66 protein-coding genes and 1 tRNA gene (1 of these 67 cut by a window edge) are annotated in these 55,103 nt (G+C 56.2%); 61 read left to right on the top strand and 6 right to left on the bottom strand.

Going from position 1 to position 55,103, the window contains the following annotated elements:
• Positions 1 to 69 precede the first annotated feature (69 nt).
• A tRNA-Ser gene (locus M2118_RS03375) sits at positions 70 to 159 on the top strand.
• 54 nt (positions 160 to 213) lie between these two features.
• Here M2118_RS03375 and M2118_RS03370 read toward each other — a convergent pair.
• Positions 214 to 1,377 carry an IS481 family transposase gene (locus M2118_RS03370; protein WP_280794546.1) on the bottom strand — a complete coding sequence of 388 codons (1,164 nt, stop codon included), beginning with the start codon at positions 1,375 to 1,377 and terminating at the stop codon, positions 214 to 216.
• Between the two features lie 232 nt (positions 1,378 to 1,609).
• On the opposite strand from M2118_RS03370, the gene M2118_RS03365 reads away from it, so the two are divergent.
• The 5 genes from M2118_RS03365 to M2118_RS03345 all read left to right on the top strand — a co-directional run bounded on the left by M2118_RS03365 (position 1,610) and on the right by M2118_RS03345 (position 5,781).
• Complete coding sequence (locus M2118_RS03365; RefSeq protein WP_280794545.1) at positions 1,610 to 2,215, top strand: TetR/AcrR family transcriptional regulator; 606 nt, start codon at positions 1,610 to 1,612, stop codon at positions 2,213 to 2,215.
• Positions 2,216 to 2,272: 57 nt separating this feature from the next.
• Positions 2,273 to 3,118, top strand: coding sequence for an InlB B-repeat-containing protein (locus M2118_RS03360; protein ID WP_280794544.1), 846 nt, complete (start codon positions 2,273 to 2,275; stop codon positions 3,116 to 3,118).
• A gap of 156 nt (positions 3,119 to 3,274) precedes the next feature.
• Entirely contained in the window at positions 3,275 to 5,176 is a 1,902-nt protein-coding gene (locus tag M2118_RS03355) for a DEAD/DEAH box helicase (protein WP_280794543.1), read from the top strand.
• A gap of 17 nt (positions 5,177 to 5,193) precedes the next feature.
• Entirely contained in the window at positions 5,194 to 5,529 is a 336-nt protein-coding gene (locus M2118_RS03350) for a DUF2834 domain-containing protein (RefSeq protein WP_280794542.1), read from the top strand.
• 9 nt (positions 5,530 to 5,538) lie between these two features.
• Positions 5,539 to 5,781, top strand: a complete 243-nt coding sequence (locus tag M2118_RS03345; RefSeq protein WP_280794541.1) for a hypothetical protein — start codon at positions 5,539 to 5,541, stop codon at positions 5,779 to 5,781.
• Here M2118_RS03345 and M2118_RS03340 read toward each other — a convergent pair.
• A complete protein-coding gene (locus M2118_RS03340) occupies positions 5,747 to 6,022 on the bottom strand; it encodes a hypothetical protein (RefSeq protein ID WP_280794540.1) in 276 nt (91 codons plus the stop codon). The genes M2118_RS03345 and M2118_RS03340 overlap by 35 nt on opposite strands.
• A gap of 147 nt (positions 6,023 to 6,169) precedes the next feature.
• On the opposite strand from M2118_RS03340, the gene M2118_RS03335 reads away from it, so the two are divergent.
• The 3 genes from M2118_RS03335 to M2118_RS03325 all read left to right on the top strand — a co-directional run bounded on the left by M2118_RS03335 (position 6,170) and on the right by M2118_RS03325 (position 9,042).
• Positions 6,170 to 6,709: an NUDIX hydrolase family protein gene (locus M2118_RS03335; protein WP_280794539.1), complete on the top strand. Its 540-nt coding sequence runs from the start codon at positions 6,170 to 6,172 to the stop codon at positions 6,707 to 6,709.
• Positions 6,710 to 6,828: 119 nt separating this feature from the next.
• Entirely contained in the window at positions 6,829 to 7,974 is a 1,146-nt protein-coding gene (locus tag M2118_RS03330; protein ID WP_280794538.1) for a hypothetical protein, read from the top strand.
• Between the two features lie 9 nt (positions 7,975 to 7,983).
• Complete coding sequence (locus M2118_RS03325; protein WP_280794537.1) at positions 7,984 to 9,042, top strand: hypothetical protein; 1,059 nt, start codon at positions 7,984 to 7,986, stop codon at positions 9,040 to 9,042.
• Positions 9,043 to 9,048: 6 nt separating this feature from the next.
• On the opposite strand, the gene M2118_RS03320 is transcribed toward M2118_RS03325, so the two are convergent.
• The 3 genes from M2118_RS03320 to M2118_RS03310 are packed head-to-tail and all read right to left on the bottom strand — an operon-like array spanning position 9,049 to position 10,885.
• The gene (locus M2118_RS03320; protein WP_280794536.1) at positions 9,049 to 9,519 is read right to left on the bottom strand and encodes a hypothetical protein; all 471 of its coding nucleotides are present in this window, start codon (positions 9,517 to 9,519) and stop codon (positions 9,049 to 9,051) included.
• Positions 9,520 to 9,563: 44 nt separating this feature from the next.
• The gene (locus M2118_RS03315) at positions 9,564 to 10,022 is read right to left on the bottom strand and encodes a SprT-like domain-containing protein (protein WP_280794535.1); all 459 of its coding nucleotides are present in this window, start codon (positions 10,020 to 10,022) and stop codon (positions 9,564 to 9,566) included.
• A gap of 2 nt (positions 10,023 to 10,024) precedes the next feature.
• Complete coding sequence (locus M2118_RS03310) at positions 10,025 to 10,885, bottom strand: spermidine synthase (protein ID WP_280794534.1); 861 nt, start codon at positions 10,883 to 10,885, stop codon at positions 10,025 to 10,027.
• Between the two features lie 231 nt (positions 10,886 to 11,116).
• Here M2118_RS03310 and rpoB point away from each other — a divergent pair, with 231 nt between their 5' ends.
• The 42 genes from rpoB to glmM all read left to right on the top strand — a co-directional run bounded on the left by rpoB (position 11,117) and on the right by glmM (position 46,088).
• Entirely contained in the window at positions 11,117 to 14,611 is a 3,495-nt protein-coding gene (rpoB, locus tag M2118_RS03305) for a DNA-directed RNA polymerase subunit beta (RefSeq protein WP_280794533.1), read from the top strand.
• 40 nt (positions 14,612 to 14,651) lie between these two features.
• Positions 14,652 to 18,527 carry a DNA-directed RNA polymerase subunit beta' gene (gene rpoC, locus M2118_RS03300; RefSeq protein WP_280794532.1) on the top strand — a complete coding sequence of 1,292 codons (3,876 nt, stop codon included), beginning with the start codon at positions 14,652 to 14,654 and terminating at the stop codon, positions 18,525 to 18,527.
• An 85-nt stretch (positions 18,528 to 18,612) separates the two neighbouring features.
• Positions 18,613 to 19,248 (top strand): hypothetical protein, encoded by a 636-nt coding sequence (locus M2118_RS03295; RefSeq protein WP_280794531.1) that lies wholly within the window; start codon positions 18,613 to 18,615, stop codon positions 19,246 to 19,248.
• A 216-nt stretch (positions 19,249 to 19,464) separates the two neighbouring features.
• The gene (gene rpsL / locus M2118_RS03290; protein ID WP_182485235.1) at positions 19,465 to 19,839 is read left to right on the top strand and encodes a 30S ribosomal protein S12; all 375 of its coding nucleotides are present in this window, start codon (positions 19,465 to 19,467) and stop codon (positions 19,837 to 19,839) included.
• The gene (rpsG, locus tag M2118_RS03285) at positions 19,839 to 20,309 is read left to right on the top strand and encodes a 30S ribosomal protein S7 (RefSeq protein WP_096382567.1); all 471 of its coding nucleotides are present in this window, start codon (positions 19,839 to 19,841) and stop codon (positions 20,307 to 20,309) included. Before rpsL ends, rpsG begins: the two co-directional genes overlap by 1 nt.
• Before the next feature lie 42 nt (positions 20,310 to 20,351).
• On the top strand, positions 20,352 to 22,469 hold the full coding sequence (gene fusA, locus M2118_RS03280) for an elongation factor G (RefSeq protein ID WP_280794530.1): 2,118 nt from the start codon (positions 20,352 to 20,354) through the stop codon (positions 22,467 to 22,469).
• 83 nt (positions 22,470 to 22,552) lie between these two features.
• Entirely contained in the window at positions 22,553 to 23,746 is a 1,194-nt protein-coding gene (tuf, locus tag M2118_RS03275) for an elongation factor Tu (RefSeq protein WP_280794529.1), read from the top strand.
• Between the two features lie 66 nt (positions 23,747 to 23,812).
• A complete protein-coding gene (locus tag M2118_RS03270; RefSeq protein ID WP_280794528.1) occupies positions 23,813 to 24,718 on the top strand; it encodes a cytochrome b/b6 domain-containing protein in 906 nt (301 codons plus the stop codon).
• 65 nt (positions 24,719 to 24,783) lie between these two features.
• The gene (locus tag M2118_RS03265) at positions 24,784 to 26,451 is read left to right on the top strand and encodes a SulP family inorganic anion transporter (protein WP_280794527.1); all 1,668 of its coding nucleotides are present in this window, start codon (positions 24,784 to 24,786) and stop codon (positions 26,449 to 26,451) included.
• Between the two features lie 362 nt (positions 26,452 to 26,813).
• On the top strand, positions 26,814 to 27,122 hold the full coding sequence (gene rpsJ, locus M2118_RS03260; RefSeq protein WP_030147986.1) for a 30S ribosomal protein S10: 309 nt from the start codon (positions 26,814 to 26,816) through the stop codon (positions 27,120 to 27,122).
• Positions 27,123 to 27,130: 8 nt separating this feature from the next.
• A complete protein-coding gene (rplC, locus tag M2118_RS03255) occupies positions 27,131 to 27,787 on the top strand; it encodes a 50S ribosomal protein L3 (RefSeq protein WP_280794526.1) in 657 nt (218 codons plus the stop codon).
• A 3-nt stretch (positions 27,788 to 27,790) separates the two neighbouring features.
• Positions 27,791 to 28,438, top strand: coding sequence for a 50S ribosomal protein L4 (rplD, locus tag M2118_RS03250; RefSeq protein WP_280794525.1), 648 nt, complete (start codon positions 27,791 to 27,793; stop codon positions 28,436 to 28,438).
• Entirely contained in the window at positions 28,438 to 28,743 is a 306-nt protein-coding gene (gene rplW, locus M2118_RS03245) for a 50S ribosomal protein L23 (protein WP_280794524.1), read from the top strand. The genes rplD and rplW overlap by 1 nt, the downstream gene beginning before the upstream one ends.
• A gap of 25 nt (positions 28,744 to 28,768) precedes the next feature.
• Positions 28,769 to 29,605: a 50S ribosomal protein L2 gene (gene rplB / locus M2118_RS03240; RefSeq protein ID WP_280794523.1), complete on the top strand. Its 837-nt coding sequence runs from the start codon at positions 28,769 to 28,771 to the stop codon at positions 29,603 to 29,605.
• A gap of 15 nt (positions 29,606 to 29,620) precedes the next feature.
• A complete protein-coding gene (gene rpsS, locus M2118_RS03235) occupies positions 29,621 to 29,902 on the top strand; it encodes a 30S ribosomal protein S19 (protein WP_096382546.1) in 282 nt (93 codons plus the stop codon).
• Between the two features lie 26 nt (positions 29,903 to 29,928).
• Positions 29,929 to 30,324 carry a 50S ribosomal protein L22 gene (rplV, locus tag M2118_RS03230; RefSeq protein WP_110232726.1) on the top strand — a complete coding sequence of 132 codons (396 nt, stop codon included), beginning with the start codon at positions 29,929 to 29,931 and terminating at the stop codon, positions 30,322 to 30,324.
• On the top strand, positions 30,324 to 31,079 hold the full coding sequence (gene rpsC, locus M2118_RS03225) for a 30S ribosomal protein S3 (protein ID WP_280794522.1): 756 nt from the start codon (positions 30,324 to 30,326) through the stop codon (positions 31,077 to 31,079). The genes rplV and rpsC overlap by 1 nt, the downstream gene beginning before the upstream one ends.
• A gap of 2 nt (positions 31,080 to 31,081) precedes the next feature.
• Complete coding sequence (rplP, locus tag M2118_RS03220) at positions 31,082 to 31,501, top strand: 50S ribosomal protein L16 (RefSeq protein ID WP_096382539.1); 420 nt, start codon at positions 31,082 to 31,084, stop codon at positions 31,499 to 31,501.
• Positions 31,501 to 31,803, top strand: coding sequence for a 50S ribosomal protein L29 (gene rpmC / locus M2118_RS03215; RefSeq protein WP_110232728.1), 303 nt, complete (start codon positions 31,501 to 31,503; stop codon positions 31,801 to 31,803). Before rplP ends, rpmC begins: the two co-directional genes overlap by 1 nt.
• The gene (gene rpsQ, locus M2118_RS03210) at positions 31,803 to 32,099 is read left to right on the top strand and encodes a 30S ribosomal protein S17 (protein WP_096382535.1); all 297 of its coding nucleotides are present in this window, start codon (positions 31,803 to 31,805) and stop codon (positions 32,097 to 32,099) included. Before rpmC ends, rpsQ begins: the two co-directional genes overlap by 1 nt.
• 30 nt (positions 32,100 to 32,129) lie before the next feature.
• The gene (rplN, locus tag M2118_RS03205; protein ID WP_280794521.1) at positions 32,130 to 32,498 is read left to right on the top strand and encodes a 50S ribosomal protein L14; all 369 of its coding nucleotides are present in this window, start codon (positions 32,130 to 32,132) and stop codon (positions 32,496 to 32,498) included.
• 2 nt (positions 32,499 to 32,500) lie between these two features.
• Positions 32,501 to 32,860: a 50S ribosomal protein L24 gene (gene rplX / locus M2118_RS03200; RefSeq protein ID WP_280794520.1), complete on the top strand. Its 360-nt coding sequence runs from the start codon at positions 32,501 to 32,503 to the stop codon at positions 32,858 to 32,860.
• Entirely contained in the window at positions 32,860 to 33,447 is a 588-nt protein-coding gene (gene rplE, locus M2118_RS03195) for a 50S ribosomal protein L5 (protein WP_280794519.1), read from the top strand. Before rplX ends, rplE begins: the two co-directional genes overlap by 1 nt.
• Before the next feature lie 60 nt (positions 33,448 to 33,507).
• Positions 33,508 to 33,906 (top strand): 30S ribosomal protein S8, encoded by a 399-nt coding sequence (gene rpsH / locus M2118_RS03190; protein WP_110232732.1) that lies wholly within the window; start codon positions 33,508 to 33,510, stop codon positions 33,904 to 33,906.
• Positions 33,907 to 33,912: 6 nt separating this feature from the next.
• Positions 33,913 to 34,449 (top strand): 50S ribosomal protein L6, encoded by a 537-nt coding sequence (gene rplF / locus M2118_RS03185; RefSeq protein WP_280794518.1) that lies wholly within the window; start codon positions 33,913 to 33,915, stop codon positions 34,447 to 34,449.
• A gap of 2 nt (positions 34,450 to 34,451) precedes the next feature.
• Positions 34,452 to 34,823 (top strand): 50S ribosomal protein L18, encoded by a 372-nt coding sequence (gene rplR, locus M2118_RS03180; RefSeq protein WP_110232734.1) that lies wholly within the window; start codon positions 34,452 to 34,454, stop codon positions 34,821 to 34,823.
• A gap of 62 nt (positions 34,824 to 34,885) precedes the next feature.
• Positions 34,886 to 35,500 (top strand): 30S ribosomal protein S5, encoded by a 615-nt coding sequence (rpsE, locus tag M2118_RS03175; RefSeq protein ID WP_280794751.1) that lies wholly within the window; start codon positions 34,886 to 34,888, stop codon positions 35,498 to 35,500.
• Entirely contained in the window at positions 35,500 to 35,685 is a 186-nt protein-coding gene (rpmD, locus tag M2118_RS03170; protein ID WP_038295602.1) for a 50S ribosomal protein L30, read from the top strand. Before rpsE ends, rpmD begins: the two co-directional genes overlap by 1 nt.
• Positions 35,685 to 36,401 (top strand): 50S ribosomal protein L15, encoded by a 717-nt coding sequence (rplO, locus tag M2118_RS03165; RefSeq protein WP_280794517.1) that lies wholly within the window; start codon positions 35,685 to 35,687, stop codon positions 36,399 to 36,401. The genes rpmD and rplO overlap by 1 nt, the downstream gene beginning before the upstream one ends.
• An 87-nt stretch (positions 36,402 to 36,488) precedes the next feature.
• Positions 36,489 to 37,811: a preprotein translocase subunit SecY gene (gene secY / locus M2118_RS03160; RefSeq protein WP_280794516.1), complete on the top strand. Its 1,323-nt coding sequence runs from the start codon at positions 36,489 to 36,491 to the stop codon at positions 37,809 to 37,811.
• Complete coding sequence (locus tag M2118_RS03155) at positions 37,811 to 38,398, top strand: adenylate kinase (protein ID WP_280794515.1); 588 nt, start codon at positions 37,811 to 37,813, stop codon at positions 38,396 to 38,398. Before secY ends, M2118_RS03155 begins: the two co-directional genes overlap by 1 nt.
• Positions 38,399 to 38,409: 11 nt before the next feature.
• Positions 38,410 to 39,255 carry a type I methionyl aminopeptidase gene (gene map / locus M2118_RS03150; RefSeq protein WP_280794514.1) on the top strand — a complete coding sequence of 282 codons (846 nt, stop codon included), beginning with the start codon at positions 38,410 to 38,412 and terminating at the stop codon, positions 39,253 to 39,255.
• A 133-nt stretch (positions 39,256 to 39,388) separates the two neighbouring features.
• A complete protein-coding gene (gene infA, locus M2118_RS03145) occupies positions 39,389 to 39,610 on the top strand; it encodes a translation initiation factor IF-1 (protein WP_110232739.1) in 222 nt (73 codons plus the stop codon).
• Positions 39,611 to 39,672: 62 nt separating this feature from the next.
• On the top strand, positions 39,673 to 39,786 hold the full coding sequence (rpmJ, locus tag M2118_RS03140) for a 50S ribosomal protein L36 (protein ID WP_007540807.1): 114 nt from the start codon (positions 39,673 to 39,675) through the stop codon (positions 39,784 to 39,786).
• 165 nt (positions 39,787 to 39,951) lie between these two features.
• On the top strand, positions 39,952 to 40,326 hold the full coding sequence (gene rpsM / locus M2118_RS03135) for a 30S ribosomal protein S13 (RefSeq protein ID WP_280794513.1): 375 nt from the start codon (positions 39,952 to 39,954) through the stop codon (positions 40,324 to 40,326).
• A 46-nt stretch (positions 40,327 to 40,372) separates the two neighbouring features.
• On the top strand, positions 40,373 to 40,771 hold the full coding sequence (gene rpsK, locus M2118_RS03130) for a 30S ribosomal protein S11 (protein ID WP_280794512.1): 399 nt from the start codon (positions 40,373 to 40,375) through the stop codon (positions 40,769 to 40,771).
• Between the two features lie 80 nt (positions 40,772 to 40,851).
• Positions 40,852 to 41,844, top strand: coding sequence for a DNA-directed RNA polymerase subunit alpha (locus M2118_RS03125; RefSeq protein ID WP_280794511.1), 993 nt, complete (start codon positions 40,852 to 40,854; stop codon positions 41,842 to 41,844).
• Positions 41,845 to 41,895: 51 nt separating this feature from the next.
• Positions 41,896 to 42,480, top strand: a complete 585-nt coding sequence (gene rplQ, locus M2118_RS03120) for a 50S ribosomal protein L17 (RefSeq protein ID WP_110232743.1) — start codon at positions 41,896 to 41,898, stop codon at positions 42,478 to 42,480.
• Positions 42,481 to 42,570: 90 nt separating this feature from the next.
• Positions 42,571 to 43,578, top strand: a complete 1,008-nt coding sequence (truA, locus tag M2118_RS03115; RefSeq protein ID WP_348519952.1) for a tRNA pseudouridine(38-40) synthase TruA — start codon at positions 42,571 to 42,573, stop codon at positions 43,576 to 43,578.
• A gap of 144 nt (positions 43,579 to 43,722) precedes the next feature.
• Complete coding sequence (rplM, locus tag M2118_RS03110; protein WP_280794510.1) at positions 43,723 to 44,169, top strand: 50S ribosomal protein L13; 447 nt, start codon at positions 43,723 to 43,725, stop codon at positions 44,167 to 44,169.
• 34 nt (positions 44,170 to 44,203) lie between these two features.
• Entirely contained in the window at positions 44,204 to 44,695 is a 492-nt protein-coding gene (gene rpsI / locus M2118_RS03105; RefSeq protein ID WP_280794509.1) for a 30S ribosomal protein S9, read from the top strand.
• Between the two features lie 31 nt (positions 44,696 to 44,726).
• Positions 44,727 to 46,088 carry a phosphoglucosamine mutase gene (gene glmM, locus M2118_RS03100; protein ID WP_280794508.1) on the top strand — a complete coding sequence of 454 codons (1,362 nt, stop codon included), beginning with the start codon at positions 44,727 to 44,729 and terminating at the stop codon, positions 46,086 to 46,088.
• A gap of 12 nt (positions 46,089 to 46,100) precedes the next feature.
• Here the strand turns inward: glmM and coaA are convergent, their stop codons facing one another.
• Positions 46,101 to 47,054: a type I pantothenate kinase gene (coaA, locus tag M2118_RS03095; RefSeq protein WP_280794507.1), complete on the bottom strand. Its 954-nt coding sequence runs from the start codon at positions 47,052 to 47,054 to the stop codon at positions 46,101 to 46,103.
• Positions 47,055 to 47,111: 57 nt separating this feature from the next.
• On the opposite strand from coaA, the gene glmS reads away from it, so the two are divergent.
• From glmS to M2118_RS03045, 10 genes are all read left to right on the top strand, one after another.
• Positions 47,112 to 48,962, top strand: a complete 1,851-nt coding sequence (glmS, locus tag M2118_RS03090) for a glutamine--fructose-6-phosphate transaminase (isomerizing) (RefSeq protein WP_280794506.1) — start codon at positions 47,112 to 47,114, stop codon at positions 48,960 to 48,962.
• 6 nt (positions 48,963 to 48,968) lie between these two features.
• On the top strand, positions 48,969 to 49,328 hold the full coding sequence (locus M2118_RS03085; RefSeq protein ID WP_280794505.1) for a holo-ACP synthase: 360 nt from the start codon (positions 48,969 to 48,971) through the stop codon (positions 49,326 to 49,328).
• On the top strand, positions 49,325 to 50,452 hold the full coding sequence (gene alr, locus M2118_RS03080) for an alanine racemase (RefSeq protein ID WP_280794504.1): 1,128 nt from the start codon (positions 49,325 to 49,327) through the stop codon (positions 50,450 to 50,452). The genes M2118_RS03085 and alr overlap by 4 nt, the downstream gene beginning before the upstream one ends.
• The gene (gene tsaE, locus M2118_RS03075) at positions 50,452 to 50,925 is read left to right on the top strand and encodes a tRNA (adenosine(37)-N6)-threonylcarbamoyltransferase complex ATPase subunit type 1 TsaE (RefSeq protein ID WP_280794503.1); all 474 of its coding nucleotides are present in this window, start codon (positions 50,452 to 50,454) and stop codon (positions 50,923 to 50,925) included. Before alr ends, tsaE begins: the two co-directional genes overlap by 1 nt.
• Positions 50,922 to 51,569, top strand: a complete 648-nt coding sequence (tsaB, locus tag M2118_RS03070; RefSeq protein WP_280794502.1) for a tRNA (adenosine(37)-N6)-threonylcarbamoyltransferase complex dimerization subunit type 1 TsaB — start codon at positions 50,922 to 50,924, stop codon at positions 51,567 to 51,569. Before tsaE ends, tsaB begins: the two co-directional genes overlap by 4 nt.
• Positions 51,566 to 52,048 (top strand): ribosomal protein S18-alanine N-acetyltransferase, encoded by a 483-nt coding sequence (rimI, locus tag M2118_RS03065; protein ID WP_280794501.1) that lies wholly within the window; start codon positions 51,566 to 51,568, stop codon positions 52,046 to 52,048. Before tsaB ends, rimI begins: the two co-directional genes overlap by 4 nt.
• Entirely contained in the window at positions 52,048 to 53,103 is a 1,056-nt protein-coding gene (gene tsaD, locus M2118_RS03060; RefSeq protein WP_280794749.1) for a tRNA (adenosine(37)-N6)-threonylcarbamoyltransferase complex transferase subunit TsaD, read from the top strand. Before rimI ends, tsaD begins: the two co-directional genes overlap by 1 nt.
• 9 nt (positions 53,104 to 53,112) lie before the next feature.
• Complete coding sequence (locus tag M2118_RS03055) at positions 53,113 to 53,460, top strand: DUF4190 domain-containing protein (RefSeq protein ID WP_280794500.1); 348 nt, start codon at positions 53,113 to 53,115, stop codon at positions 53,458 to 53,460.
• 9 nt (positions 53,461 to 53,469) lie between these two features.
• On the top strand, positions 53,470 to 53,715 hold the full coding sequence (locus M2118_RS03050; protein ID WP_280794499.1) for a DUF4190 domain-containing protein: 246 nt from the start codon (positions 53,470 to 53,472) through the stop codon (positions 53,713 to 53,715).
• A 103-nt stretch (positions 53,716 to 53,818) separates the two neighbouring features.
• A protein-coding gene (locus M2118_RS03045) for an aminotransferase (protein ID WP_280794498.1) crosses the window boundary here: on the top strand, positions 53,819 to 55,103 show its start. 1,577 nt of this gene lie beyond the right edge of the window; only the first 1,285 of its 2,862 coding nucleotides appear in the window; the start codon lies at positions 53,819 to 53,821; its stop codon lies beyond the right edge, outside the window.

Here is a 55,103-nt window from a genome sequence, read left to right as displayed (position 1 = left end):
ACAGCCTAGCTTTCACCGCCGACAGTGGATTGGTGGCTGGCGCGAGCTGTGCGTAAACTCTTAGCTATTGGTTCCGTGTCCGAGCGGCCGAAGGTGCAACTCTCGAAAAGTTGTGTGCGTGAAAGCGCACCGTGGGTTCAAATCCCACCGGGACCGCCATGTGATGTCGCAAGACATCGGAATCCTCTGAACCCACGGGTTCAGGGGATTCTTTCATTTCTGGGGTTGATAATCCCTGCTCGTATCGAGTGTGAGTTCACGGATCAGTTCGCCTGTTTTCTTGTCAACGACGCGGATTTCTAAACCATCGACGAGCAGGATCACTCGCGTGTTTTTGTAGGGTCTGCCGATTCCGATGTGGTGCATTTTGCCTGCCTGTCGAAATGAGATCGAACCGTTTTCATCAACTTTGTCGTAGCGGACTCTGGGTTCGGTGTTCAGTTGTGTTGGGTCCGGTTTTGCTTTGCTGAGTGCTTCATAGGCCCCAGCTGGTGTGCGGCGTCCGAGGGATCTGTGGGGCCTGTGGTGGTTGTAGTCGGTGACGAATGTGTTGATGAGGTGTTGGAGTTCTTCCAGGGTGTGGGCCGGGGTTTGTTGCCTCAGCCATTTCTTCATTGTTTGCTGGAATCTCTCGACCTTTCCGCAGGTTGTGGGGTGTCCGGGTGTTGAGTTCTTTTGTTTGATTCCTTGTGTGGCGAGGTGTGCTTCGAGGGCGTTGAGACTGTTCAGGCCTCGTCTTCCGGCGGCAAGTTTGGTGGTGAACACCATGCCGTTATCAGTCAGAGTTGAGGCGGGTTCACCGTGTTTTTGTGTGGTTTCTTGGAAAGTTGCCAGGACGATTTTGGCTGTGATGCGGTGGTGGGCTGAGACGTGGAGGGCGAAGCGGGAGTGGTCATCGATCCAGGTAATGATTTCTGTGTCGACTCCTGTGGCAAGGCGGAAATGGGTGAAGTCTGACTGCCAGGTCTCGTTGGGTAGGTCTGCTTGAAAGCGGATGTAGGAGGAGCGGGGCCGTTTCTGGGGTTGGGGTGTGATCGCCCCTAAGCGTTTGAGGTGACGCCAGATGGTGGCGGGATTGATCCGGATGTTGTGGTGGGTTTCCAGGTGCCAGGCAATGGTGTGGGCGCCTGCGTCATGTCCGGCTGTTTCGAGAGTGGCTCTGATTTCTCGAATCAGGTCGATAGTGCTTTGTGGGGTGGCTGTTGGGGTGGTGTGTGGGCGTCGGGTTTTGGGTGTGAAGGCAGCTTCGCCTTCGTGTTTGTAGCGTGTGAGGAGTTTGGAAACCCAGCTTTGGGAGACGCCGTAACGGCGGGCAGCTTCATCTTGTGTGAGTTGTTCAACGTTGATGGCGGTGATGATGAGCCGGGCTTTGTTCATTGCTCAATTTGAGCAGTGAATTATTCCGATGTCTTGCGACAGGTTATTCCTATGTCCTGCAACCACACACCACCGGGACCGCCATGTGATGTTGGAAGACATCCGAATACTCCGAACCTACGGGTTCGGAGTATTTCTTTTTCTTGGTTGGCCTATTCCGATGTGGTGCGTTGTTACTGCATAGCTGCATTGGAAAAAAGATCTACAGTTTTAGCGGGAATAAACTAACAATATGGCTGAGCCCCTCCACCCCACCGCTGAGAAGTTGATGCAGGCGGTGTCAGAAATGCTCAACTCTGACAAACCACACGACATTCTTGTAGACGAGGTCCTCAAGCGTTCTGGAGTGCAAAGAGGATCCTTGTACCACTTCTTTGGTGACTTCCCGAGCCTTGTGCGTTCGACTTTGCTTCACCGTTTCAGCGCAAATGTGTCCGCTGATGGCGCGGCAATGCTGGTCATTGCGGAGAACGCCACATCCAAAGAGGACTACTGGAAGAGAATCCGCGCACTGAGTGCCATTACCCAGGTCCCTGAACGCGCAGCTGCACGAGCTGAGCGCGCACGCTTGATTAGCCTCGCTTCCTCGGATACTCACTTCGCTGCCGCATTGGCTGTCGAACAGCAAAATGTCACGGACGCTGTATCGAAAGCAATCGCGACAGCTCAAAAAAAAGGTTGGGTTGATCAGCAGCTCAATCCAGACGCCATCGCCGTCTTTTTACAGGCTTATTCTCTGGGACGCTCCGTCGACGATGTTTCCACGAAGCAGATCGACAACGCGTCTTGGCAGCTCGTTGTAGATGCAGCAATTGGAGCATTTGAAGCCAGCAGTTGATAGGGAGGTTGGCGGATTAATTGTTAGTTGATAATTTATCAACTAACATCAATAACTATGAAAAAGTTCTTTCGCGTTAAGTCGCTCGCAGCAATGGTTCTTGTTGGTTTTTCTTTGATTGGCTTCGCATCCGTTGCTAATGCTGCTCCTCTCGTAAACGCGACAGCAACATCCAGCTCTGAAGTAGGAACAACAGGAACCAACGCAACCCCAATTACTGTCACTGCCACTTCAGTGAGCGGTGCCCCTGCAAATATGTTTAACGTGGATCTCCCACAAGGCTGGTCTTTCGTATCCCCCGCAGCAAACTGCAGCAATATGACTCTGACCGGTTTCTCAGCCTCACCGTTCTGTCAAACAATTAACTTCAGCTCAACAGATGGTTTCGCTACCATCCAAATTGCTTCTGGAACTTTCACTGCAGGACAGACACTTTCCATAACTTTTGCTGCATCATCGATAAACGTTTCAGGAACGCGCAACTTCAACGTGACGCTAGCCGATTCGCAGGCTAGTGGCGCAACTGTCGACACAGGAATAGCGACCCTTGCAGGAGGCGTGACACAGACAACTGTCACCTTCAATGCAAACCAAGGAACCGGTGTCATGGCCGATCAGGTCGCAAGTGCAACGTCACCGCTTACTGCAAATGTCTTCTCTCGAAGTGGGCACACCTTTGCCGGGTGGAACACCGCCGCTAACGGTGCTGGAACCACATACGCAGATGGCGCTTCCTACCCTTTCACTGCAAATACCACCCTCTACGCGCAGTGGACTGCTGTTTTGGCAACTACCGGAGTTGACGCCGCAGGCTTTATTGGCACAGCAGCTTTCATGTTCATATTGGGCGCAACTTTGATTGCATACCGAGCTACGAGCCGCAAGAAGACTCAAAAGAGTTAGTAACTCAATGGTTACTCCCTTCACCACTCAAACGAAGCTCACGGTGGAGGGAGTAGTCCTGCGATCCGCGAAATCTATGTCTGCTCAATGGGCACCTAAGGCTGTGCTTTGAGAGGTACGAATCATCACTTCTCTCCAACGCACTAGCGTTGAAGTATGACGTCACCTGAAACATCCGAAACAACCGAGGCAGAAACTGCTCCCGAAACCATTAAGTTCTCAGAACTGGGGTTGTCCGACGCAGTCCTCAAGTCTCTGAAGGATGTCGGTTACGAAATTCCTTCTGCTATCCAGGCAGCCACCATCCCCATCCTTCTCGAGGGAAAGGATGTTGTTGGTCTTGCCCAGACGGGAACCGGTAAGACTGCAGCTTTTGCGCTGCCCATTCTCTCCCGCTTGGACCTCTCTCAGAAGAGCCCCCAAGCCCTTGTTCTTGCTCCCACCCGTGAACTCGCACTCCAGGTTTGTGAAGCATTCGAGAAGTATGCCTCTCACATGAAGGGCGTTCACGTTCTTCCTGTTTATGGTGGTCAGGGTTACGGTGTTCAGCTATCAGCTCTGCGTCGCGGCGTCCACATCGTGGTGGGTACTCCCGGTCGCATCATGGACCATTTGCAAAAGGGAACCCTTGATCTCACCGAGCTCAAGTACTTGGTCCTCGATGAGGCTGACGAGATGCTCAAGATGGGCTTCGCAGAAGACGTCGAGACGATCCTCGCGGACACTCCTTCTGACAAGCAGGTGGCACTGTTCTCGGCAACCATGCCTGCCCAGATCCGCCGCATCTCTAAGCAGTACCTCAATGATCCTGAAGAAGTCACGATCAAGAGCAAGACCACAACCTCTTCGACCATCACTCAGCGTTACCTCATGGTCTCCTACCCCCAGAAGGTGGATGCGCTGACGCGCATCCTCGAAGTTGAAAACTTCGAAGGCATGATCATCTTCACGCGCACCAAGAACGAAACCGAAACCCTCGCAGAGAAGCTCCGCGCTCGCGGATACTCCGCAATGGCCATTAACGGTGACGTCCCGCAGGCCACTCGTGAGCGCACTGTTGAGCAGCTCAAGTCCGGCAAGCTCGACATCTTGGTTGCCACCGATGTTGCTGCTCGTGGTCTCGACGTGGAGCGCATTAGCCACGTGGTGAACTTCGACATCCCCATCGACACTGAGTCTTATGTTCACCGCATTGGCCGAACCGGTCGTGCAGGTCGCAGCGGTGCTGCTATTAGCTTCGTCACTCCTCGTGAGGGCCGCTTGCTCAATGCGATTGAGCGAGCAACACGTCAACCTTTGACTCAGATGCAGCTGCCCAGCGTGGAGGACGTGAACGTCACACGTCTCGCTCGTTTCGACGACGCCATCACCGAAGCACTGGCTCAGCCGGACCTTATTCTCCAGTTCCGTGAGATCGTGGGCCACTACATCGAACACCACGATGTTCCAGAAGCTGATGTTGCCGCAGCACTCGCTGTTGTTGCTCAGGGAGACTCTCCTCTTCTGCTCTCTGCGGAGGACGAACGTGCTCAGCGCTACGCACGTGAAGAACAGACTCGCAAGGAACGTGCTGAACGTGGTGACCGCGGAGATCGCGGCGGTCGCAATGACCGCAACAGCCGCGGTGATCGAGGCGACAGAGGTGACCGTGGAGATCGCGGAAGTCGCCCTTCTCGTGATGACCGCTACTCGCGCGACGACCGCCCACCCCGTGAGCGTTTCAACCGCGAGGACCGACCTGAGCGTCGCCCACGTGAGAACAACCAGCCCATGTCCTCGTACCGAATTGAAGTGGGAAAGCGACACAAGGTGGAGCCTCGCCAAATTGTGGGTGCACTCGCCAATGAGGGTGGCCTGAGCCGCGATGACTTTGGCGCGATCAAGATTCTTCCCGATCACTCCATTGTTGAGCTTCCCGCCAACCTCGGCAGTGATGTTTTCGGCAGGCTCGAAGGAACTCGCATCAGTGGAAAGCTGATCGAACTTCGTGCTGACAGCTCCTCCTCTGCACGTCGCGACGAGCGCGACGAGCGTCCGGCACGCAAACCCCGTCACTAATCACGAGGAGTACCCTCATGCACAAGTCACTGTTCTGGGTTTACCTGGTTCTGTCGATTATCGGACTCGTCACAGCGTGGATCTTTAATGGGCTTGCTGTCATGAATAACGAGGACTACATGGCTGCCTGGTTTGGCACGGCAGTGGATTGGGTCCTCTCGGCCGACTTCACGATTGTTGCTATCGCCGTCGTGGTGTTCATGATCAGTGAAGCTCGTCGTCTGAAGATGAAGCGCGTTTGGCTCTACATCCTGCTTTCGGGTGTCACGGCAATGGCCTTCACTTTCCCGTTGTTTATGGCTATGCGTGAACGGCAGTTGGCAAAGATTTCTTCCACAGAGATTCCTGCCTAGGCTGAAGTCATGGAAAACGACAACTCGATCAAAAGCATTGGTTCCAAGAACTCGGTCTTGAGTCTGTGGTCAACCAACTCGTTTATGTCGATTGGTTCCAGAGGTTCTGCGTTCTCGATCGGATCCATTGGATCTTTCGGCAGTATTTTTTCTGTCGGTTCATTCCTCAGCGTGCTGAGCATCATGTCGAGCCTGGCCTTCTTAGGGCTGATGGCTTCTAAGAAGCGTCGGGTGAAGAAAACAAACCTTTGAGCTTGCTCAAACGAGAGACAGGTTGTTCGTCAACTGTGTTCTCTTCTTCCGGTTCAATGACGGGAATGGGATTGTTCGCGAGTATCTCATTGTCCTGGCGAATGCGGTCGTAAAACTCATCGCTGGACAGGCCGACTATGTCGGGATACTTCACCACATAGTCAGGACGCTTACGCATTTCGTTGCGGAATTTGAAAGCATCAAGCTCATCCTCAAAGAAGGCGCTTGATTCCTCTGTCATTGTTCCCCCGAACGGCTTAATCTTTCAGATTAAACAATACCGGGGGAATTCCCCTGCCCTCAAGGTGGTTTTCCCCTTAATTGCACTTGTTGTGCACTCTCTGGAGATATCCCACCTTCTCGTGCCAGTTTCCGATAGAAATAGGTCATGAGCGTGCGAACTCCAGATCCCAACGGCGGCTGGCTCAGTGATGACGAACTCTCCTCTATCCGCCGCCGCTTGCCTCTTCTCTATGTCGAGGCCGTCCCTGTGCGTGTTGATGGCCTAGGAGTTGTGACGGAGGTCGGGTTGCTGCTTCGCGCTAACGCCACCGGTGGCATGCGCCGCACAATCGTTTCCGGACGTGTGATGTATGGGGAAACACTGCGTGAAGCGTTGTTCCGCCACCTCGAGAAAGACCTGGGCCCGATGGCCTTCCCGCTGTTGCCAGCGAACCCCAATCCATTCCACGTTGCAGAGTACTTCCCTCTTCCCGGTATCTCCCAATTCACGGATGAGCGTCAGCACGCGGTGTCCCTGGCATATGTCGTTCCCGTCACAGGGACCTGTGATCCACGTCAAGATGCCCTCGAAATTACCTGGCTCACTCCCCAAGAGGCGGCTAGTGAAGCGGTGACTGCAGAGATGGAAGGCGGTCGTGGAACTCTTCTTCGTGCCGCGTTGGCCTCTGTGGGAGCACTGAAATAGAGCTTTCTGCGAATAGGGGGATAAACCCCCTATTTGTACTTGTCCCCTAAAATTTCGCAAAAAACAGCCCGTATACTTGTCAAGACTGTTTATTCTGGCTTGTTTGGCGAAAGGACACCGTGGATAACGATCTTCCCGTTGTGCTTGCCAAAAAAGGCTTAGACCCTGAGCAAGTAAACGTTGCACTGAGTGACGTCCAGGTTGAGGTATCTCGACTGGAGTCTGAGCGCGCTGAAATCGATAAGCGCATCGACACCTTGACCCGAGAAATCGCAGAGGTCCGCAGTGCGATGAAGCGCGCCAGCGCTAAGCCTTCCTTCTCTGACTTGGGTGCCGCTTTTGAGCAGACGCTTCGCGTTGCTGAAGAGCAGGCCGGCAAGCTCATTGCGGATGCCCAGAATTCCAGCTCCAGCACTCGTCGTGCTGCCGAAGCAGATGCTGCATCGATTACCGAAACTGCGGACAAGCAGGCCGTCAAGGTTGTAGCAGATGCTGAAAGCCGCGTTGAACGTCTCCTCACAGAGTCTGAAAAGAAGTTTGAAGACACTCTCAAGGCAGCCCGTGCATCTTTCGCCAATGCTGAGGCTCAGTTTGCTGAAGCGCAACAAGTTGCAGCTTCGATCTCCGCAGAGGGTGAGCAGAAGCGAGCCAATCTTGAGGTTGAGCTTGCCCGCGAGATTGATCAGTCACGTGGAGAGATTGCAACACTTCGTCAGCTCCACGAGCGTGACCACCGTCGCATCAGCGACGAGGTGGATGCCGCTCGTGCGAAGGCAGAGCGCGAAAGTACTCGTCTCGCTTCCGAGAACGAAACCTACATCCGTCACTTGCTAGAAGATTCTCAGCAGCAGCTCGATGAGGCTCGCTTGCGTGCTCGCGAGATGGTCGTTGAAGCACAGAAGAACTTCGGCCAGGCTCGTCAAGACGGTGTTGCTCTGGTTCGTGAAGCTCGCGAGACCGCAGCAGGCATTGTTCGCCGTGCTCGTGCTCGTGCACAGACCCTGACCGAACGTCTCGAAGAACGTAACGCTGTTCTCTTGGCCAACGGAGAGCAGCTTGTGGAAGATCTTTCCTTCGAGCGTGAAGCTGTTGAAGCTTTCAACTCTGAGTTGCGCATTATCTCGATGAGTGAGCGTGTTTCTGATGACGCAGAAATGCCTTACGACTTTGACACGATTGTTGACAAGCACGTTGAGGAAGAAATTTCCGTGGAGTCTTTCGGCATGCTCGATGAGTCTGTTGCCCCCGAGAAGTCGGAAGGCTAGGGCTGAGACATGGACATCACTCGTAACTTCCGCACCGTTCGCAAGAACGGCTATGACCCCGCAGATGTGAAGCGCGCATTCCGCGATGCTGAATCTCGCGTGGAAGAACTTCTCCAGACCACTCGTTCTGGTGTCGCAACCGTAGACAAGCTCGAGCGTGAACTTGCAGATATGCGTGACGCTCTGCGTCGCTCTAACGCCAAGCCCACCTTTGCTGACCTTGGTTCTGCTTTTGAGCAGACCCTTCGTGTTGCAGAAGAGCAGGCAGACAAACTCGTTGGCGATGCTGACGCTGACGCCAAGGTTGTGCGCGAATCTGCTCGTGCTGCAGCAGAGCAAGTCACTCGCACCGCTCGCAACCAGGCCACGAACCTGGTCAACGAAACTGAAGCCAAGATCGAGGACAAGCGCCTCGAGGTTGAGCGCGAAGTTTCTCAGCTGTCAATGGAAGCAGAGACGCTGATTCTTCAGGGTCAGACCCTCAAGGAAACAGCGATGCGCCGTGAGGCAGCCCTTGTTGCTGAAGCTGAGCGTGACGCTGCTGAAGTTCGTTCGCGTCTCCACCAGGAAATTGAAGACGTCAAGACTGAGCTTGAAACTCTCCGTCAGATTGCAGAGCGTGAACAGCTCCGCATTGAGCGTGAGATCAAGCTTGCTTTGGAAGAGGCAGAGCGTGAGCGTCTGACTCGTCACGAAGAAGCAGTTGCTTTTGTTGAGGCTCAGACGCAGGAAGCTTCCGACACTCGTCGTGACGCTGCTGATGAAGCAGACAACCTCAACGAGCAGACCGATACTTTCTCCGAAAGTGCGCGTAACGATGCTGAGGCTCTTCTGTCAGCAGCACGCGAATCTGCAACCAACATGATTAGCCGTGCACGTTCACGCGCTGAAACCCTGGCGATCCTCTTCGACGAGCACGCTGCAGAAATGATGGAGAAGGCAGAGCGTCGTCGTGACGGTCTCGAGCGTCAGCGCGAAGCGATGCGCGAATTCTCTCTCGAACTCAAGGCTCTTGCTTCGGCCGACGCGATGGTGTCGATCGATGAGTCCGAGTCGCTGCGCGACTAAGTAGTTTTACTTCCAGGTCGGGGCAAGCTTTTTCAGCTTGGCTCCACGAATCTGCCAGAACGTCCACATTCCCAGAAACAACAGGGGCGTGAGCAGACCTGCTTTGATCACCAAGCGGTCGCGATACAGCGTCTGCTTGTTTCCTGTTTCTGACACCGCCATTCGGTGATCCCACGACTTCACCACTGCAAGTGGGCCAGACAAGGGCTTGCCAGAATCCACCATCATTCGCACACCACCGGGGCGTTGGGTGAAGGAGATGTCAATGGTTTGACGGCCCATGGGAATGAAACCGAGAAGTCTCATGGACACTTCGTGAGGACCGTCACCAAGCCAGGCTTCTGGAAAACCGCCCTTTTCTTTGCTGGTGATCTTCATCAGTGGTGAAGACACAGCATTGAAAACAGCAGGGTTCGCAATCGCACGCCAAGCAGCGTCAGGCTCGCAGTCGAGCGTGAGGCGAAGAAAGACGTTCACGAGAATCCCTTGGGTGTGCAGGGGGAAATCCCCCTGCACACACGCTAGCCGATTTCTCTGCGTTGCCAGGTGATTAAATTTGCGCGATTAAACCCGCGACCACACTCACCACAGCTGAGTACCTTCTTGGGTTCCCGGAACCGGAAGTGTTCATGGCCTCGCGGGCACGTTCCGAGCCACGGAGCAAGTTCATTGGCAGCGCTGCCGTCGTGGGTGCGCTTGCCGTCATAACCCAGGTCGTAGGCAATCTTTTTCCAGGTCGGTCCATGACCTGCTCGGGGGCCGGCAATGGCATGGGCGACTTCATGCAGCAAAATCTGGTGCACTTCATCATCTTCATACTTGGCAGCGAGGTGCCTCGAGACGGTGATGCGCTTGTCGGTGAAATTACACAGACCAGCTCGCGTGCGGGCATGGTCAAAGCCAAAACTCCAGATGGTCGGATCCAAGTGCAAGCGGATGAGGGCATCCGCCCACGTGGTCACACGATCGAGATCTGCCACAACTACTTCTTGGAAATCTGGAAGAGCGTCTTATTAGGGGTGGGACTTGGGATGGCAGTGGTGTCCAACACAATCGGAGCGTTGGCAATGAACTGCTTCATCTCCGCACCTTCTACGGCCTTGGCAGGATGCGGACCACCGGCCAGAAGCCTGGGCAACCAGTGTCCAATGGACTCATCGCCACTGCCGACCAGAACGACATTTCCAAAGCGACGCCCCTTGAGCACTTGCGTCTCTGCCAGAGCAATGACATTGGGAAGAACAGCCTGCAGCGTGGCAGCCTGGCCTCGGGCAAAAGCCAGCCCTGGCCCATCGGCCACATTCACAATGAGCACTCCGCTGGGGGAGAGCAGCTTTGCTGCTTCCGTGTAGAACTCAACTGAGGTCACATGGGCGGGAGTCCGAGCACCACTAAAGACATCCACGATGACGACGTCGACATTGCCGTGAAGTCCGGTGGGCAGTTTGCCCATGACTTCGCGGGCGTCGCCGTAACGAATACGGATATTGGCATTGCGCTGTAAAGGAAGGTGTTCGCGGACGAAGTCGATCAGGTCTTGCTCGAGTTCAACAACTTGCTGCCGGGAACCAGGACGGGTTGCCTCAATGTAACGGGGGAGAGTGAGTGCTCCGCCGCCTAGGTGAACAGCGGTGATGGGCTGGCCAGGAGCAGAAACTTGGTCCAGCACATGGCCGATACGGCGGATGTATTCGAAGAACAGCTCACCGGGATCATCAACAAAGACGTGAGATTGAGGTGTTCCATCCACTTCGAGGATGAAAGCTCCATCTTGATAGGGGTCTGGCTCGATGGTGGCGCGCAATCCAGAAGATTTGAGCGTGATGGCTGGTTTTTCTGCCATAGCCACTCACCACCTACAAATCTGAACTAGACACAGACCCGCAAGCCGTTATAGAGTTGTTATTTGCGCTCGAAGTTTTGTCATGCCCTCATATTGCGGTGGGGTGACAGTTTCTGAAACTTGCAGATAACTCTGCGGGTTGCCCCACTTTAGCGGGATTTTCGAGTTCGCAAAACATCCCACACCAACCGAAACCATGATGGTCCGACGGGACCCACGGAGGTTATTTCCTTGGCTGCTGCGCGCAACGCAAAAGACACCAAGTCCATTAAGAACGGCCGTACCGCATCGCGCCTGTCGTTCGCGAAGATCACAGACACGCTCACTGTCCCCGATCTGCTGGCACTTCAAACCGAGAGCTTTGACTGGCTCGTCGGTAACGAGCACTGGCAGAAGCGTTTGGCAGAGGCGAAGAAGGAAGGCCGTCAGGACCTCCCTTCGCGTACTGGTCTAGAAGAGATCTTTGAAGAGATCTCTCCCATCGAGAACCTCGATGAGACCATGCAGCTGTCCTTCACTAACCCTTATCTCGAGCCTGAGAAGTACTCGATCTTCGAGTGCAAGGAGCGTGGCAAGACCTACGCTGCTCCTCTCTACGTCGAGGCAGAGTTCATGAACCACGTCACGGGTGAAATCAAGACCCAGACCGTGTTCATGGGTGACTTCCCACTGATGACCCCCAAGGGAACCTTCATCATCAACGGCACCGAGCGTGTTGTTGTTTCTCAGCTGGTTCGTTCACCTGGAGTGTACTTCGACCGCGAGCAGGAAAAGACCTCTGACAAGGACGTCTACTCCGCACGCATCATCCCAAGCCGTGGTGCTTGGCTCGAATTCGAAATCGACAAGCGTGACGCTGTTGGTGTTCGTATTGACCGTAAGCGCAAGCAGTCCGTCACCATCTTCCTCAAGGCGCTGGGTATGACCAGCGAAGAGATCGCAACCGAGTTCGCTGGTTACGACTCCATCCTGCAGACCTTGGAAAAGGACACCATCCTCACCAAGGAAGATGCGCTCCGCGACATCTACCGCAAGCTCCGTCCAGGAGAGCAGGTTGCTGCTGAGGCTGCACGTGCACTTCTCGACAACTTCTTCTTCAGCCACAAGCGTTACGACCTGGCCAAGGTTGGTCGTTACAAGATCAACCGCAAGCTCGGTCTTGAAGCTCCGCTGACTGACTCCGTACTTTCTGTTGCAGACATCATCGCAACCATCAAGTACTTGGTCGCACTGCACAACGACGAGAAGACCTTCACCGGTCTTCGCGAAGGCAAGAAGGCAGAGATTCGTCTCGACGTAGACGACATCGACCACTTCGGTAACCGTCGTATCCGTGCCGTGGGTGAGCTCATCCAGAACCAGGTTCGTACCGGTCTTTCCCGTATGGAGCGCGTCGTTCGCGAGCGTATGACCACTCAGGACATTGAGGCAATTACCCCTCAGACCCTGATCAACGTGCGTCCCGTTGTCGCAGCTATCAAGGAGTTCTTCGGTACTTCTCAGCTGTCACAGTTCATGGACCAGAACAACCCTCTCGCCGGCCTGACCCACAAGCGTCGTCTTTCGGCGCTGGGCCCCGGTGGTCTGTCGCGTGAGCGTGCAGGTGTTGAGGTTCGTGACGTTCACTCGTCCCACTACGGACGTATGTGCCCCATTGAAACTCCTGAAGGTCCCAACATTGGTCTGATTGGTTCGCTCGCATCGTTCGCGCGTATCAACGCCTTTGGTTTCATTGAGACCCCGTACCGCCGCGTCGTCAAGGGCAAGGTAACCGAGAACATCGATTACCTCACCGCTTCGGAAGAAGATGACTTCGTTGTTGCACAGGCCAACGCACCTCTTACCAAGGACAGCCACTTCGCTGAAGAGCGCGTGCTCGTCCGTCGTAAGGGTGGAGAGGTTGAACTCGTTCCTGCCGCTGAGGTGGACTACATGGACGTTTCTCCTCGCCAGATGGTTTCTGTCGGTACTTCGCTGATTCCATTCCTCGAGCACGACGATGCTAACCGCGCACTCATGGGTGCCAACATGCAGCGTCAGGCTGTGCCACTGCTGCGCAGCGAAAGCCCACTGGTTGGTACCGGTATGGAAAACTTCGCCGCTATCGATGCTGGTGACGTTATCCTCACCAACAAGGCCGGTGTCGTTTCTGAGGTTTCGGCTGATGTCGTCACCGTTCAGCTCGACGAAGGTGGAACCGAGGATTACTTCCTCCGTAAGTTCGACCGTTCGAACCAGGGAACCAGCTACAACCACCGTGTCATCGTGACCGCTGGTGAGCGTGTTGAGGTTGGCCAGGTCATCGCTGATGGTCCTGCCACCGAGAACGGTGAACTGGCTCTGGGTAAGAACCTCCTCGTGGCATTCATGCCGTGGGAAGGTCACAACTTCGAGGACGCGATCATCCTGTCGCAGCGTCTCGTGCAGGACGACGTCCTTTCTTCGATTCACATCGAGGAATATGACGTTGATGCACGAGACACCAAGCTGGGTAAGGAAGAGATCACTCGCGACCTCCCCAACGTGTCCCCTGAACTCATCGCTAACCTCGATGAGCGCGGCATCATTCGCATCGGTGCAGAGGTTCGCCCCGGCGACATCCTCGTCGGTAAGGTCACTCCTAAGGGTGAGACCGAGCTTTCTGCCGAAGAGCGTCTGCTCCGCGCCATCTTCAACGAGAAGAGCCGCGAAGTTCGCGACACCTCGCTGAAGGTTCCTCACGGTGAGTCCGGAACCATCATTGGTGTGAAGGTATTCGACGCAGTGAACGACGAAGACGAGCTCGGCTCGGGCGTCAACCAGCGCGTTGTTGTCTACATCGCCCAGAAGCGTAAGATCACCGAAGGTGACAAGCTCGCTGGACGTCACGGAAACAAGGGTGTTATCGCCAAGATTCTCCCTGTTGAAGACATGCCATTCCTCGAAGACGGTACCCCCGTTGACGTGGTTCTCAACCCGCTCGGTATCCCCGGTCGTATGAACTTCGGTCAGGTCCTTGAGACCCACCTTGGTTGGATTGCGAAGCAGGGTTGGAAGGTTGACGGCTCACCTGAGTGGGCAGCACACCTTCCTGCAGAAGCACACGAGGCTGCCCCTGGCACCAAGGTTGCTACTCCTGTATTCGACGGCGCTCTCGAGGACGAAATCGCGGGTCTGCTTGACTCCACGATTCCTACTCGTGACGGTGACCGCCTCATCGGCTCTTCCGGTAAGGCAAACCTCTTCGATGGCCGTTCGGGTGAACCATTCCCTGAGCCCATCTCGGTTGGTTACATGTACATCCTGAAGCTGCACCACCTTGTCGATGACAAGATTCACGCACGTTCAACGGGTCCTTACTCGATGATCACGCAGCAGCCTCTTGGTGGTAAGGCACAGTTCGGTGGACAGCGATTCGGTGAGATGGAGGTGTGGGCACTGGAAGCTTATGGTGCCGCTTACGCACTCCAGGAACTCCTCACCATCAAGTCCGACGACATCGTGGGCCGCGTCAAGGTTTACGAAGCCATCGTCAAGGGCGAGAACATCCAGGAACCCGGTATCCCCGAGTCGTTCCGCGTTCTCATGAAGGAAATGCAGTCCCTCGGTCTCAACGTTGAAGTTCTCAACGAAGCTGGCGATGTCGTCAGCCTCCGCGACAACGACGATGAGGCATACCGCGCAGCTGAAGAGCTCGGTATCAACATCTCAACCCGTTTCGAGTCTTCGTCTATCGACGAGATCTAAACGCCAGTCAGACACTTAAGAATCTAAGAAAAGAGTTAAATTGCTCGACGCAACCGCTTTTGACAAGCTTCGTATCGGTCTGGCCACTGCTGACGACATTCGTCGTTGGTCGTTTGGTGAGGTCAAGAAGCCCGAAACAATCAACTACCGTACCCTCAAGCCTGAGAAGGACGGCCTCTTTGGTGAGCAGATCTTCGGACCTTCTCGCGACTGGGAATGCTCCTGTGGCAAGTACAAGCGTGTCCGCTTTAAGGGCATCGTGTGTGAGCGCTGTGGCGTAGAGGTCACCAAGTCATCCGTGCGCCGTGAGCGCATGGGTCACATTGAGTTGGCCGCTCCCGTTACTCACATCTGGTACTTCAAGGGCGTTCCTAGCCGCTTGGGTTACCTGCTGGACATGGCTCCCAAGGACCTCGAGAAGGTCATCTACTTCGCTGCCTACATGGTTATCGACGTAGACGAAGAGGGTCGTCACTCTGACATGCCAGGTCTGGAGAACGAGCTTCGTCTCGAGCTCAAGACCCTGGGTGACCAGCGCGACTCTCGCATTGCTGACCGCATGCAGCGTCTCGAGAACGACCTTGCTGCTCTCGAAGCAGAAGGCGCTAAGGCAGACCAGAAGCGTCGTGCGAAGGACGTAGCTGAGAAGGAAATGTCTCAGATCCGTAAGTCCATCGACGAAGAAATCGCTCGCCTCGAGCGCGTCTGGGATGACTTCCGCAACCTCAAGGTCGGCGACCTCAAGCCTGAAGACGCTGTCTTCAACGAGCTGGTAGACCGCTACGGCCTGTACTTCGAAGCATTCATGGGTGCAGAAGCAATCAAGAAGCGCCTCGAAACCTTCGACCTCGCAGGAGAAGCTGAATCGCTTCGCCTCGAGATCACCGAGGGCAAGGGTGCAAAGAAGATCCGTGCGATCAAGCGCCTCAAGGTTGTTTCCTCCTTCCTCAACACCGGCACCTCGCCTGCAGCGATGGTTCTCGATGTTGTTCCCGTTATCCCACCAGAGCTGCGCCCCATGGTTCAGCTGGACGGTGGACGCTTTGCGACCTCTGACCTCAACGACCTGTACCGTCGTGTGATCAACCGCAACAACCGTCTCCGTCGCCTCCTTGACCTTGGTGCTCCCGAGATCATCGTGAACAACGAGAAGCGCATGCTTCAGGAAGCTGTTGACGCACTGTTCGACAACGGTCGTCGTGGTCGCCCCGTTACCGGTACCGGTAACCGTGCGCTCAAGTCGCTGTCAGACATGCTCAAGGGTAAGCAGGGTCGTTTCCGTCAGAACCTGCTCGGAAAGCGCGTGGACTACTCGGGCCGTTCGGTCATCATCGTGGGTCCTCAGCTCAAGCTGCACCAGTGTGGTCTGCCTAAGCAGATGGCACTCGAGCTGTTCAAGCCATTCGTAATCAAGCGTCTGATCGACCTGAGCCACGCTCAGAACATCAAGAGCGCAAAGCGCATGGTTGAGCGTAGCCGTCCCCAGGTGTGGGATGTTCTCGAAGAGATCATCCGCGAGCGTCCAGTTCTGCTGAACCGCGCACCAACTCTTCACCGCCTCGGTATTCAGGCATTCGAACCTCAGCTCATTGAAGGTAAGGCTATTCAGCTTCACCCTCTCGTCTGTGCTGCGTTCAACGCTGACTTCGACGGTGACCAGATGGCTGTTCACCTTCCACTCTCGGTTGAGGCTCAGGCCGAAGCTCGCATCTTGATGCTTGCTTCGAACAACATCCTCAAGCCTTCGGATGGTCGCCCCGTGACCCTGCCTACGCAGGACATGATCATTGGTCTGCACCACCTCACCACCGTGAAGGAAGGTGCTACCGGTGAAGGTCGCGCATTCTCTTCCGTTTCTGAGGCAATCCTCGCTCACGACCAGCACTCGCTGGACCTCAACGCCATGGCACGCATTCGTCTGAATGATGTTGTCTTCGGTGAGGGTGAAGCACCTGAGGGTTACGTAGACGGTCCTGTTATCGTCAACACCACTCTGGGTCAGGCACTGTTCAACGAGGCTCTGCCCGCTGACTACCCCTACATCCAGAAGGTTGCTGACAAGGGCACCATCTCCGGCATCGTCAACGACCTTGCTGAGCGCTACCCCAAGACCACGGTTGCTGCCACCCTTGACAACATCAAGGATGCTGGTTTCCACTGGGCTACTCGCTCGGGTGTCACCGTTGCACTCTCCGATGTTCTGACTCCTCCTAACAAGCGCGAAATCGTTGCTGGTTACGAGAAGTTGGCTGCGAAGGTTCAGTCTGAGTTCGAGAAGGGCATGATCACTGACAACGAACGTCGTCAGGAACTGATCAAGATCTGGACCGACGCTACTGCTGAAGTTGCTGAAGCTATGCAGAAGAACTTCCCTGCAAACAACACCATTAACCGCATGGTCACCTCTGGTGCACGTGGTAACTGGCTGCAGGTCCGCAACATTGCGGGTATGCGTGGTCTGGTGAACAACCCTAAGGGTGAAATTATCCCTCGTCCGATCATCTCGTCGTACCGTGAAGGTCTCTCCGTTGTGGAGTACTTCATCGCGACCCACGGTGCTCGTAAGGGTCTGGCTGACACCGCTCTGCGTACTGCAGACTCCGGTTACCTCACTCGTCGTCTCGTCGACGTATCGCAGGATGTCATCATCCGCGAAGAGGACTGTGGCACCACTAAGGGTCTCGACCTGCCTATCGCTGCCGCTAACGCAGCCGGTGAGCTCGTTCGTGACGCCAACGTGGAGAACTCCATCTACGCACGTAGCCTCGCTGCTGACGCAGTCGACGCAAAGGGCACCGTCATCGCCAAGGCTGGCGACGACGCAGGTGACGTTCTGATCGACACTCTCATCGCTGCCGGCATCAACGAGGTCAAGGTCCGTTCGGTCCTGACCTGTGAGTCTGCAACCGGTGTATGTGCTGCCTGCTACGGCCGTTCACTTGCTACCGGCAAGCTCGTCGACATCGGTGAAGCCGTCGGTATCATCGCTGCACAGTCGATTGGTGAACCTGGTACTCAGCTCACCATGCGTACCTTCCACACTGGTGGATCCGCATCGGCTGATGACATCACACAGGGTCTGCCTCGTGTTCAGGAGCTCTTCGAAGCACGTACCCCTAAGGGTGCATCGCCTATCGCTGAGACTGCTGGTCGCATCACCATCGAAGAGACCGACAAGAGCCGTAAGGTAATCCTCACACCAGACAATGGTGACGAGGCTGTTATCTACCCCGTGCTCAAGCGTTCGACTCTCCTCGTATCTGATGGTGACCACGTTGAACTCGGTCAGCAGCTCCAGGTTGGAACCGTTGACCCCAAGGAAGTTCTGCGAGTACAGGGCGTTCGCGCCGTACAGCAGCACCTCGTTGGTGGCGTCCAGGGCGTGTACCGCTCGCAGGGTGTACCTATCCACGACAAGCACATTGAGGTCATCGTTCGTCAGATGCTCCGCAAGGTAACTGTTGTTGAGCACGGTGACACTGACCTGCTTCCTGGAGAGCTCGTAGATCGTTCTCGTTACACCGAGATGAACCGCGCTGCTCTCACAGAAGGCAAGAAGACTGCTTCGGCTCGTCAGGAAGTCCTCGGTATTACCAAGGCTTCGCTGGCTACCGAGTCATGGCTGTCGGCTGCCTCCTTCCAGGAGACCACTCGTGTTCTCACCCAGGCTGCGATGGACGGCAAGTCCGATCCTCTCGTTGGCCTCAAGGAGAACGTCATCATCGGTAAGCTCATCCCCGCCGGAACCGGTCTTGCGAAGTACCGCAACATCTCGGTTGAGGCGACGGAAGAAGCTAAGGCTGAACGCTACCCCAACCGCATCTTCGCGGCTGAGGGTGACTTCACCGACGCTGACCTGAGCTTCGTCGACTTCGAGTCTTTCTCGTCGGATGACTTCTCGGGTAACTACAACTAAGTAGGAACTTACTCGTTACCGAGTTTGTGACTCGCGAAAGCCCCGCCACTTGGCGGGGCTTTCGTCGTTATACGCTGGGCGCATCATGAGTGATCCCACAACCGAGCACCCCGAGTTCTTCAAGCCTGCACCCGAGGAAGAGCCTCAAGGTCTGGGTTTTGCTGGGGTAAACGTTTCGCAGACCACGGAAGATGCCCCTGCGGTTGAGGCTGCGCCCAGCAACCGCACCACCGGTGCCCTAGTTGCCCTCTTGGGCGGCGTGCTCTTTGCCGTTCTCTATGCCCTGGCTGCCTGGGGTTATAGCGCTGCTGCCTGGATGTATGGGGACTCCTCTGAAGGAACGAGTGCTGCGGTCTTTATTCAGGACCGCACCATTGCCTTCTTGACCACTCCTGTTTACTGGCTCACGGCGATTGCCTTCACGCTCTACTTCGTAATTCTCGCGATCCTCATCAACAAGGGCCACTGGCGCACCTTCGTGCTCTGGGGTCTGGTTGTCGCCATCTTGACCTATGCAACCGCTATTGGTGCAGGTCTGCTCACGGTTCGCGCCTGGACGCTGACATTCAGCGAAGCCATTGAGTTTATGTGGCACGGAATTGCCTTCAACCCGGTGGTTTTGGTCGCTGTGGTGCTCTCTCGTGAGATCCCCATCTGGTTTGGTGGCTGGATCGCAGTCAAGGGTCGCAAGCTGCGCGATGCACCTGAAGTGGCTGAGTAGGCAAACTGCCGTTTGACCCCGCCGGGTAGCTGAGATAAGCTTTTGCCTTGGTGCGTTTTGCGTGCCAGAAACACCTTAAGGGTCTACCCACTTTCAACAGTGGTGAACCCCCACGGCATATCTGTCAGAAATGACTTCACGCTCGTGAAGTCGCGGCAGATGTTTAGCTAAATCGTTTAGCGGCTGTCACCGTGCAGTTTTATCAAGGAGTAAATAGTGCCAACTATTAACCAGTTGGTTCGTAAGGGACGTTCGCCCAAGGTCACCAAGACCAAGGCACCCGCCCTCAAGTCGAACCCTCAACAGCGTGGAGTATGCACCCGTGTGTACACCACCACCCCCAAGAAGCCCAACTCGGCTCTTCGTAAGGTTGCTCGTGTCAAGCTCAGCAACGGTACTGAAGTAACCGCCTACATCCCAGGTGAAGGTCACAACCTCCAGGAGCACTCGATGGTGCTCGTTCGCGGTGGTCGTGTAAAGGACCTCCCCGGTGTTCGCTACAAGATCATCCGTGGCGCACTCGACACCCAGGCTGTTAAGAACCGTAAGCAGGCTCGTAGCCGCTACGGAGCGAAGATGGAGAAGAAGTAATGCCTCGTAAAGGTCCCGCTCCTAAGCGTCCCGTTGTCGCCGATCCCGTATACGGCGCCCCCATTGTCACCCAGCTCGTCAACAAGATTCTTCTTGATGGCAAGAAGGGTCTCGCAGAGCGCATCGTTTATGGTGCACTCGAAGGTGTAACCGCAAAGACTGGTGCAGATGCAGTAGTAACTCTCAAGAAGGCACTCGACAACGTGCGCCCCACCCTTGAGGTTCGCTCTCGCCGTGTTGGTGGTTCGACCTACCAGGTCCCCGTTGAGGTTAAGCCTCACCGTGCAAACACCCTCGCACTGCGTTGGTTGACCAGCTACGCAAAGGCTCGTCGCGAAAAGACCATGACCGAGCGTCTCATGAACGAGATTCTCGATGCATCGAACGGTCTTGGCGCAGCAGTCAAGCGTCGTGAAGACACCCACAAGATGGCCGAGTCGAACAAGGCCTTCGCTCACTACCGCTGGTAGTCCGAGCCAAACCCTGTTCACTAACTATTTCGGAGGAATCCTGTGGCTCAAGAAGCCCTCACTGACCTAAACAAGGTCCGCAACATCGGCATCATGGCTCACATTGATGCTGGAAAGACCACTACCACTGAGCGAATCCTGTTCTACACCGGTGTAAACCACAAGATCGGTGAAACTCACGATGGTGCGTCAACCATGGACTGGATGGCACAGGAGCAGGAGCGTGGTATCACGATTACTTCTGCTGCTACCACCTGTTTCTGGAACAAGAACCAGATCAACATCATTGACACCCCCGGTCACGTTGACTTCACCGTGGAGGTGGAGCGTTCGCTCCGCGTTCTCGACGGTGCTGTTGCCGTGTTCGATGGTAAAGAAGGTGTTGAGCCTCAGTCTGAGACCGTATGGCGTCAGGCTGACAAGTACGACGTTCCTCGTATCTGCTTCGTTAACAAGATGGACAAGCTGGGTGCTGACTTCTACTTCACCGTAGACACCATCATCAAGCGTCTGGGCGCTAAGCCACTTGTTATCCAGCTTCCTATCGGTTTCGAGAACACCTTCGAAGGTGTTGTTGACCTGGTAGAGATGCGTGCACTCACCTGGCGTGGAGACGCAAAGGGTGACGTGGAAATGGGTGCCAAGTACGACATCGAAGAGATCCCTGCGGACCTCGTCGACAAGGCAAACGAATACCGCGCTGCACTGATCGAAGCTGTTGCTGAAGGTGACGACGAGCTCCTCGAGCGTTACATGGAAGGCGACACCGACTTCTCGGTGGCAGAAATCAAGAAGGTCATCCGCAAGATGGTTATCGCTTCTGAGATCTACCCCGTGCTTTGTGGTTCTGCTTTCAAGAACCGTGGTGTTCAGCCCATGCTTGACGCTGTTGTTGACTACCTCCCCAGCCCACTCGACGTTGCCGCAACTCAGGGCCACGACGTGCGTGATGAGGAAAAGGTCATCGAGCGTAAGCCTGATGCTTCTGAGCCTTTCGCAGCTCTCGCGTTCAAGGTTGCCGTTCACCCCTTCTTCGGTCGTCTCACCTACACCCGTGTTTACTCGGGTAAGGCAGAGTCCGGTGCTCAGGTGCTCAACGCAACTAAGGACAAGAAGGAACGTATCGGCAAGATCTTCCAGATGCACGCCAACAAGGAAATCCCTGTTGACATCATGTCTGCTGGTCACATCTACGCCGTGATCGGTCTGAAGGACACCACCACTGGTGACACCCTCTGCGATCCTGCAAACCCCATTGTTCTTGAGTCCATGAGCTTCCCCGAGCCTGTTATCTCGGTTGCTATTGAGCCCAAGACCAAGGCTGACCAGGAGAAGCTGGGTACTGCTATCCAGAAGCTTGCTGAAGAAGACCCCACCTTCCGCGTAGAGCAGGACCAGGAAACTGGTCAGACTGTTATCTCCGGAATGGGTGAGCTTCACCTCGACATCCTCGTTGACCGTATGCGTCGCGAGTTCAATGTTGAGGCCAACGTGGGTAAGCCTCAGGTTGCCTACCGTGAGACCATCCGTCGCACTGTAGACAAGCACGACTACACCCACAAGAAGCAGACCGGTGGTTCAGGTCAGTTCGCAAAGGTCCAGATCTCGCTCGAGCCTCTCGCAGTAGAGGGCGACAAGATCTACGAATTCTCAAACCAGGTAACTGGTGGACGTATTCCTCGTGAATACATTCCATCGGTAGACGCCGGGTTCCAGGCCTCCATGGCAGTCGGCGTTCTCGCTGGCTACCCCATGGTCGGCGTCAAGGGCATCCTCCTCGATGGTGCCTACCACGACGTTGACTCATCGGAAATGGCCTTCAAGCTTGCAGGCTCAATGGCCTTCAAGGAGGCGGCCCGAAAGGCTGACCCCGTTCTTCTCGAGCCACTTATGGCTGTTGAAGTTCGTACTCCAGAGGAGTACATGGGCGATGTTATCGGTGACCTCAACTCTCGCCGTGGACAAATTCAGTCCATGGAAGATGCAACGGGTGTCAAGGTCGTTAGCGCCCTTGTCCCCCTGTCGGAGATGTTCGGATACGTCGGTGATCTGCGGTCTAAGACCTCAGGTCGCGCTGTGTACTCGATGACTTTCGACAGCTACGCCGAGGTCCCGAAGGCTGTCGCCGACGAGATCGTCCAGAAAAACAAGGGCGAGTAATCTCGTCTCTTGTGAGTTCAGTAAAATAATCCAAACCCTGTAGTTTCCAACCGGAAGCTACTCGAATGTCCTAGGAGGACCCCGTGGCTAAGGCCAAATTCGAGCGCAACAAGCCTCACGTAAACATCGGTACCATCGGACACGTTGACCACGGTAAGACCACTCTTACCGCAGCGATCTCCAAGGTTCTCGCTGACACCTACCCATCCGCAACCAACGTTCAGCGCGACTTCGCGTCGATCGACTCCGCTCCTGAAGAGCGTCAGCGCGGTATTACCATCAACATCTCGCACGTTGAGTACGAGACCCCCAAGCGTCACTACGCACACGTTGACGCACCTGGCCACGCCGACTACATCAAGAACATGATTACCGGTGCTGCTCAGATGGATGGCGCAATCCTCGTGGTTGCTGCTACTGACGGTCCTATGGCTCAGACTCGCGAGCACGTTCTGCTCGCAAAGCAGGTTGGTGTTCCTTACCTCCTCGTTGCTCTGAACAAGTCCGACATGGTTGACGACGAAGAAATCCTTGAGCTCGTTGAGCTCGAGGTTCGTGAACTCCTCTCCAGCCAGGGCTTCGATGGCGACAACGCTCCTGTTGTTCGCGTATCCGGCCTCAAGGCTCTCGAGGGTGACGCAAAGTGGACCCAGTCGATCTTGGACCTGATGGAAGCTGTTGACGCTTCTGTTCCAGACCCAATCCGCGACAAGGACAAGCCATTCCTCATGCCCGTTGAGGACGTCTTCACGATCACTGGTCGTGGAACCGTTGTTACCGGCCGTGCAGAGCGTGGAACCCTCGCGATCAACTCTGAAATCGAAATCGTTGGTATTCGTCCCACTCAGAAGACCACCGTTACCGGTATCGAGATGTTCCACAAGCAGCTCGACGAAGCTTGGGCTGGCGAGAACTGTGGTCTTCTTCTTCGCGGTACCAAGCGTGAAGATGTTGAGCGCGGTCAGGTTATCGTAAAGCCTGGTTCCGTTACTCCTCACACCAACTTCGAAGGAACTGCCTACATCCTTTCCAAGGATGAGGGTGGACGTCACAACCCATTCTTCGGAAACTACCGTCCTCAGTTCTACTTCCGTACCACTGACGTGACCGGCGTTATCACCTTGCCTGAGGGCAAGGAAATGGTTATGCCTGGTGACACCACTGACATGACCGTTGAGCTGATTCAGCCCATCGCCATGGAAGAGGGCCTCGGCTTCGCTATCCGTGAGGGTGGTCGTACCGTAGGTGCTGGTACCGTAACCAAGATCATCAAGTAATTTCACTATTACTGATCGGAATGCCCCGGCCTATGGCCGGGGCATTCTTCGTTAACGGCTAGATTTATGGGTGTGAGTGTGAAGCGGAAACAGGTGGCCGGCTGGAGTGCCGTGGCCCTCATCTCGCTCACCGTGATTATCTTGATCGCTCAGTGGTCCAGGACTATTCCTGAGGTTGCCGTCTTCATTTCGTACTATCGAGGAACCACCGCGCTCCCAGAGGGAGCTCCTGTGGGCTTACCTGCCTGGCTTGGCTGGCAACACTTCCTCAACATGTTCTTCCTGTTGCTCATCATTCGCACCGGTTGGATCATTCGTTCTAAGAAGCGTCCCCCCGCTTTCTGGACTCGCAACGATGAGGGCATCCTGAAATACACCGGCCCTGCACAGCGCATGGGCATCTATCACTGGTTCCACCTGTGCCTGGATTTCTTGTGGGTGCTCAACGGAATTGCCTTTATGGTGCTGTTGTTTGCCACGGGTCAGTGGATGCGTATCGTTCCTACCTCCTGGGACATCTTCCCCAATGCTGCGTCGGCAGCTCTGCAGTATGCGTCGCTGCGGTGGCCCATGGAGAACGCCTGGGTGAACTACAACAGCCTGCAGGTTCTCGCCTACTTCGTCACGGTGTTCATCGCGGCACCCATTGCTATCAAGACCGGTCTGCGCTTGTCACCCATCTGGCCTAAGCAGGGCTGGTTGCACCGCGTCTTCCCTGAAGACCTTGCGCGCAAGCTGCATGTGTTGGTCTTGTTCTACTTCTTCATCTTCATCGTGGCTCACGTCACCTTGGTCTTCACCACCGGTGCTCTTCGGAACCTCAACATGATGTTTGCGGCCAATGACGGAACGTCATGGCTGGGTGCAGGCATCTTTGGTCTGGCTGTGGTGGTCATGGTGGTGGGCTGGTTACTGGCTAAGCCCAGCATCTTGAAGCCGATTGCTCGCTTGTCTGGAAAAGTCCAGGGTTAAACCCTTCCCCGTGAGCGGAAGCTCATGTGCAGGGAATTGTGACAGGCAGGAATAGCCTTGGTTTCATGTGGGCGACGCTGAAGTCACTGCTCCCAAGCCGAGCAGACTATTCCGCCCTACCTAGAACTTGGAAGTCTGACCTTCTCGCTGGCCTCACCGTCGGTATCGTGGCATTGCCACTGGCTCTTGCCTTTGGTGTCAGCTCAGGGGTGGGTGCCGAGGCTGGTCTCATCACAGCTGTGGTTGCCGGGTTTATTGCAGCCGTCTTTGGTGGATCTAATGTGCAGGTCTCCGGTCCAACCGGTGCCATGGTTGTCGTGCTGGCCCCGATTGTTGCCACCCATGGTGCGGGCTCTGTCATCATTGTGGGCCTGATGGCCGGTGTCATTGTGCTGCTGTTGGGATTGTTCCGGCTGGGACGCTCAGTGTCCTTTATTCCGTGGCCAGTTATTGAAGGCTTCACTCTCGGTATCGCCGTCATCATCTTCGTGCAGCAGATTCCTGCAGCGGTGGGTTCTCCCGAGTTCGTGGAGTCCACCAATGCGGTGGTCTCTGGAATCAGTGCCATCGTGGCCGCGAATGTGGACTTGGCACTGTGGTCATTAGGTGCTGTGCTGATTATTGCTCTGATCATGGTGATCACCCCCAAGTTCATCCCCGTCGTTCCCGGCTCCATCATTGGCATCATCGTGATTACGGTAGCCGCTGAGCTGACCGGGTCACCACTGGTTCGAATCGGGGAGCTTCCTAGCTCCCTCGGCCTTCCCGCGCTACCTGACTTTGCTGGAGTCAACCTGGGGGAGTTAGTTGTTCCAGCCTTCGCTGTTGCTGCACTTGCCGCCATTGAGTCTCTGCTCTCAGCACGCGTGGCAGCCAGCATGGCGAACACGGGAGTGTTCAACCCAGACCGTGAACTCGTGGGACAAGGACTGGCTTCTGTCGGGTCGGCACTCTTTGGTGGCATGCCTGCCACCGGTGCCATTGCCCGCACCGCCGTGAACGTGCGCTCGGGTGGTAAAACCCGAATGGCCTCGATTGTTCACGCAGTGGTGTTACTGGGTGTGGTTTATCTGGCCACCGGCCCTGTCTCACGCATTCCTCTTGCTGCGCTCGCCGGAGTGCTCATGGTGACGGCCGTGCGCATGGTGCCGAGCAAGGCAGCGTGGAAGATTCTGCGCAGCACCAAACATGACGCCACGATATTTATTGCCACCGCGGTGATTACCGTTGCTCTCGATCTGATCGAGGCAGTCGTGGTGGGCATTGTGGTGACGGTGCTCTTCTCTATCCGTGCACTGATCATGCGCGGCAAAGTTCACCAGGTTGAATTACCAGGGCCTTCGGCTTCGGGCGATGAGCGTATTGCGTTATTCCGCATTGATGGTGCGCTCTACTTTGGTGTGGCCGACAAGATTCACGAGGAAGTCACCACCCATCCAGATGTGACCGTGGTGATTATTCAGCTCTCGGGCGTGCAGTTCTTAGATGCCACCGGAGCGCAGATTCTGGCGGAGATCGTGATGCAACTGGAGCGTGACGGCAAAACCGCCATTATCAAGGGGATTCCCGAGCAACACCGGGAGCTCATTACCCGTGTGGGCGTATTGGGAGAGCTGCGCCACCCCAACCACTTGTTTGATAATTTAGGGCTCGCGGTAGCCCACGCACGCTCGCATATAACACGCGAAGATGCTGCAACGGCGGAAGGTCTGCCGAGACCCTTCTTTAGCTGAGGTAACTGTGGCGTGTTTGCTGGGCAAACTCCTCGACACGCCCGGGTTGCACTCCGGTTGTATTGTGTGGCAGACTCTTCAAGTTCGACATTTTCTGCCTTTGTGCAGAAATCACTACCCTGGCAGTGCATAACGACGGAATCATTCCGATCACGTTAGGCCGCAGGTAGAGGACATCGCCAAAGCTCTCCGTTGAGCCTGGGGTAACCCAGACTGTGTCGCGTTCGCGCGGGACGAGAGCCTAAGCACATTGACATGTAAACAGTGGTGCGACACCTAAAAGTAGAGTGCCAGCGTTTTAACGCGAAGCGTCCAATGCAGCTCCGAGGCTGTAAGACGCTCTGAATGAAAGAGAGAGTCACATGGCGGGACAAAAGATCCGCATTCGACTTAAGTCATATGACCACGAGGTCATTGACTCCTCGGCGCGCAAGATTGTTGACACTGTAACCCGTGCGGGTGCAACTGTTGTCGGCCCTGTGCCCCTTCCTACCGAGAAGAACGTGGTTTGTGTAATCCGTTCTCCTCACAAGTACAAGGACAGCCGCGAGCACTTTGAGATGCGCACCCACAAGCGTTTGATCGACATCGTCGACCCCACGCCCAAGGCTGTTGACTCGCTCATGCGTCTTGACCTTCCTGCTGATGTCAACATCGAGATCAAGCTGTAGAGGTCACCATGGCAAATCCAACTAAGACTGTTAAGGGTCTGCTCGGCAAGAAGCTGGGCATGACTCAGGTATGGGACGAGAACAACAAGCTTGTTCCCGTTACCGTTATCGAAATCACCCCCAACGTGGTTACTCAGCTGCGCACCGTTGAGAAGGATGGCTACGAAGCTATCCAGATCGCTGGCGGCGCTATTGACCCTCGCAAGGTAAACAAGCCTGCGACCGGTCACTTTGACAAGGCAGGCGTCACGCCTCGCCGTCACGTCACTGAGGTTCGCACCCCCGACGCTTCTTCTTACAGCGTTGGCCAGGAGCTCACCGTTGACTCCACCTTCGAAGCCGGCCAGAAGGTCGACGTCATGGGTACGAGCAAGGGTAAGGGCTTCGCCGGTGTTATGAAGCGTCACAACTTCAAGGGTGTTTCCGCATCTCACGGTGCACACCGTAACCACCGTAAGCCCGGTTCTATCGGTGCTTCTTCGACCCCCAGCCGTGTCTTCAAGGGCATGCGCATGGCCGGTCGTATGGGTGGAGAGCGCGTCACCGTGCTCAACCTCAAGGTTCACGCAGTAGACGCAGAGAAGGGCCTCTTGCTCGTCAAGGGCGCTGTTCCCGGTGCACGTGGCCGCCTCGTATTCGTTCGCAACGCAGTGAAGGGGGCGTAGTCCATGGCTACCGTTACCACTCTCGACGTCGTTGACCTCAAGGGCAAGAAGGCTGGCTCTGTAGAGCTTCCTGCTGAACTCTTTGACGTCACCGTCAACGTCCCACTGATCCACCAGGTTGTTGTAGCTCAGCTTGCTGCTGCCCGTCAGGGTACGCACAAGGTCAAGAGCCGCGGCGAGGTTTCTGGTGCAGGTCGCAAGCCTTTCAAGCAGAAGGGAACCGGTCGCGCTCGTCAGGGTTCGATCCGTGCTCCTCACATGACTGGTGGTGGAATCGTCCACGGACCAACCCCACGCAGCTATGCACAGCGCACCCCCAAGAAGATGATTGCTGCAGCTCTGCTCGGTGCTCTCTCTGACCGCGCACGTGGTGGACGTCTCCACGCCGTGACCGCATTCGGTGAGAACGCACCTTCGACCAAGGTTGCATCTGACTTCTTGAACACCATCGCTAAGAGCAAGAACGTACTGATCGTTCTTGACCGTAACGATGAGCTTTCGCTCAAGAGCGTTCGCAACCTGCCTAACGTTCACGTTCTGAACTCAGACCAGCTGAACGCATACGACGTGCTCGTCTCTGACGACATCGTGTTCACTCAGGAAGCAATCACTTCCTTCGTGAACAGCAAGAAGAAGGATGAGGTCAACTAATGACTCTCGACGTGTGGAACAAGGACCCTCGCGATGTCATCATCGCTCCGGTCGTTTCGGAAAAGAGCTACGGACTCATCGATCAGGGTAAGTACACCTTCCTCGTTGACCCTCGCTCAAACAAGACCGAAATCAAGCTCGCTATCGAGAAGATCTTCTCGGTTGAGGTTGCTTCGATCAACACCCTGAACCGTCAGGGCAAGACCCGCCGTACCAAGTTTGGCCAGGGCAAGCGCAAGGACACCAAGCGCGCCATTGTCACTCTGAAGTCTGGCTCCATCGACATCTTTACGGCCGTTGGCTAAGCGGAACGGATAAAGAGGACTAATCATGGCTATTCGTAAGTACAAGCCCACAACCCCGGGCCGTCGTGGCTCGAGCGTTGCGGACTTCGCTGAAATCACTCGTTCGACTCCTGAAAAGTCGTTGCTGCGCCCCCTGTCTAAGACCGGTGGCCGTAACAACCAGGGTCGTATCACTACCCGTCACATCGGTGGCGGCCACAAGCGCCAGTACCGCGTTATCGACTTCCGTCGTAACGACAAGGACGGCGTATTGGCCAAGGTCGCTCACATTGAGTACGACCCCAACCGCACCGCACGTATTGCACTGCTTCACTTCCTTGATGGAACCAAGCGCTACATCTTGGCTCCCAACAAGCTGAACCAGGGTGACTTCGTGGAGTCGGGCGCAAGCGCCGACATCAAGCCAGGTAACAACCTGCCTTTGAAGAACATCCCCACCGGTACCGTCATCCACGCGATCGAGCTCAAGCCCGGTGGCGGAGCAAAGATGGCACGTTCCGCTGGTGCATCTGTTCGTCTCGTTGCTAAGGACGGCCCCTATGCGCAGCTTCGTCTGCCATCGGGTGAAATCCGCAACGTTGATGCTCGCTGCCGCGCCACCATCGGTGAAGTTGGTAACGCCGAGCAGTCGAACATCAACTGGGGTAAGGCTGGCCGCATGCGTTGGAAGGGCGTCCGCCCAACCGTTCGTGGTGTTGCTATGAACCCAGTCGACCACCCACACGGTGGTGGTGAGGGTAAGACCTCCGGTGGTCGTCACCCTGTCAGCCCCTGGGGTCAGAAGGAAGGCCGCACACGCCGTCCTAACCAGGAAAGCGACAAGCTCATCGTTCGCCGTCGTACCGTCGGCAAGAAGCGCTAGTAGGAGTTACAGAAGATGCCACGCAGTCTTAAGAAGGGCCCCTTCGTTGACGAACACCTGCTCCGCAAGGTTGTTCGCCAGAACGAGGCCAACACAAAGAACGTAATCAAGACCTGGTCGCGTCGATCGATGATCATCCCCGCGATGCTCGGTCACACGATTGCAGTTCACGACGGTCGCAAGCACATTCCTGTGTTCGTTACCGAAACCATGGTCGGTCACAAGCTCGGTGAATTTGCACCGACTCGTACCTTCCGCGGTCACGTGAAGGACGACAAGAAGGGCCGTCGCCGCTAACCGCGGTGACGATAGGAGGAATAGAAATGGTGGAGTCAGTCGCACGTGTGCGTCACATCCGCGTTACCCCTATGAAGGCTCGACGCGTTGTTAACCTGATCCGTGGAAAGCAGGCTCACGAAGCTCTCGCGATTCTGAAGTTCGCACCTCAGACCGCATCCGAGCCCGTATACAAGCTTGTTGCTTCGGCAATCGCTAACGCTCGTGTCAAGGCAGATGCTGCAAACGCATTCCTTGACGAGCAGGACCTGTTCGTCTCGGAGGCTTTTGTCGACGAGGGTGCAACCCTGAAGCGTTTCCGTCCCCGTGCACAGGGTCGCGCATTCAAGATCTTGAAGCGCACCAGCCACATCACTGTCGTACTTGCTACCCCCGATGAACTCGTGGTTGCTGGCAAGGCTGCGAAGAAGGAGGCCAAGTAATGGGCCAGAAAGTAAACCCCTACGGCTTCCGCCTGGGAATCACCACTGACCACGTGTCACGTTGGTTCTCCGACAGCACGAAGAAGGGTCAGCGTTACTCTGACTTCGTGACTGAGGATGTCAAGATCCGTCGCATGCTGAGCGAGACCCTCGACCGTGCAGGTGTTGCACGTATCGAGATCGAGCGCACCCGTGACCGCGTCCGCGTCGACATTCACACTGCCCGTCCCGGCATTGTGATCGGTCGCCGTGGCGCCGAGGCTGAGCGCATCCGCGCTGACCTCGAGAAGCTCACTGGCAAGCAGATCCAGCTCAACATCCTCGAGGTGAAGAACCCCGAGGCTGAGGCTCAGCTGGTAGCTCAGGGTATTGCTGAGCAGCTTGCAGGTCGTGTGGCTTTCCGTCGCGCAATGCGTAAGGGCCTTCAGGGCGCTCAGCGCGCTGGCGCCAAGGGTATTCGTATCCAGGTGTCCGGTCGTTTGGGTGGCGCTGAAATGAGCCGCTCCGAGTTCTACCGTGAAGGTCGTGTGCCTCTGCACACCCTGCGCGCGAACATCGACTATGGCTTCTACGAAGCCAAGACCACCTTCGGCCGTATTGGTGTGAAGGTATGGATTTACAAGGGCGACATCACTAACAAGGAACTTGCTCGCGAGCAGGCAAACCAGAAGAGTGTCCGTCCCGAGCGTAGCGACCGTCCCCGTCGCGCCCCACAGGGCGAGAAGGCTCCGGTTGCAGCAGGAGTTGAGGCATAACCATGTTGATTCCACGTCGAGTAAAGCACCGTAAGCAGCACCACCCAGGTCGTTCCGGCCAGGCAACTGGTGGTACCAAGGTGTCGTTCGGTGAGTTCGGTATCCAGGCTCTGACCCCCGCATATGTGACTAACCGTCAGATCGAGTCCGCTCGTATCGCGATGACCCGTCACATCAAGCGTGGTGGAAAGGTTTGGATCAACATCTACCCTGACCGTCCTCTGACCAAGAAGCCAGCTGAAACCCGCATGGGTTCCGGTAAGGGTTCACCAGAGTGGTGGGTAGCTAACGTCAAGCCAGGCCGCGTGCTCTTCGAGCTCAGCGGTGTCAACGAGACCATTGCTCGTGAAGCAATGACTCGTGCAATCCACAAGCTGCCCCTCAAGGCACGCATCATCAAGCGCGAGGAGGGTGACGCATAATGGCTATCGGATCCAAGGAACTCGGTTCCAACGACCTAGACACCTTTGACAACGAGCGTCTCGTAGAAGAGCTCCGTAAGGCGAAGGAAGAGCTGTTCAACCTGCGCTTCCAGTCGGCTACCGGCCAGCTCGAGAGCCACGGACGACTCCGTGCTGTCAAGCGCGATATCGCACGCATCTACACGGTTCTCCGTGAGCGCGAGCTCGGTATTCGTGCAACGCCTGCTGCAGCAGCTGCTCCAGCAAAGGCTGAGAAGAAGACCAAGGCCGTCAAGGCCGAGACCGCGGAGGAGACCGAATAATGGCTACCGCAAAGGCTAAGAAGGCCGAAGAGACTGAGGCAATCGTTCGCGGTTACCGCAAGGTTCGTCGTGGTTACGTAACCAGCGACAAGATGGACAAGACCATCGTTGTCGAGGTTGAGGACCGCGTTAAGCACCCTCTCTACGGCAAGGTTATTCGCCGCAGCTCGAAGGTTAAGGCTCACGATGAGCTGAACACCGCCGGCATCGGTGACCTAGTTGTTATCAGCGAGACCCGTCCGCTCAGCGCTTCCAAGCGCTGGCGCCTGGTCGAAATCGTCGAGAAGGCTAAGTAGGCCTCGCCTACTTCGTAAAAGGAGTTAGAAGTGCTTCAGCAAGAATCACGCGTCAAGGTTGCCGACAACACCGGCGCCAAGCAGCTGCTTACGATTCGCGTTCTCGGTGGTTCCGGTCGTCGTTACGCCGGTCTCGGTGACGTCATCGTTGCAACCGTCAAGGACGCAATCCCCGGCGGAAACGTTAAGAAGGGTGACGTCGTCAAGGCAGTCATCGTTCGTACCGTGAAGTCGACCCGTCGTCCCGACGGTTCATACATCAAGTTCGACGAGAACGCAGCAGTCATCCTCAAAGCGGATGGCGAGCCCCGCGGTACTCGTATCTTCGGACCAGTCGGTCGCGAGCTTCGCGACAAGAAGTTCATGAAGATCGTTTCATTGGCACCGGAGGTTATCTAGTCATGGCGAACATCAAGAAGGGTGACCTGGTTCAGGTCATCACTGGTCGCACCCAGGCTCGCGGCGGAGACCGTGGCAAGCAGGGCAAGGTAATTGAGGTTCTCACCGAGCGCAACCGCGTCATCGTTGAGGGTGTCAACTACATCACCAAGCACACTCGCGTCGGTCAGACCGAACGTGGTGCAAAGACCGGTGGCATCGAGACCGTAGAGGCTCCGATCCACATTTCCAACGTGGCCATTGTTGACCCCTCAACCAAGAAGCCAACTCGCGTTGGTTACCGCGTTGAGACTGTCACCAAGAACGGCGCAACCAAGTCGGTTCGCGTTCGTTACGCCAAGAAGTCAGGTAAGGACCTGTAATGACTAACACCACAGTTGCTGGCAAAATCCAGCCACGTCTCAAGGGAAAGTACAAGGAAGAACTTCAGAAGGCTCTTGCCACTGAACTCGGCCTGAAGAACGTTCACGAGATCCCAACCCTCACCAAGATCGTGGTGAACATGGGTGTTGGTGAAGCAGCCAAGGATGGCAAGCTCATCGACTTCGCTGTCGCTGACCTCACCGCTATCACTGGCCAGAAGCCTTCTGTAACGAAGGCTCGCAAGTCGATTGCACAGTTCAAGCTGCGTGAAGGACAGCCCATTGGCGCACACGTCACACTTCGTGGCGACCGCATGTGGGAGTTCCTGGACCGCCTCTTGGCACTGGCCCTTCCTCGTATCCGCGACTTCCGTGGTCTTTCTGACCGCCAGTTCGACGGAAACGGTAACTACACCTTTGGTCTCACCGAGCAGACAATGTTCCACGAGATCAACCAGGACAAGATCGACCGTCCTCGCGGTATGGACATCACTGTTGTGACGACTGCCAAGAACGACGACCAGGGTCGCGCACTGCTAAAGGCATTGGGCTTCCCCTTCAAGTCGGTAGAAACCTCTACCAACTAAGCACCACAGGTCGCCGCCCGCGTAACGGACGGCGAAACCTGGTGAAAAAAGGATAAACACATGACAATGACAGATCCGGTCGCAGACATGCTGACCAGACTGCGCAACGCGAACTCGGCACACCACGACACCGTGTCCATGCCGAACAGCAAGCTCAAGACGGGTATTGCTGAAATCCTCAAGTCTGAGGGTTACATCGCGAGCTGGGAAGTTGCAGACGCACGCGTCGGCAAGACCCTGACGCTGAACCTTAAGTACAGCGCAGACCGTCACGCTTCCATCGTCGGCATCAAGCGCGTATCGAAGCCTGGTCTTCGCGTATACGCAAAGTCGACTGAAATCCCCAAGGTCCTCGGTGGCCTCGGTATCGCCATTCTGTCCACCTCTAGCGGTCTTCTTACTGACCGTCAGGCTGAGAAGAAGGGCGTAGGTGGGGAAGTCCTCGCCTACGTGTGGTAACCGAGAATGTCACGTATTGGTCGTCTTCCTATTGACATCCCTGGTGGTGTAACCGTGACCATTGAAGGTCAGGACGTTACCACTAAGGGTCCTAAGGGCGAACTGAAGCTCACCATTGCTTCTCCTATCACTGCTGTGATCGAAGAGAACCAGGTAGTTGTGAGCCGCCCCGATGACGAGCGCAACTCGCGCTCGCTGCACGGTCTGACCCGTACCCTCATCGCTAACCAGATTGTTGGCGTAACCCAGGGCTACGAAAAGGGTCTCGAAGTTGTCGGTACTGGTTACCGTGTTGCTTCGAAGGGCGCAGGCGTTGAGTTCGCACTCGGCTACTCGCACTCCATCACCGTGGAGCCTCCTGCAGGCATCACCTTCACCGTTGAGGGCAACAACAAGCTCATGGTGAGCGGCATCGACAAGCAAGCCGTCGGTGAAGTTGCTGCAAACATTCGTAAGTTGCGTAAGCCTGAGCCTTACAAGGGCAAGGGTGTGCGTTACGCCGGCGAGATCGTTCGCCGCAAGGCCGGAAAGAGTGGTAAGTAGCCATGGCTCTCGGAACTCGAGGAAAGTCTAAGTCGGCCGCACGCGACCGCCGTCACGCACGTCTTCGCAAGAAGATCGAAGGAACTGCTGTACGCCCACGTTTGGTCGTTACCCGTTCCGCTCGTCACGTATTCGTTCAGCTCGTGGACGACTCACAGGGTGTCACCGTTGCTTCGGCATCGACCCTTGAGTCAGACATGCGCACGTTCGCTGGCGACAAGACCGCTAAGGCACGCAAGGTTGGCGAACTCGTCGCTGAGCGCGCAAAGAAGGTCGGAATTGAAGCTGTGGTCTTCGACCGCGGTGGAAACAAGTACGCCGGTCGCGTTGCTGCGATCGCCGATGGAGCCCGAGAGGGTGGATTGAGCCTGTGAGCGAGAACACTGTTAACGAAACTGAAGTTGTTGCAGACGCAGCAGCTGTCGAGGTTGTAGCCGTGGACACCACTAACGAGCCTCGTGAGGCACGCCGTGGTGGCCGTGAGCGCAACCCCAACAAGGATCGCAACCGCGACCGCGACGCTGAGAAGAGCCAGTTCCTCGAGCGCGTCGTCACCATCAACCGTGTATCCAAGGTCGTCAAGGGTGGTCGTCGCTTTAGCTTCACCGCACTCGTCGTCGTCGGTGACGGTAACGGTATGGTCGGCGTCGGTTACGGCAAGGCTAAGGAAGTACCTCTCGCGATTTCGAAGGGTGTTGAAGAAGCTAAGAAGGCTTTCTTCCGCGTTCCTCGCTCGGGTAGCACCATTCCTCACCCCGTACAGGGCGAGGCAGCTGCCGGTGTCGTACTTCTTCGTCCCGCTGCTGCTGGTACCGGTGTTATCGCCGGTGGTCCAGTGCGTGCCGTACTTGAGTGCGCAGGCATCCACGACGTTCTGAGCAAGTCGCTCGGTTCGTCGAACACCATCAACATTGTTCACGCCACCGTAGAAGCACTGAAGCAGCTCGAAGAGCCTCGCGCAGTTGCCGCACGTCGTGGCCTGGACCTTGACCAGGTTGCTCCTGCACGTTTGATTCGCGCAGAAGCTGAAGCTGCAAAGGCAGGTGCCTAATGGCCGCTCGTCTGAAGGTTACCCAGATCAAGTCCGTAATTAGCGAAAAGCAGAACCAGCGCGACACACTTCGCAGCCTGGGTCTGAAGCGCATTGGCGACATCGTCGTCAAAGAGGACAGCCCCGTAAACCGCGGATACGTTCGCACCGTGGCTCACCTCGTCAAGGTCGAGGAGATTGACTAATGGCTGAAGAGAAGAAGGACGCCGCAAAGGCTCCTGCGAAGGCTGCTGCCCCCAAGGCTGCCGCTGCTAAGGCACCTGCTGCCAAGGCTGCTGCTCCTAAGGCCGCTGCCGCTAAGGCTCCTGCAGCGAAGGCTGCAGCACCTAAGGCCGCTGCTAAGCCAGCTGCTGAGAAGGCTGCTGCTCCCAAGGCTGCTGCAAAGCCCGCTGCTGAGAAGACCGAAGCCCCCAAGGCAAAGGCTGCAAAGTCTGTTGCTAAGAAGGTTGAAGTTGAATCTCGCGAACAGGTCCTCAAGGTCCACCACCTTCGTCCCGCCGCTGGCGCGAAGAAGGCAAAGACCCGCGTAGGCCGTGGTGAAGGTTCTAAGGGTAAGACTGCGGGTCGTGGTACCAAGGGTACAAAGGCTCGTTACCAGGTCAAGATCGGCTTCGAGGGTGGGCAGATGCCTCTGCACATGCGTACCCCCAAGCTTCGCGGCTTCAAGAACCCCTTCCGCGTTGAGTACCAGGTTGTAAACCTGGACGCTCTCGCTGAGCTGTACCCCAACGGTGGAGATGTCACTATTGCTGACCTCGTTGCCAAGGGTGCTGTTCGCAAGAACGAGAAGGTCAAGGTTCTCGGTAACGGCGACATCGCTGTTAAGCTGAACATTGCAGTTGACAAGGTCTCGAGCTCAGCAGAGCAGAAGATCGTCGCCGCAGGTGGTTCAATCAAGTAACCACTCGCTGGTTGCGCAAACGTAGCGTTGCTGGCTCCCCTTCGGGGGAGCCAGTGCGCGTTACACCTAGATTTACAGGAGTCATTTGTGATTAGTGCAGTAGTACGTATTTTCCGTACTCCAGATTTGCGCCGCAAGATTGGCTTCGCGCTGGGCATCATCGCCCTCTTCCGCTTGGGATCGTTCATCCCCAGCCCCTACGTTGACTTCGGTAACGTACAGGTCTGTCTGAACGCCAACCAGAACACTTCTGGTCTGTATGAGCTCGTCAACCTGTTCTCCGGTGGCGCACTGCTCCAATTGAGCATCTTTGCTCTGGGCATCATGCCCTACATCACCGCTTCGATCATCGTGCAGTTGCTGCGCGTGGTCATCCCTCACTTTGAGACCCTGCACAAGGAAGGTCAGGCTGGCCAGTCCAAGCTGACCCAGTACACCCGCTACCTCACCATTGCGCTCGGTGTTCTGCAGTCCACCACCCTGATTACTGTTGCTCGCTCCGGTGCACTCTTCGGAACGAACTCCACCCCTGAATGTTCACAGCTACTCACCAACGACGCCTGGTACGCCATCTTGCTCATGGTCATCACCATGACTGCTGGTACTGGTCTGATCATGTGGATGGCTGAGCTCATCACCGAGAAGGGAATCGGTAACGGAATGTCGTTGCTGATCTTCACCTCGATTGCAGCTGGCTTCCCTCGCTCACTTGGAAACGTTTTCGCTGCACGCGGCCTGAACACTCTGCTGATCGTTTTGGCTATGGGTCTTCTGGTCATCGTCGCCGTGGTCTTTGTGGAGCAGTCGCAGCGTCGTATTCCGGTTCAGTATGCCAAGCGCGTGGTGGGTCGTCGTACCTACGGTGGTAACAACACCTACATCCCCATCAAGGTCAACATGGCCGGTGTGGTCCCCGTGATCTTCGCTTCGTCACTGTTGTACTTGCCTGCTCTGATTGCTCAGTTCAACCAGCCTGCAGCTGGTCAGCAGCCTGCTGAGTGGGTTACCTGGGTTTCGACCTACCTGGTCAAGAGCGACCAGCCTTCCTACATGGCATTGTTCTTCCTGCTGATTGTGGGCTTCACCTACTTCTACGTCGCAATTACCTTCAACCCTGAAGAAGTTGCCGACAACATGAAGACCTACGGTGGATTCATCCCCGGTATTCGTGCCGGTCGCCCCACCGCGGAGTACCTGGACTACGTCCTCACCCGCATTACTCTTCCCGGTTCTTTGTACCTCGGAATCATCGCAATCTTGCCGTTGATCGTTCTGGCTCTCGCTGGCGCCAACACAGACTTCCCGTTTGGCGGAACCTCCATTTTGATTGTTGTGGGTGTGGGGTTGGAGACTGTTAAGCAGATTGATTCTCAGCTGCAGCAGCGGCACTACGAAGGGCTCTTACGCTAATGACGGGAACTCGCCTGCTACTCATCGGTCCTCCCGGCGCAGGCAAGGGTACACAGGCAGCCATTCTGGCTGACACGTACTCCATTCCCGCCATCTCCACCGGTGACATCTTCCGTGCAAACGTGAAGAACGAAACTCCTCTGGGGCTCGAAGTGAAAGCCATCATGGCTCGCGGTGAGTATGTTCCTGACTCCCTCACGAACGCCATTGTGGAAGACCGTCTGCATGAAGCAGACGCTGTCTCAGGCTTCCTGCTCGATGGCTACCCTCGTACCATTGACCAGGTGAACGAACTTGACCGCATGCTGTCGGCAGACGGTAAGGCACTCGATGCTGTTGTCTTGATCACTGCTGACACTGATGAAGTTGTCGGTCGTTTGCTCAAGCGTGCCGAGATCGAAGGCCGAGCTGACGACACCGAAGAGGTCATCCGTCACCGCATGTCTGTCTATGAAGAGCAGACCGCTCCTCTGATCAACACCTACTCTGCTCGTGACCTCGTTGTCACCGTGGATGGTCTGGGTGCTGTTGAAGAAGTTACTTCTCGCATCGTTGCTGCTTTGGCAGACAAGGGTGTTCAGGCCTAAGCCTGTATCTGATGGGTTTCCGCACCAACATCTATAAGTCCCCAGCTCAGCTGAGGTTGATGGTGGAACCCGGACTCATCACCGCTGCCGCTCTTGATGCAGCACGCCCTCTCATTCGTGCGGGTGTCTCCACGCTCGAGATTGATGCTGCAGCCGAGAAGGCTATTCGCGACCGTGGTGGCGAACCCAACTTCATGCTGGTTCCCGGTTACCGTCACACCGTGTGTGCATCGGTGAACGACGAAGTCGTTCACGGCATTCCCGGTGGACGCATCCTCGAACCCGGAGATATTGTCTCCATCGACGCTGGTGCGCAATACAAAGAGTGGAATGGCGACTCCGCCATCACTGTTGTCGTTCCAGACCCCAGCCGTCCTGAGGTTGTGGCAGAGCGTGAACAGCTCTCAAAGATCACCGAAGGCTCCCTCTGGGCAGGTATTGCTCGCCTCTCCAAGGCAAAGTATCTCAACGAGGTTGGCGACGGCATCCAGAGCTACATTGAACTTGAAGGCCAAAAGGTCGGCCACCGTTACGGCATCCTGACCGATTACATCGGTCACGGCATCGGCCGCGAGATGCACGAAGCTCCTCCGGTGTTCAACTACCGCGTGAAGCAAAAAGGTCCAGAAGTAAAGCCCGGATTGGTTGTTGCTATTGAACCCATGGTCGTCATGGGCAAGATCGACACATATGTCGGCGAGGATGACTGGACCGTCATTACCGAAGACGGTGGCATGGCTTCGCACTGGGAACACTCGGTTGCCGTGCACAAAGATGGAATCTGGGTTCTCACCGCACATGACGGTGGCGCGGCTGGTTTGGCACCGTTTGGTGTCGTTCCCACCCCCATTGCCTAAATCCCAGTTGGATTTCTGCGGGAATATCACATAAGCTTGGACTTTGGTGTCTGTTGCCATGCCTTTGGCGTGTCGTCAGAAATCATTTTGCATCCGCAAGACCAGTAATCCCCAATAAAGCGATAAGTGAGTTATGGCCAAAAAAGACGGCGTCATCGAGATCGAAGGTTCGATCACCGAAGCGTTGCCCAACGCAATGTTCCGCGTTGAGCTGACTAATGGCCACAAGGTTCTTGCCCACATCTCGGGCAAGATGCGCCAGCACTACATCCGAATCCTCCCTGAGGACAAGGTCATCGTAGAGCTCAGCCCTTACGACCTCACCCGTGGACGTATCGTCTACCGCTACAAATAAGGGTTACTGAGAAGTAACGGCCTGTTTTACAGGTACGAAGACAGCGATAAAAGGAAAGAACAATGAAGGTAAACCCCAGCGTTAAGAAGATCTGTGACAAGTGCAAGGTCATCCGTCGCCACGGCAACGTCATGGTGATCTGCGAGAACCCTCGTCACAAGCAGCGCCAGGGCTAGTCGAAAGACTCCCACAAATTTTCACTCGCAAGAGTGATCTCGCGGTTCGCCGCAACAACTAAACAAAGCATTTCCAAGAACTTACGCAAGTAAGGGACACCTACGGTTGGAGGCCGTGGCACCGGAAATGCTCCACACCTCCACTACACACAAGGAGATGCCACCATGGCACGTCTTGCCGGAGTAGACATTCCCCGCGAAAAGCGCGTGGAAGTTGCACTGACATACATCTACGGCGTTGGTCGTACGCGAGCACTAAAGACTCTCGCTGACACCAACATCAGCGGAGACATCCGCGTCAAGGACCTCACCGACGACCAGCTGGTCGCACTGCGTGACTACATCGAAGGTACTTTCCGCGTAGAGGGTGACCTCCGCCGTGAAGTACAGGCCGACATTCGCCGCAAGGTTGAGATCGGTAGCTACGAAGGTATCCGTCACCGTAAGGGTCTTCCTGTCCGCGGACAGCGCACCAAGACCAACGCGCGTACCCGTAAGGGACCAAAGCGTACCGTCGCCGGCAAGAAGAAGGCTAAGTAATCCGCTTCGCGGGTTTTAGCCCCCTCATTAGGTTTTAGGAGAAATCATGGCAGCACCTAAGTCGGCAGTTCGCAAGCCGCGTAAAAAGGACAAGAAGAACGTTGCTGTGGGCCAGGCCCACATCAAGAGCACGTTCAACAACACCATCGTGTCGATCACTGACACCACTGGTGCAGTAATCAGCTGGGCATCGTCTGGCCAGGTTGGCTTCAAGGGTTCACGTAAGTCGACTCCCTTCGCAGCACAGCTCGCAGCAGAGTCTGCAGCACGCCAGGCACAAGAGCACGGCATGAAGAAGGTAGACGTTTTCGTCAAGGGCCCCGGCTCTGGTCGTGAAACTGCAATCCGTTCGCTTCAGGCCGCTGGCCTCGAGGTTGGTTCGATTTCCGATGTGACCCCACAGGCTCACAACGGTTGCCGTCCACCTAAGCGTCGTCGCGTTTAGTCTTTCCCCCCGTTTTATAACTCAATAACCCCGCTCACGCGAGTGTCATATATCGGACACTCAGCCGAAAGGAATACATAGTGCTCATTGCACAGCGCCCCACGCTTTCCGAAGAGAACATCTCTGAATACCGTTCACGTTTCATCATTGAACCGCTGGAACCTGGTTTTGGTTACACCTTGGGTAACTCCATGCGTCGTACCCTGCTCTCCAGCATTCCTGGTGCAGCAGTAACCAGCATCCGTCTGGATGGCGTACTCCACGAGTTCTCCACCATTCCTGGTGTCAAGGAAGATGCAACTGAAATCATCCTGAACATCAAGTCTCTGGTTGTTTCCAGCGAGCACGACGAGCCCATCACCGCTTACCTCCGTAAGCAGGGTTCCGGTGTTGTTACCGCTGCAGACATCTCCGCACCTGCTGGTGTTGAGATCCACAACCCTGAGCTCGTGATCGCAACCCTGAACGACAAGGCAAAGTTCGAACTCGAACTGACCATCGAGCGTGGCCGTGGCTACGTCTCCGGTAGCCAGAACCGTTCCGAGTTCTCCGAAGCAGGTCAGATTCCTGTTGACTCGATCTACTCTCCAGTACTCAAGGTGACCTACCGCGTCGAGGCAACTCGTGCCGGTGAGCGCACTGACTTCGACCGCTTGGTCGTTGACGTTGAGACCAAGCAGGCCATCACTCCTCGTGACGCAATGGCTTCTGCTGGACGCACCCTGACCGAACTCTTCGGTCTGGCACGCGAGCTCAACACTGCTGCTGAAGGTATCGAGATCGGTCCTGCACCAGTTGACGCAGTCCTCAGCTCTGAGCTGTCGATTCCTGTTGAAGACCTCGACCTCTCTGTTCGTTCCTACAACTGCCTCAAGCGCGAAGGTATCAACACCGTTTCTGAGCTCGTAGCTCTCTCCGAAACTCAGTTGATGAACATCCGCAACTTCGGTCAGAAGTCGGTCGACGAGGTTCGCGACAAGCTCATCGAGATGGGTCTGTCACTCAAGGATTCTGTCCCCGGATTTGACGGAGCACACTTCTACGGTGGCTTCGACGAAGACGAGAACATCTAAGCGACTGTCTTCATAGACACGTCACAGTATTGATTTACGGAGATATAAAAAATGCCTACCCCAACTAAGGGTCCTCGCCTCGGAGGCGGTCCTGCACACGAGCGCTTGATGCTCGCGAACATGTCCGTTTCTTTGTTCACTCACAAGTCGATCAAGACCACTGAGACCAAGGCAAAGCGCCTGCGTCCCGTGGCTGAGCGTCTCATCACGTTTGCAAAGCGTGGAGACCTTCACGCACGTCGCCGTGCGCTGTCGATCCTGCGTAACAAGGAAGCTGTTCACATCCTTTTCGCTGAAATTGCTCCTCTGGTTGCTGAGCGTGAGGGCGGCTACACCCGCATCACCAAGCTCGGTTACCGCAAGGGCGACAACGCTCCTCTCGCACAGATCGAGCTCGTGCTCGAGCCTGTCAACAAGAAGCCTGCAAAGGCTAAGCCTGCTAAGGCAGAGGCTCCCAAGGCTGCTGCACCTGTAGCTGCTGAGGTTGTTGAGGAAGTTGTTGTTGACGAGGTGACCGAAGAGGTCGTCGTTGACGCAGCTGGCGAAGCTGAAGTTGAAACCGTTGTTGAAGAGACTGTTGTAGAGGTTGCTGAAGAAGCACCCGCTGCAGAAGCTACTGAAGAAGAAGCTAAGTAGTCCTTCCACGAACTGCAACGAAACCCCGGTGCTGGTCACCGGGGTTTCGTCGTTAAACCCCCAGCCTCCGAAGACTTTAGACTCGAAGACGTGACTACCGAGGACAGCGCCATCGACGAAGGTTCAGTAGAACCCGTCGAAGACGACTTTGCTGACCTCGTTCCCGCCGAAGGTATTGTGCGGGTGCGCATTGACTTCGGCTATGACGGAACGGATTTTGCGGGCTGGGCTAAGCAGCCGGGTCTGCGCACCGTAGAAGACACCTTGGAGCAGGCCTTTGCTCAGGTGCTACGCATGGAGGTTTCTCCTCGCATCGTGGTGGCTGGTCGCACCGACGCCGGCGTTCATGCCGCGGCTCAGGTCGCTCACGTTGATATTCCGCTGGAACAACTCATTAGGGTTTCTTATTCACGCTTGGAACGCCGTGAACTGCAAGAGCAGGGTGGCATTCCATTCGTGGACGGCATTGCCCAGGTTCCCCAGTCCATGCTGCATGCTCTGCTGCGCCGCGTGAACGGCTCCATGGGCCGCGGAGCAGACGTGGTCATTAACACCGTTGTGGTTGCCCCTTCAGGCTTTGACGCCCGGTTCTCCCCCCTGGCCCGTCGTTATGAATACCGCATTGCGGATGGTCTGGAACACCTGAACCCGATCGAGCGTCGCAAGACCACCTTCAGCTTCTATTCACTCGACGTGGACGCCATGAACGAGGCGGCAGCCATGATGCTTGGCCTGCGTGACTTTGGGGCGTTTTGCCGCCCCCGTCCTGGCGCGACCACGATTCGTGAATTGCACGAGTTCCACTGGGAACGCCAGGAAGACGGCGTGATCGTGGCCAGGCTTCAGGCAGATGCGTTCTGTCACTCCATGGTGCGCTCGCTCGTCGGGGCCTGTGTTGCAGCAGGATCCCAGTCCAACAGCCTGGAAGAGATTGAAACACTTCGTACCAAAGCAGAACGTACCAGTGTGTTCAAGGTCATGCCTGCCCAAGGATTGACCCTGATGGAGATTATTTACCCTCCCGATGACGAGGTCGGAGCGCGTGCAGACCTTACCCGGAGCCGTCGCGAATTGACCGACGACGCTCCCATGGCGTAAATTAGACCCTTGGTGCTTGTTCCACGTGGACAGGCCGCCGAAGTTGAGCCCTCGACTGATGGGTTCTAGCCAGATTCTGGATTAGAACGCAACGACTGAGCGGGATACACGGACCACTCATTTCGACAAGAAAGCAGTATTACTGTGACTCGTACCTTTACGCCTAAGGCATCAGAAGTTACGCGCGGCTGGGTCATCATTGACGCAACCGACGTCGTGCTCGGACGCCTCGCATCTCACGCAGCAACCATTCTGCGTGGCAAGAACAAGGCCACCTACACTCCTCACATGGACATGGGTGACTTCGTCATCATCGTCAACGCAGACAAGGTTGTCCTCACCGGCAACAAAGCTGCACAGAAGAAGGCATACCGCCACTCTGGTTACCCAGGCGGCCTGCGTTCCACCACCTACACCGATCTTCTCGAGAAGAACCCTGAGCGCGCTGTGGAGAAGGCTATTCGTGGCATGCTCCCCAAGACCTCACTCGGTCGCGACCAGTTCCGCAAGCTTAAGGTTTACCGCGGCGCTGAGCACCCTCACGCTGCACAGCAGCCCAAGGTATACACCCTCACTCAGGTAGCTCAGTAGAGCCTCGAAGATTTAGATAAAGGATTAAGTAATCATGGCGGATAACGCAGAAATCGAGACCGAGGCCGTAGAGGTCACCGAGTACTCAACCGAAACTCCTGTCGCAGCAGCCCCTAAGGCTCCTCGCGCAATCCTCAACGTTCCTGGTGCAGCTGTAGGTCGTCGCAAGCAGGCTATTGCTCGCGTACGCCTCGTACCCGGTTCCGGCAAGATCACGGTCAACGGCCGCGAGCTCGCAAACTACTTCCCCAACAAGCTGCACCAGCAGCTCATCAACGACCCTTTCACCGTGCTTGAGCTCGGTGGCGCATATGACGTCGTTGCACGCATCAGTGGCGGTGGCCCTTCCGGTCAGGCAGGCGCACTGCGTCTGGCTATTGCCCGTACATTGAACGAGATTGACCGCGACAACAACCGCGCAATCCTGAAGAAGGCTGGCTTCTTGACTCGTGACGCTCGCGTCATCGAGCGTAAGAAGGCTGGTCTCAAGAAGGCTCGTAAGGCTTCTCAGTTCTCGAAGCGTTAATCTCGCTTCTCTAGAAGTAATCGACTGTCCCTTGGCACGTCTATTCGGCACGGACGGTGTCCGAGGTTTAGCAAACCGTGAACTCACGGCAGACCTAACCTTGGCACTGGCCCAGTCGGCCGCGGTGGTTCTCACCAGCGGTCGCAGAGCTGAAGCCAGACGAGCTGAGGGACGTCGTGCTACTGCGGTCATTGCCCGCGACCCACGCATCTCTGGTGAGTTCCTCACTGCAGCGCTGTCTGCTGGCCTGGCCAGCTCAGGCATCGATGTATTGGATGCTGGCGTGATTCCCACGCCTGCAGCTGCCTTCTTGGTCAGCTCGATCGGTGCGGACTTTGGTGTGATGGTCTCGGCCTCCCACAATCCTGCCCCTGATAACGGCATTAAGTTCTTTGCCTTCGGCGGAACGAAGCTCCCTGATGAGGTCGAAGACCGCATCGAAGCTTCATTAGACGCCGATCACCTGCTGCCTACCGGTGGTGAGGTTGGTCGTATTCGTCGCTTCGCCGATGCGGAAGACCGCTACGTCATTCACCTGCTGGGCACTCTGCCCAACAAGTTGAACGGTCTGCACGTGGTGCTGGACTGTGCACACGGTGCTGCCTCCGCCATCTCACCTGAAGTCTTCACCGACGCGGGCGCGAAGGTCACGGTTATTGCCGCAGACCCAGACGGTCTCAACATCAATGACGGTGTGGGCTCCACTCACCTCGACGTGGTGGCTGCTGCTGTGCTGGCTCACGGAGCCGACATTGGTATTGCCCACGATGGTGATGCTGACCGCTGCTTGGCAGTCGATGCCCAGGGCAACGTCATTGACGGCGACCAGATCATGGCTATCCTCGCGGTGTCAATGAAAGAACGTGGTCGCCTCAAGAACGACACTCTCGTTGCCACCGTGATGAGCAACCTTGGTCTTCACAAAGCCATGAACAAGCACGGCATCAAGGTCATCCAGACTGCAGTCGGCGACCGCTACGTGCTCGAAGGACTAGCTGAACACGACGCTGCACTCGGCGGTGAACAGTCTGGTCACGTCATCATGACCGAACACGCCACCACTGGTGACGGTATTTTGACCGGTCTGCACTTGGTCGCTGAAATGGCTCGCACCGGCAAGACCATTGCTGAGCTTGCCTCAGTGATGACCGTCTTCCCCCAGATTCTTGTCAACGTTCGCGGTGTTGATCACCGCTCATTAGGCGGCAACGCAGCAATTGATGCTGCTGTTGCTGCTGCAGAGGTTGAACTCGCAGACACCGGCCGTGTCTTGTTGCGTCCTTCTGGAACCGAACCCATGGTTCGCGTCATGGTCGAAGCTGCCGATCAGGCAACTGCAGACCGCTTGGCACACAGCATCGCTGATGTGGTCAAGGCAGAGCTCGCGCTCTAGTTCTCTTCTTCTCTAGATCTTGCGCAGCAAGACAGTCGAGACCGCATGGTTTGCTGCCTTACGCAGCACCAATGTTGCCCTGGACCTAGTGGGTCGAATGTTCTCTTCCAAGTTAGGAAGGTTGATGCGTTCCCAGAAGCCCTTGGCCGTCTCACGCGCTTCGTCCTCGGTGAGCGAGGCATAGCGGTGGAAGTAAGAATCAGGGTCGGAGAAAGCTCCGCGCTGAAGTGAGAGGAAGCGATCCTGATACCAGGTGGCAATGTCTTGGGTGCGAGCATCGACATAGACAGTGAAGTCAAACAGGTCACTCACGGCTAGCCCACCACCAGAGGTGGGGGGCTGAAGTACATTGAGTCCCTCGACAATGAGAACATCAGGCTGGCGAACCACAACCTTCTCGTCGGGCAAGATGTCATAGCTCAGGTGGGAATAGACCGGAGCAGTGGCCTCAGCGGCACCGCTCTTAATCTTGCTGACGAAGCGCAGCAATGCGCGACGGTCATAGGACTCCGGGAATCCCTTGCGGTCCAAGATGCCCCGGCGTTCCAGCTCAGCGTTGGGATAGAGGAAGCCATCGGTGGTCACAAGTTCAACGCGGGGGGTGTCCTCCCAGCGAGCCATCAACATCTGCAACAGACGGGCCACGGTGGACTTCCCCACGGCAACAGAGCCAGCCACGCCAATGACGAACGGCGTGGTGGTGGCGCGCTCGCCGAGGAAGTTGGAGGTGTCGCGGTGCAGCTTTCGTGCGCCAGAGGCATAAATAGAGAGCAACCTGCTCAGCGGAAGATAGACATCTTCTACTTCCTGCAGGTTGAGGCGGTCTCCTAGGCCTCGCAGGCTCTCAATATCTGCCTCGGTCAGGGGAGAAGCGGTGGTGGGAGCAAGCTCAGCCCATTCATCACGGGAGATCTCCACAAAGGGAGTCGTGTGCACAGAGATGGCACCGGTTTGCTCAAGCTTCACCTGCCTATTCTGCCCTACGCGGGCGTTATGCCGCTCGTGAACTAAACTGGAACCCTTATGTGTGGAATCGTGGGTTACGTCGGTCAGCAAGACACTCTTGCCGTTCTTTTGGGCGGTCTGAAGCGTCAGGAGTACCGCGGATATGACTCGGCAGGTGTTGCAATCCTGACCGATGGTGGCACCCTGGAGACAGCCAAGAAGGCTGGAAAGCTCCAGGCGCTCGTTGACCTGCTTCAGGCAAACCCCCTCATTCCTGGTCACACCGGTATTGGCCACACTCGCTGGGCCACCCACGGTGGACCCACCGATGTGAACGCCCACCCTCACTTGGGTGACGACGGCAAGCTTGCCCTCATTCACAACGGCATCATTGAGAACTTCGCTGAGATCAAGGCAGAACTCCTGGCTAAAGGCTACGAGTTCGAATCTGAGACTGACACTGCTGTGGCAGCTGTTCTTCTCGGGGACGTCTACCGCGAGGTCGGTGACCTGCGCGAAGCAATGCGCCTAGTGGTCAACCGTCTCGAGGGTGCCTTCACCCTGCTTGCGGTTCACACCGATGCCCCTCACCTCATTGTTGCTGCTCGCCACAACTCACCACTGGTGATTGGTTTGGGCGACGGAGAAAACTTCCTCGGCTCTGACGTTGCCGCATTCGTGGAATACACCCACCGCGCAGCAGCTGTCGGCCAGAACCAAGTTGTGGCGATCACGCCAGACGGCGTTGAGGTCGTGGACTTCGATGGTAAGCCTGTCGAGATCGAAGAATATGAAATCGCTTGGGATGCGTCTGCATCGGATAAGGGCGGTTGGTCTTCCTTCATGGCGAAGGAAATCACCGAGAACCCCGACGCTGTGGCGAACACCGTTCGCGGACGCGTTGTGGATGGTCTCGTGGAAGTACCTGAACTGACCGAGATGGGCGATGCTGTCTTGAACGGCATCAACCGCATCATCTTGGTTGCCTGCGGCACGGCGTCCTATGCAGGCATGGTCGGCGCCTACGCCATTGAGCAGTGGGCACGCATTCCTGTTGAGGTTCAGCTCTCACACGAGTTCCGTTACCGCGACCCCGTGATTACCCCGGAGACCCTGATCATTTCGATCAGCCAGTCAGGTGAAACCATGGACACCTTGATGGCGGTCAAGTATGCCCGCGAACAAGGTGCCCGCACCATCTCCGTGTGTAACACCCAGGGTGCAACAATCCCTCGCGAATCTGATGCTGTGGTCTACACCCACGCAGGTCCTGAGGTTGCAGTTGCCTCCACCAAGGCTTTCGTTGCACAGATCACCGCGCTCTACTTGATTGGTCTGCACATCGCAGGTTCCAAGAAGACCGTAGATGAGAAGGAACTCCGCCGTCTCGCTACTGACCTCCAGGCTCTGCCTGCCAAGGTCACCAAGGTTCTCGAGACCGGTGAAAAGATTGCTCAGCTCGCCAAGTGGATGAGTGACACTCCTTCGGTTCTGTTCCTGGGTCGTCACGTGGGATACCCCATCGCACTTGAGGGTGCTCTCAAGCTCAAGGAGCTTGCGTACATCCACGCTGAAGGCTTCGCTGCCGGTGAGCTCAAGCACGGTCCCATTGCGTTGATTGATCACGGTCAGCCCGTGTTCGTTATTGTTCCGAGCCCTCGCGGTTCAGCTCTGATCCACTCCAAGGTTGTCTCCAACATCCAGGAGATTCGAGCACGTGGTGCTCGCGTCATCGCGATTGCCGAGCAGGGCGATGCAGCTGTTCTTCCCTATGCAGATGAGGTCATCCAGATTCCTCTGGCCGACCCCATGTTCGAACCCATCCTCGCGGTGGTGCCACTGCAGATCTTCGCGATGGAGCTCGCAGACGCCAAGGGCTTGGACGTTGACCAGCCACGTAACCTGGCCAAGTCGGTCACGGTCGAATAGCCACTCATGATTCTGGGAGTGGGGGTCGACATTGTCGACATCGCTCGCTTCACGCGGGCGTTAGAACGCACGCCCAAGCTGGGGGAGCGTCTCTTCACCGATGCTGAGCGCGAGCTTCCCGCGAACTCGCTTGCTGGTCGCTTCGCCGCTAAAGAAGCATTGATCAAAGCCTTTGGTGGCTCTGGTTCGATGACCTTTCACGACATGGTCGTGATCAAGGACGAACTGGGAAAGCCATCATTTGATCTAACCGGTGCTGCAGCGGAGATGGCCAGCTCCAAAGGCATCGACAGCCTCCACCTCTCCATCTCTCACGATGCCAATGCTGCTGTTGCGTTCGTCGTTGCCGAAGGAAGTGCAGCATGAGCCACACTCCTTTCCGCATTGCCAAGGTGAACACGGATGCCATTGCTGGCAACGTGAAGCGCCTGTATGAGATCACCGGTGTTGACGACGTGCTCATCGTGGTCAAAGCAAATGCCTATGGCCACGGCATGGTGCCCGCTGCGAAGGCAGCGCTCGCCGGCGGAGCAACCTGGCTGGGAACAGCAGACATCGCCGAAGCGCTGGTACTGCGTGAAGCAGGCATCACGGTACCTGTTCTGTGCTGGATCCACGCACCAGATGAAACCTTCGATGAAGCTGTCGAGAACGACATCACTCTGGGTGCTGTCTCGGTTTCACAGCTCAACGTGATTGCTGCCGCTGGACACCGTGCCCACAAAACCCCTCGCGTTCACCTCAAACTCGACACAGGCCTGAGCCGTAATGGCTCCAGCCCTGAACAGTGGGCTGACTTCATGCGCACCGCAGCAGAACTTCATGCTTCTGGAGACCTCGACGTTGAAGGTGTGATGAGTCACCTCTCCAACACCTCCGACGCTGATGATCTCGAGCAGCTCAAGGTGTTCACAGTGGGACTCTCTGAGATCAAGGACGCTGGCCTGGAGCCACAGTATGTTCATCTTGCCGCTTCACTGGCAGCATTGACGCTGCCCGAGACCCGCTTCAATATGGTGCGCTCCGGTATTGCCGCCTATGGCATTGCTCCCACTGAAGAGCTTCGTCCAGAGCAGTTCGGACTCACACCTGCCATGACACTGGAAACCAGGGTGGTGGCTGTTCGTCGCGTTCCCGAGAACACCGGTGTGAGCTATGGGTATCTCCACCGCACGGCAGGTGAGAACACCCTGGCATTGATTCCTCTTGGCTATGGCGATGGCATCAACCGCGATGCGTCCATGAACGGACCCGTTCTGCTCAACGGAGAAACCTATCCCGTTGCAGGTCGCATCGCGATGGATCAGTTCTTGCTTAACGTGGGCGATGACCCCGTTGTTGTCGGCGATCACGTGGTTCTCTTCGGTGACCCAGCATTGGGGCAGCCTTCGGTTCACGACTGGGCTGCAGCTGCGAACTCCATTGCCTATGAGATTGTCACGCGCCTGATTGGCACCCGACTCGATTATGAGTACGTAGGGAACGCCTAATGCTCGGAACTCGCACAATTGAGAATCCGGACCAGATGCATGAACTCGGCCTCGAGCTGGGCAAGGCACTGCGTGCGGGCGATGTGTTGGTGCTCACCGGACCCCTCGGTGCCGGCAAGACCACGCTGACACGAGGTATTGGTGAAGGCCTGGGTGTTCGTGGTCCTGTGACCAGCCCCACTTTTGTGTTAGCTCGCACACACCCCAGCCTGGTTGATGGCCCACCTCTGGTTCACGTGGATGCCTATCGTTTGAACAGTGCTGTTGAACTCGATGATCTCGACATCGACTTCGCTCATTCCGTTGTCGTGGTCGAGTGGGGTGCCGGCATGCTCGATGGCATCGTGGACTCCTGGCTCGATGTCGTCATTGAACGCCCCGAGGGCGCCAATGCGGGTGAACTCGGCGAGGAACTCATTGAGCCCCGCACAGTGATTCTGACTGGGCATGGCAAAAGGTGGGAAGCAGCATGAGCAACGTCATCCTTTCCATCGACACGTCAGCAGGCACCAGCATTGCTGTAGTGAAGGACGGAACAGTCCTGTCTTCTCGCTCCACCCCCGACACCATGCGTCACGCTGAGATCATCGGCAGCTTTATCCATGAAGTTCTGAGTGAGGCAGGGATTGCCTCCAGCGAGGTGACCCACGTTGCTGCTGGCATGGGACCCGGACCCTTTACGGGTCTTCGGGTGGGGATTGCTGCCGCCGATGCGTTCGCATTCGGCGCAGGGGCAATCCTGCTACCCATGAATAGCCACGACGCTATTGCTCTTGAGTTCTTGGATACCGATCCTGAAAACAACGTCGCGGTCACCACCGATGCTCGCCGCAAGGAAGAGTATGTGAGTTTCTATACCGGCTTGGATGACCAGGGTTGCCCCATTCGTGCACATGGGCCTGCCATTCAGAAGCCTGGTGAATACATCGTGACCGATAGTGCCTATGTTCAGGCCACGGAAGTCCCGGCCAGCTGGCTCGGTGTTCTGGCCGAGCGTATGTTGGTTGCAGGAAGAGCTTTCCTTCCCTTCGAGGCGCTCTATCTGCGCTCGCCGGATGTCACCATGAGCAACGGTCCCAAGCGGGTTGTGCAAGAGATGCGGGGTGGTCAGAAATGATCGACAGCATCGTGTTACGTCAAGCAACCACTGATGATGTTCCCGCCATCATGGATATCGAAACTCCTGTCTTTGCTGGTGAAGCCTGGTCTATGGAAGCGATGGCTCGGGATGTGGGAGACAGGAACTGTTTCTATCTCGTCGCCGAAGCACACACGGATGTTCTGGGCGGTGAGCCCAGTGTTGTGGCATATGCCGGGCTCTTGGCTCCCCGAGGCTCAGGTGATGGAGATATTCAGACCATTGCTGTTCTGCCCGAGTTCCGCAGCTCTGGTCTCGGACGCCGTCTGATGACGGCGCTGCTGGATGAAGTAGAAGCACGCGATGCCAAGCGAGTCTTTCTTGAAGTCCGTGCAGACAACCCTCATGCGATTGCGCTTTATGCATCCTTGGGCTTTGAAGAGATTGCTGTTCGTCCTGGCTACTACCAGCCCGAAGGTATTGACGCCGTGATCATGAAGAAGGGAGCTGATCTGTGATGAACCGTGACGCTCCTTTAGTCCTCGGTATTGAGACCAGTTGCGATGAGACCGGTATCGGCATTGTTCGTGGTCGCGAACTCCTCGCTAACGTCATTGCCTCCTCGATGGATGAGCACGCTCGCTATGGCGGTGTTGTCCCCGAGGTTGCTGCACGTGCCCACCTGGAGGCACTGCGCCCAGCCCTGACTGAAGCTGTTGCCACCGCGGGCATCAGACTCGAAGACCTTGATGCTGTCGCGGTGACCAGCGGCCCAGGTTTGTCAGGTGCCCTGATGGTGGGCGTTGGCGCAGCGAAGGCACTGGCGCTGTCTCTGGATAAGCCGCTCTATGCCGTGAACCACCTGGTGGGCCACGTGGGTGCTGATGTTCTCGGCGAAGAAGGTCCCCTCGAATACCCCACGATTGCCTTGTTAGTTTCTGGTGGTCACACCTCGTTGCTTCTTGTTCGTGATCTCACGAGCGACGTTGAACTACTGGGGGAGACCATCGATGACGCTGCAGGTGAAGCCTTTGACAAGGTGGCCAGAATATTAGGTCTGCCCTATCCCGGAGGTCCCCAGATCGACCGCGTTGCGGCCGAGGGTGACCCCAAAGCTATTCGCTTCCCCCGTGGGCTCACACTTCCGAAGGACATGGAGAAGCACCGCTACGACTTCTCCTTCTCAGGTTTGAAAACAGCGGTTGCCCGCTGGGTTGAGGTGCGCAGAGACGCCGGGGAAGAGATCCCCATCGCTGACGTGGCTGCCAGCTTCCGTGAAGCTGTCATTGATGTGCTCACCAGCAAAACAATTGCTGCGTGTAAGGACTATGGGGTTCCTCGGCTTTTGCTGGGAGGTGGCGTTGTAGCGAATGCACGCCTGCGCGAAGTCGCGCAGCAGCGTGCTGACTCTGCCGGGGTGGAGCTGCGTATTCCCGCCTTCTCGCTTTGTACTGACAATGGCGCGATGATTGCAGCGCTGGCGTCCGAGCTCATTATGGAAGGCGCAGAACCTTCCTCGCTGAACTTTGGAGCTGACAGCACACTCCCAGTTACAGACATCCATGTTCACTAAAATTGAACTATGACTGAAAAAGCTGCACCCAAGACCCCTAAAGCTGCCAAGCCTGTGACCGTGGTCACTCCTGAGCCTGTGATGGCACCCAAGACCAACATCTTGGCCATCGTTGCACTCGTCACCGGTATTGCCGGCCTGACCGTGATTCCTTTCGTTTCCAGCATTGTTGCTGTGGTGACCGGACACATGGCACGCAAGGAAGTTCGTCGCACCGGCGAGCAGGGTGACGGTCTTGCACTGGCTGGTCTCATCACCGGATACATCGGTATTGGCCTTGGTGTTCTGGTTGCCATTCTCGTTGTTGCCTTCTTTGGCGTCGTGATTGCTTCAGGAATCAACCAGTACGGCTACTAAGTTGGGTCTGTGAGTATCAACAGCGCAGAAGCCAGACTCGCTCGCTATAACCCGTGGGCATTTGTTTCTTTAGCGTGCGTTCTTTTGCTGGTTCTCGGAGTCTTTGCCGTCTATTTCGGCAATAAGGCTCTGAAAGAAATCAAGAAGAGTAACCAGCGCGGCATGAAGCTTGCCCAGTGGGGCGTTGTTCTCGGTTATGTCGAGATTGTCTCCGGCGTGATTGTGTTCACGGCCATCTTGGCCATTACGTACTGATCCTCAACCCCTGCAGAGTGTGAACTCGAGCTGGGCCCCAGCTGGATTCACAGTGCCGTTGCGGCTTGGGGTTGAGTGAAGAGAAGACCAGAATAGTAAAGCAATGAATACCGACATCTTTGACTACTTCAGCCAGACTGAACTTCCTTCGCCCACTCTTCCTGAGGCTGAGGTTGTGGCACTGGTTGAGAAGCATTTCGGCGTTGTCACCTCAGCTTCATCACTGGGTAGTCAGCAGGATCAGAACTTCATCTTGCGCAGACAAGATTCCGGGGAAGTTCTCGGTGTCCTCAAACTCAGCAACCCAGCCTTCAGTGAACAAGAAATCCACATGCAAGACGAGGCTGCAGCACACCTTGCCAGCAAGATAGACCTGCGCATCCCCTCCATTGTTGAGGGCGATACCGGTGCAATGTCGGCACTGTTTGAGACCTCTCAGGGCGTGATTCATGGCCGCGTGATTAAGTTCATTCCGGGCAACAGTCTGATGGGCTCGGGATACTTATCTCCTCACGCGATTGCGCGCTTGGGCGAGATTGCAGGAATGGTGAGCAGCGGACTCGCAGACTTCTCTCACGCTGCCAGTGGAAGAGTGCTTCAGTGGAACTTGCTCTTTGCGGAAAAAGTCATTGAACAGCTTCTGAGTGATGAACCCGATGCCGAGGTCACGAAGCTCGTCCACAAGGCACTGGAGATGACCTCTCCAATTCTCAGCACTGTTGGCCCGAACCTGCCTCAGCAGCTCGGCCACTTCGACATCACCGACGACAACGTGATGTGTCCGGAAGATTCGTCAGTTCCTGACGCCGTGCTCGACTTCGGTGATGTTGCCACTTCCTGGGCTGTGGGAGAAATTGCCACCACAGTGTCTTCGATGCTTCACCACGATGGCGTTGAGCCATTCAGTGTTCTGCCTGCCATTGCCGCATTCCACTCGCTTCGTCCGCTCAGCGATGATGAGATCGACGCGCTCTGGCCCTTGGTCATTCAGCGCGGTGCTGTGTTGGTGCTCAGCGGTCGCCAGCAGAGCCGCATTGATGAAGACAATGACTATGCCACCAGCGCGCTCGACCGCGAAATGCGCATCTTGGTCCAGGCTCTGTCTGTCCCACCAGCAGTGATGTCAGCAACCATTCGCCACCACCTGGGGCTTAATGCACCTGTTGCTTCGGTGTGGTCCGGGGGCAATCTGCTTTCTTCCCTCACTCACGTGAAGGTGCTGGATGCCAGCACCACCTCACCTCTCAACGATGAGGGTGCGTGGCTGGCATCAGAGACTCTCGAGCATGCTGCCCTGGCTGCTCTCGACAGCGGTGCAAATCTCGCAGTGCTTCCGGCATGGCAACCCGTGCTCGCTGGTGCTCCTTCTCGCACGCCAAAGACGCCAA

The organism is Aurantimicrobium minutum, assembly GCF_029892845.1.
Lineage (GTDB): Bacteria > Actinomycetota > Actinomycetes > Actinomycetales > Microbacteriaceae > Aurantimicrobium > Aurantimicrobium minutum_B.
This window is presented reverse-complemented; position numbering and strand designations above follow the sequence as displayed.

Excerpts from the sequence above, each read along its gene's own strand:
- tsaE (WP_280794503.1), top strand. The coding sequence starts at position 50,452 with ATGCTCGGAACTCGCACAATTGAGAATCCGGACCAGATGCATGAACTC.
- M2118_RS03360 (WP_280794544.1), top strand. The coding sequence starts at position 2,273 with ATGAAAAAGTTCTTTCGCGTTAAGTCGCTCGCAGCAATGGTTCTTGTT.
- rplQ (WP_110232743.1), top strand. The coding sequence starts at position 41,896 with ATGCCTACCCCAACTAAGGGTCCTCGCCTCGGAGGCGGTCCTGCACAC.
- M2118_RS03335 (WP_280794539.1), top strand. The coding sequence starts at position 6,170 with ATGAGCGTGCGAACTCCAGATCCCAACGGCGGCTGGCTCAGTGATGAC.
- rpsK (WP_280794512.1), top strand. The coding sequence starts at position 40,373 with ATGGCAGCACCTAAGTCGGCAGTTCGCAAGCCGCGTAAAAAGGACAAG.
- rpsJ (WP_030147986.1), top strand. The coding sequence starts at position 26,814 with ATGGCGGGACAAAAGATCCGCATTCGACTTAAGTCATATGACCACGAG.
- rpsS (WP_096382546.1), top strand. The coding sequence starts at position 29,621 with ATGCCACGCAGTCTTAAGAAGGGCCCCTTCGTTGACGAACACCTGCTC.
- M2118_RS03370 (WP_280794546.1), bottom strand. The coding sequence starts at position 1,377 with ATGAACAAAGCCCGGCTCATCATCACCGCCATCAACGTTGAACAACTC.
- M2118_RS03310 (WP_280794534.1), bottom strand. The coding sequence starts at position 10,885 with ATGGCAGAAAAACCAGCCATCACGCTCAAATCTTCTGGATTGCGCGCC.
- M2118_RS03055 (WP_280794500.1), top strand. The coding sequence starts at position 53,113 with ATGACTGAAAAAGCTGCACCCAAGACCCCTAAAGCTGCCAAGCCTGTG.
- rpsH (WP_110232732.1), top strand. The coding sequence starts at position 33,508 with ATGACAATGACAGATCCGGTCGCAGACATGCTGACCAGACTGCGCAAC.
- rpsM (WP_280794513.1), top strand. The coding sequence starts at position 39,952 with ATGGCACGTCTTGCCGGAGTAGACATTCCCCGCGAAAAGCGCGTGGAA.
- rpsG (WP_096382567.1), top strand. The coding sequence starts at position 19,839 with ATGCCTCGTAAAGGTCCCGCTCCTAAGCGTCCCGTTGTCGCCGATCCC.
- rplR (WP_110232734.1), top strand. The coding sequence starts at position 34,452 with ATGGCTCTCGGAACTCGAGGAAAGTCTAAGTCGGCCGCACGCGACCGC.
- rplV (WP_110232726.1), top strand. The coding sequence starts at position 29,929 with ATGGTGGAGTCAGTCGCACGTGTGCGTCACATCCGCGTTACCCCTATG.
- tsaB (WP_280794502.1), top strand. The coding sequence starts at position 50,922 with ATGAGCAACGTCATCCTTTCCATCGACACGTCAGCAGGCACCAGCATT.
- rpmJ (WP_007540807.1), top strand. The coding sequence starts at position 39,673 with ATGAAGGTAAACCCCAGCGTTAAGAAGATCTGTGACAAGTGCAAGGTC.
- M2118_RS03340 (WP_280794540.1), bottom strand. The coding sequence starts at position 6,022 with ATGACAGAGGAATCAAGCGCCTTCTTTGAGGATGAGCTTGATGCTTTC.
- rplP (WP_096382539.1), top strand. The coding sequence starts at position 31,082 with ATGTTGATTCCACGTCGAGTAAAGCACCGTAAGCAGCACCACCCAGGT.
- rpmC (WP_110232728.1), top strand. The coding sequence starts at position 31,501 with ATGGCTATCGGATCCAAGGAACTCGGTTCCAACGACCTAGACACCTTT.
- rimI (WP_280794501.1), top strand. The coding sequence starts at position 51,566 with ATGATCGACAGCATCGTGTTACGTCAAGCAACCACTGATGATGTTCCC.
- rpsI (WP_280794509.1), top strand. The coding sequence starts at position 44,204 with ATGGCGGATAACGCAGAAATCGAGACCGAGGCCGTAGAGGTCACCGAG.
- M2118_RS03295 (WP_280794531.1), top strand. The coding sequence starts at position 18,613 with ATGAGTGATCCCACAACCGAGCACCCCGAGTTCTTCAAGCCTGCACCC.
- glmS (WP_280794506.1), top strand. The coding sequence starts at position 47,112 with ATGTGTGGAATCGTGGGTTACGTCGGTCAGCAAGACACTCTTGCCGTT.
- M2118_RS03355 (WP_280794543.1), top strand. The coding sequence starts at position 3,275 with ATGACGTCACCTGAAACATCCGAAACAACCGAGGCAGAAACTGCTCCC.
- M2118_RS03265 (WP_280794527.1), top strand. The coding sequence starts at position 24,784 with ATGTGGGCGACGCTGAAGTCACTGCTCCCAAGCCGAGCAGACTATTCC.
- alr (WP_280794504.1), top strand. The coding sequence starts at position 49,325 with ATGAGCCACACTCCTTTCCGCATTGCCAAGGTGAACACGGATGCCATT.
- tsaD (WP_280794749.1), top strand. The coding sequence starts at position 52,048 with ATGAACCGTGACGCTCCTTTAGTCCTCGGTATTGAGACCAGTTGCGAT.
- rplB (WP_280794523.1), top strand. The coding sequence starts at position 28,769 with ATGGCTATTCGTAAGTACAAGCCCACAACCCCGGGCCGTCGTGGCTCG.
- M2118_RS03350 (WP_280794542.1), top strand. The coding sequence starts at position 5,194 with ATGCACAAGTCACTGTTCTGGGTTTACCTGGTTCTGTCGATTATCGGA.
- infA (WP_110232739.1), top strand. The coding sequence starts at position 39,389 with ATGGCCAAAAAAGACGGCGTCATCGAGATCGAAGGTTCGATCACCGAA.
- rplF (WP_280794518.1), top strand. The coding sequence starts at position 33,913 with ATGTCACGTATTGGTCGTCTTCCTATTGACATCCCTGGTGGTGTAACC.
- rpsC (WP_280794522.1), top strand. The coding sequence starts at position 30,324 with ATGGGCCAGAAAGTAAACCCCTACGGCTTCCGCCTGGGAATCACCACT.
- rplE (WP_280794519.1), top strand. The coding sequence starts at position 32,860 with ATGACTAACACCACAGTTGCTGGCAAAATCCAGCCACGTCTCAAGGGA.
- rplW (WP_280794524.1), top strand. The coding sequence starts at position 28,438 with ATGACTCTCGACGTGTGGAACAAGGACCCTCGCGATGTCATCATCGCT.
- M2118_RS03270 (WP_280794528.1), top strand. The coding sequence starts at position 23,813 with ATGGGTGTGAGTGTGAAGCGGAAACAGGTGGCCGGCTGGAGTGCCGTG.
- rplX (WP_280794520.1), top strand. The coding sequence starts at position 32,501 with ATGGCGAACATCAAGAAGGGTGACCTGGTTCAGGTCATCACTGGTCGC.
- rplC (WP_280794526.1), top strand. The coding sequence starts at position 27,131 with ATGGCAAATCCAACTAAGACTGTTAAGGGTCTGCTCGGCAAGAAGCTG.
- rpmD (WP_038295602.1), top strand. The coding sequence starts at position 35,500 with ATGGCCGCTCGTCTGAAGGTTACCCAGATCAAGTCCGTAATTAGCGAA.
- M2118_RS03085 (WP_280794505.1), top strand. The coding sequence starts at position 48,969 with ATGATTCTGGGAGTGGGGGTCGACATTGTCGACATCGCTCGCTTCACG.
- rplO (WP_280794517.1), top strand. The coding sequence starts at position 35,685 with ATGGCTGAAGAGAAGAAGGACGCCGCAAAGGCTCCTGCGAAGGCTGCT.
- M2118_RS03155 (WP_280794515.1), top strand. The coding sequence starts at position 37,811 with ATGACGGGAACTCGCCTGCTACTCATCGGTCCTCCCGGCGCAGGCAAG.
- M2118_RS03325 (WP_280794537.1), top strand. The coding sequence starts at position 7,984 with ATGGACATCACTCGTAACTTCCGCACCGTTCGCAAGAACGGCTATGAC.
- rplD (WP_280794525.1), top strand. The coding sequence starts at position 27,791 with ATGGCTACCGTTACCACTCTCGACGTCGTTGACCTCAAGGGCAAGAAG.
- rpsQ (WP_096382535.1), top strand. The coding sequence starts at position 31,803 with ATGGCTACCGCAAAGGCTAAGAAGGCCGAAGAGACTGAGGCAATCGTT.
- map (WP_280794514.1), top strand. The coding sequence starts at position 38,410 with ATGGGTTTCCGCACCAACATCTATAAGTCCCCAGCTCAGCTGAGGTTG.
- M2118_RS03345 (WP_280794541.1), top strand. The coding sequence starts at position 5,539 with ATGGAAAACGACAACTCGATCAAAAGCATTGGTTCCAAGAACTCGGTC.
- M2118_RS03365 (WP_280794545.1), top strand. The coding sequence starts at position 1,610 with ATGGCTGAGCCCCTCCACCCCACCGCTGAGAAGTTGATGCAGGCGGTG.